Below are 55410 nucleotides of genomic sequence, written 5' to 3'. Positions count from 1 at the left end.
GCGACCAGGTTCAGCGCCAGGAGCACCCCGCCGCCGAGGTAGCCGATGGCCCAGCCTCGGCTGGAGATGCCGTCGCGTTCGTCGGGGCCACCGAGCTGCGGCAGGAACGAGTTGTAGACGACCACGGCGGCGCCGAAGGAGATGTTCGCGACGAGGAACAGCGCCCCGCCGAGCAGGTACCGCTCACCGGTGACGAGGGCCATCGCGATGGTCGCCCCGGCGCCGGTAAACGCCGCCGCGCCGAGCAGCCGCCTCTTGTGCGCCGAGCGGTCGGCGACCGCGCCGATCACGGGCAGCACGAACACCGTCAGCAACACCGACAGGGAAATCAGGTACGGGTAGTACGAGCCGGCGGCGACCCGGATGCCCAGCGGGTGGACGTAGCCGTCGCAGCTGTCCGCGCCGAGCTCGCAGCCGGCGGCAAGCTCGGTGACGGTGGTCAGGAACGGGCCGAGGAACACGGTGATCACCGTGGTCTGGAAGGCCGAGTTGGCCCAGTCGTAGAGGTACCAGCCGCGCCGCTCGCGGGCGGTGCTCGCCGGCGGCGGGGGGTTGTCCACCGTCGGGGTGACGGTCTCGGCCATGGGGGTTTTCCTCCGCCGGTTCTCAGGCGGCCCAGTGGCCGCGGCTGCGGTAGACGTCGCGCAGCACGCCGACGTGATCGGTCATGATGCCATCCACTCCAAGATCAAGTAACTCGTGCATCTCGGCAGGTTTGTCGATCGTCCAGACGTGCACATGCAGTCCGAGCCGGTGGGCGTAGGCGATCAACCGGCGGTCCACGACCGGGATCCGGCCGTAGCGGGGCGGGACCTGGGCGGCGACCACCGACGGGGGCAGCCGCAGCGGCCGGCCGTGCAGGGACGCCACCCGCAGCCGGGCCACCCCGCGCATGCCGAGGCCGGTGGCGATCCGCCCGCCGGTCAACGCCCGCAGCCGGGCCAGCCGGGCGTCGCTGAACGAGGCCAGCAGCACCCGGTCGCCGGCGCCGGCCCGACCGAGCGCGGCGACGGTCGCCTCGACGCCCCCGTCGGCCTTGATGTCGATGTTGAACCTCACGTCCGGCCAGGCGGCGAGAACGTCGTCGAGGCGGGGCACCACGGCGGCGCCGCCGACACGCACCGAGGCCAGGTCGGCCCAGCGCAGGTCGGCGATGCGCCCCGGCTCTCCGGTGACCCGGCGCAGGGTGGCGTCGTGGAAGACCACGGCGACCCCGTCGGCGGTGCCGTGCACATCGGTCTCGACGTACCGGTAGCCCAGGTCGACGGCGCGGGCGAACGCGGCGGTGGTGTTCTCGTCGCCGTCGGCCGCACCGCCGCGGTGGGCGAACGCCAGCGGCGCGGGCGCGTCGAGGTAGCCGGAGCGGGGCTGCACGGTGGGCAGTATGCCGGGCGGCGGTGGCCGGCGGGTGTCCGGCCGGGAATGAACCGCCGTCGGGTCGGTCAGGCCGCCCAGCCGGTCACCGCCTGACCGTCGGGGTCGGCGTGCTCGACCCGACGAGACCGCCGGGCCGCCGCGCAGGTCCGCACCCGGGGCGGCGTGGCGGTTTCGTCGGAGGGGACGCGGGACCGTCTGCGCAAGCGGCCGGGGCATTGCCGGTGATCCGGAGGCGACACTAGTATCTGACATCGTGACTGCCGGGTCGGCCATGGGCCACGAGCGGACAGGGCACCCGGCCGAGGCGTGAAGGCCGGGCGGGCCCGCGGCCCGCCGTGCGTGAGTGACACCCACCCCCCGCCCCGCGCGGGCGGCTCGTCCTGCCGCTTCACGTCACCTTCCGCAGCGCCCCCGACGTGGCCCCTCCCGGGGGCCGCTCGCCGGCCGCTTCTTCCCGTCACCCACCGCCCCGCCCCGCGCGAGGCGAGCACCCGGTCCGGAGAATGGACACCGCATGCCCAACGACTTCAACCAGCAGATCATCGAGGAGTTCCGCGCCAACGGCGGCCGGGTCGGGGGGTGGTTCGAGGGCGCCCGGCTGCTGCTGTTGACCACCACAGGGGCGCGCACCGGCGCACCGCACACCACCCCGGTGGGCCGGGTGACCGGCGAGGACGGCCGGGTTCTCGTCATCGCCTCGGCCGGGGGAGCGCCGCGGGACCCGCAGTGGTTCCGCAACCTGGCGGCCGATTCGCTGGTCACCGTCGAGGACGGGGTGTCGACCTGGCGGGCGCGGGCGGTCGTGCTGGCCGGCGACGAGCGGGACCGGGCCTTCGCCCGTGCGGCGCAGGCCGACCAGGGCTGGGCCGACTACCAGGCCCGGGCGGGCCGGGTGATCCCGGTGGTGGCGTTGGAACCGGCCGCCTGACCCACCTGACCCGGTCGCGTCGGGCGCCCCGACGCGACCGGGTCAGGGCCGCGGGCCTCGCCGGTGGGAGCGGCTGGTGTCGCTGGGGCGGCCCGGGTCGACGTGCCGGGGCCGGTCGGGCTCGTCGGGGCGCAACGGGACCAGGCTGTCGGTGACCGCGTCGATGATCCGGTCGGTGGCCCGGGCCGCCGCGCCGGGGGCCGCTGGGTCGATGCCGGTCAGGTCCACGGGCGCCCCGAAGCGCACCCTGAGCACCGGCCGGCGAACCACCGCCCGGGCGAGGGCGCGCAACATGCCCCTCGGAGCCCGGTAGGGCAGCACCTCGTGGGAGCCCCACTGCGCGACGGGCACCACGGGGGCGCCGCACGCGAAGGCGAGCCGGGCGGTGCCGGTCTTGCCGCGCTCGGGCCACAGGCCGGGGTCCAGGCCGATGCGGCCCTCCGGGTAGACCAGGATCACCGACCCGTCGGCCACGGCCCTGGCCGCGTCGTCGAGGGCCCGGTGCACGGCGTCGGTGCCCCGGTCCACGCGCAGGTGCCCGGCGCGGCGCATCGCGGCGCCGACGAGCGGGGTGCGGAACAGGCCGCCGGTGGCCATGATCCGGGGAGCGACGCCGCGGGCGCGGCAGGCGGCGGCCAGGACCACCGGGTCGAACGGGCTGAGGTGGTTGGCGGCCAGGATCAGCGGGCCGCGGCGCAGCCGGTCGGGCACGTCGCCGGTGACTTCGAGGCGGGCCAGGGCGCCGACGAGGGCGCGGGCGAACAGTTGGGCGCCACGCCAGAGCAGGGGCGGCCGCCAGGGGCCGGTCGGGGTGTCCATCAACGCTCGATGGTCGCACGCCGCCGCCACGGCCGGGGGACCGCCCGCCCGGGTGGGCCGAGCGGCAGTGGTGATCAAGGTCATTGGTCCCGGGCCGGCTCGGGACCTCCGCCCCTGACGACTCCCTACGACGCCCAGTAGTATCTACTACGTCTCGTAGTATGAAAGGCTGGGGGTTATCAGGTGGACGCGTTGGACGTCGCCCGCTGGCAGTTCGGTGTCACCACCGTCTACCACTTCCTGTTCGTGCCGCTGACCATCGGCCTGTCCGTGCTCGTCGCCATCCTGCAGACCCTGTGGCACCGCACCGGCAACGAGCGCTACCTCAAACTCACCAAGTTCTACGGCAAGCTCTTTCTGATCAACTTCGCGATGGGCGTGGTCACCGGCATCGTGCAGGAATTCCAGTTCGGCATGAACTGGAGCGACTACTCCCGCTTCGTCGGCGACATCTTCGGCGCCCCCCTGGCCATCGAGGCCCTCGTCGCCTTCTTCCTCGAATCCACCTTCATCGGCCTGTGGATCTTCGGCTGGGACCGGCTGCCCAAACGCCTGCACCTCGCCGCCATCTGGGCCGCCGCCATCGGCACCAACCTCAGTGCCTACTTCATCCTCGCCGCGAACTCCTTCATGCAGAACCCCGTCGGCTACCGCATCAACCCCGACACCGGCCGAGCCGAGCTGACCGACTTCCTCGCCGTGCTCACCAACAAGGTCGCCCTGATCACCTTCCCGCACACCCTCGCCGGTGCGTTCCTCGTCGCCGGGTCCCTCGTCGTCTCCGTCGGCCTGTACCACACCATCCGCAACCGCGACAGCGCCGACACCCCCGCCTACCGCTTCGCCACCAAGTTCGGCGCCTGGGTCGTCCTGGCCTCCTCGGCGCTCGTACTCATCACCGGCGACATCCAGGGCAAGATCATGACCCAGGTGCAGCCGATGAAGATGGCCGCCGCCGAGGGCCTCTACACCACCGAGAGCCCCGCCTCGTTCTCCGTACTCACCATCGGCAGCCTCGACGGCAGCCGCGAGGTCTTCGCCCTCAAGATCCCCTACCTGCTGTCCTACCTCGGCACCGGCGACCCCAACGGCACCGTCCACGGCATCGACGACCTACAGGCCCAGTACGCCAGCCAGTACGGCGCCGGCAGCTACACCCCGATCATCCCCATCACCTACTGGAGCTTCCGCTTCATGATCGCCTTCGGGCTCGCCGCCGCCGCGATCGCCCTGCTCGTCCTCTGGACACAACGCAAGGGCCGCACCCCCACCAGCAAATGGCTCCTGCGCGCCGGCCTGGTCATGCCGCTACTACCCCTCGCCGCCAACTCGTTCGGCTGGATCTTCACCGAAATGGGCCGCCAACCCTGGATCGTCTTCGGCGAGATGCTCACCCGCGACGGCGTGTCCCGCAGCGTCTCCCTCACCGAAGTCCTCACCTCATTCACCGCCTTCACCCTCATCTACGCCATCCTCGCCGTCATCGAGGTCAAACTCCTGCTCCGCTACGCCCGCGCCGGCGTACCCGACCTCACCGACCACCCCGACCCCACCGACGACAGCGGCGACGCCGAACGCCCGCTCGCGTTCGCCTACTGACCCGGAGCCCACCATGGAACTGACAACCATCTGGTTTCTCCTCGTCGCCGTGCTGTTCACCGGCTACTTCATCCTCGAAGGCTTCGACTTCGGCGTCGGCATGCTGCTACCCGTCCTCGGCCGCAACGACCGCGAACGCCGCGTCCTGATCAACACCATCGGCCCCGTCTGGGACGGCAACGAGGTCTGGCTCATCACCGCCGGCGGCGCCATGTTCGCCGCCTTCCCCGAGTGGTACGCCACCCTCTTCTCCGGCTTCTACCTGCCGCTGCTGCTGATCCTGCTGGCCCTGATCATCCGCGGCGTCGCCTTCGAATACCGCCACAAACGCCCCGAAGCCTCCTGGAAACGCCGCTGGGACACAGCGATCTTCGTCGGCTCCGTGGTGCCGGCGATCCTCTGGGGCGTCGCCTTCGCCAACATCGTGCGCGGCGTACCCCTGGACGCCGACCACGAATACGTCGGCGGCCTACTCAACCTCCTCAACCCGTACGCCCTGCTCGGCGGCGCCACCACCGCCGCACTGTTCCTCACCCACGGCGCCGTCTTCATCGCGCTGAAAACCGTCGGCGACGTCCGCGACCGCGCCGGCAAACTCGCGGTACGCCTGGGCATCGCCACCGCCGTGCTCGCGGTGGCGTTCCTGAGCTGGACGTTGACCATCCGCTCCAGCACGGCCGCCGTCGTCTTCGCCGTCGGCGCGGCGCTGGCCCTGCTCGCCGGCCTCGCCGCCGCCCGGCTACGCCGCGAAGGATGGGCGTTCACCGGCACCGCCGTGGCAATCGCGCTGGCCGTGGCAACGCTGTTCGCGGCGCTGTTCCCGAACGTACTGCCCTCCACCCTCGACGCCGCCGGCACGCTCACCGCCACCAACGCCGCCTCCACCCCCTACACCCTGAAGATCATGACCTGGGTGGCGGTCGTGTTCACCCCCATCGTCCTGGCCTACCAGGGCTGGACCTACTGGGTGTTCCGCAAGCGCATCGGCGTCGCCCACATCCCGCACCACTGACCACCAACAATCAGCAGGGGCCGGCGCGGTAACCGCACCGGCCCCTGCCGCACACCCGAACGACAAAACCCAGGCAGACACACCACACCGCCCGCTACCGTCACCCGATGCCCACCATCGACGTCCGGGAACTCACCCCCGACGACCTCACCGCAGCCTGGACCCTCGGCCGCCACGCCTTCGGATCCGCACCCACCCCACCGCCCCACGCCACCACCACCCCACCCGGCCTCACCCGCTACGGCGCCTTCGACCACACCGGCCAACTCCTCGGCAAAGCCGTCGACCTGCACCACGACCAGTGGTGGAACGACCGCCCCGTAACCGCCGCCGACGTAGCCGGCGTCGCCGTCGCCCCCGCAGCCCGCGGCCGAGGCGTCGCCCGCGCCCTACTCACCGGCCTCCTACGCGGCGCCCACGACCGCGGCGCCGCCATCAGCGCACTCTTCCCCACCACCAGCGCCCCCTACCGCGCCTGCGGCTGGGAGGTCACCGGCGCCCTCCGCACCCTCGACCTGCCCACCGCCGCACTACCCCGACACCCACCCGCACCCCACCTCACCGTCCGCGACGGCAGCCCCGCCGACCTGCCCGCCGTCACCGACCTCTACGAAACCGTCACCCGCCACCGCCGCGGCCTACTCACCCGCCGCGGCCCCCTGCACGACCACCCCACCGACACCCTGCCCACCGACGGCCTCACCCTCGTCGAACACGACGGTCACCTCGTCGCCTACGCCACCTGGGACCGCGGCCGAGGCTGCGGCCCCGACGCCGTCCTCACCGTCGACAACGCCCTCGCCACCACCGCCGACGCCGCCCGCGAACTCATCCGCACCCTCGCCACCTGGGCCAGCGTCACCCCCACCCTGCGACTCAACCTCCTCGACGGCGACGCCATCACCGCCCACCTGCCCCTCGAAGCCACCCGCGAACACCACCGCGACACCTGGATGCACCGACCCGTCGACATCACCCGCGCCATCACCCAACGCGGCTGGCCCACCCACACCCACGGCACCGTCACCTTCACCCTCCACGACCACCTCGCCGACTGGAACACCGGCACCTGGCGCCTCGACGTCGCCGATGGCGCCGCCCAACTACACCGCACCACCACCGACACACCCCTACACCTGACCGTCCGAGGCTTCGCCCAGCTCTACACCGGCACCACCGACGCCGAAACCCTCCGACACACCGGCCAACTGCACATCACCACCCCAGCCGACCCCCGCCCACTCGACCTGCTCGCCGCCGCCGGCCCCGCCCACCTGCACGACTACTTCTGAACCCCGACACACCCCCGCCCCCCGCCGCACACGGCGACGGAGGGCGGGGAAACAGGCACACCAGGCGCGATCAACCCGCCTCGCGCAACTCCGCCAACCGCGCCTCGATCTCCGCCAACTCCGCCCGCAGCCTCCCCGCCTGCTGCTCCGCCTCCGCCCGCTCCGCAGCCAGAATCTGCTCCACCGCCTCCTGCACCCCCGGAACATCCACCAACACCACCATCCGCAACGCCTCCGCCGGCTTCACCACATACGGCTTCGCCAACGACTTCGCACCCTGCTGCGCCGCCACCGTCCACTCACCGTCGGCATACGCCAACGTCACCGTCAAACCCGCCGGACCCTTCGCCTTCACCGCCTTCACCGGCCGCCGCGCCGGCTTCGCCTCCACCTGCTGCTCCACCTTCGGCTCCTCCCGCCGCGCCACCGGCACCCGCGGCGTGTCCAACACGAACTCCGGCTCCGCCACAGGCGGCACCGGCTCCGGCTCAGGCTCCGCCTTCACCTCCACCACCCGACGCCCCGCCCCCCGCGGCGCCACCGCCACATCGGCGGGGGAGAACGGCAACTCGTCCCGACCGAACCGCACCACCACGAACTCGTCGGACACCGACGGATCGGTCAACTCCACCACCTGGCCCACCTGACCGGCGATCTGACCCGCCGACGACGTGAACACCACCTTCGGCTTCCGGCCGGCCGCCAACGCCTCCCGGATGCTCTGCACCTCGTCAGTGGACAAACCCTGGCCCGCGGCAACCATCACAACCCTCTTCCGTACACCTGTCTGATTCCTGCCTTGATACCAGCCCGCTGCGACACCCCGAAGATCAGCCCCCCAACGCCCGCAACGCCCGATCCGCATGCTCGTTCATCCCCAACTCGCTGTGCACCACCTCCACCACCCGCCGGTCGGACCCGATCACAAACGTCATCCGCCGCGAACCCAACGGCCCCAACGGCACCCGCCGCAACACCCCCAACCGCCGCGCCACCACACCGTCCACATCCGACAACAACGGATAGTCGAACCCGTGCAACCGGGAGAACTCCGCCTGCTTCTCCACCGCATCCCGACTGATCCCCACCCGAGACGCGCCCACCGCCGCGAACTCCGCCGCCAGATCCCGGAAGTGACAGCTCTCCGCCGTACACCCCCGCGTCATCGCCGCCGGATAGAAGAACAACACCACCGGCCCCACCGCCAGGAACTCCGACAACCGCCGCAGAGTCCCCGTCTCGTCCGGCAACTCGAAATCCTCGACCAGGTCACCAACCCGCACACCCGACACCCGCACACCTCCACTAGTCGACGCCGGCAGCGTAAGCGATCACCAGTGTGACCGCGCTCTCCACCAACACCGCCGCCCCCGCCGGTACCGTCACCACCAGCACCCGGGGGAGGAGCACCCATTGAATCCCGTCACCATCATCACCGGCGGCAGCCGCGGCATCGGCGCCGCCACCGCCCGCCGCCTCGCCAACCACGGCCACCACATCGCCATCGGCTACCGCCGCGACCACCACGCCGCCGACACCGTCGTCGCCGACATCCGCGTCACCGGCCGCCACGCAGTCGCCGTCCCCGCCGACACCACCGACCCCGACGCCGTCACCCGCCTCTTCGACGCCGCCGCCGACCTCGGCCCCCTCACCGGCCTCGTCAACAACGCCGGCGTCACCAGCCCCATCGGCCCCTTCACCGAACTACGCGCCGACGACCTGCGCCACGTCGTCGACGTCAACCTCATCGGGTACGTCCTCTGCGCCCAACAAGCCGCCCGCCGCCTCACCCACGGCGGCGCCATCGTCAACGTCTCCTCCGCCGCCGCCACCCTCGGCAGCCCGGGGGAGTACGTCCACTACGCCGCCGTCAAAGCCGCCACCGACACCCTCACCGTCGGCCTGGCCAAGGAACTCGCCCCCCACGGCATCCGCGTCAACGGCGTCGCCCCCGGCATCGTCCGCACCGACCTGCACGCCCTCTCCGGCGCACCCGACCGCGCCGACACCGCCGCCGACCGCATCCCACTCGGCCGCGCCGGCGAACCCGACGAGATCGCCGCCGCCATCGCCTGGCTCCTCAGCCCCGACGCCAGCTACACCACCGGCGCCGTCCTCCGCGTCTCCGGCGGCCTCTGACGGGGATACCGCCGAGCCGGCCACTCACCTCGACCGCCGCCGCGCGCCCCGCCGGCGTGGACAGGTCGGCGACGACCTCCACGCCCCGACGTACGCACCCCTGCCGGTTCCCCCTCAGCCGGTGAACAATTTCGCCGCCGTCAGCACCGTCTGCACCACCCCGTACCCCAGCAGCACACCCACCAGCAACCAGGAGATCCACAACCGGCCGGTCTGCCCGGACGAACCGTTGCTCATCGCGCAATCCCTCCCTGCACCCCGCCCGAACCGACGGGCGCCAGCTCGTGGAACCGCTCCGGCACCGGCCGCACCAGCAGGTTCGCCACGAACCCCACGGCCAGCACCCCCACCATCGTCAACAGCGCCGGCCGGTACCCCGCCGCTGTCAGCGTCCCCGGCGCACCCTTCGCGTCGAGGAACCCGTTGACGATCAACGGACCGGCGACCCCCGCCGCCGACCACGCCGTCAACACCCGGCCGTGGATCGCCCCCACCTGGTACGTGCCGAACAGGTCCCGCAGGTACGCCGGCATCGTGGCGAACCCACCCCCGTAGAACGACACGATCACGCACGCCAACAACACGAACAGCCCCGTCGCCACCTGCCCGAACAACGCCAGCAGCAGGTACAACACCATCCCCACACCCAGGTACAGCACATACACCGGCTTACGGCCGATCATGTCCGACGCCGACGACCACACGAACCGGCCACCCATGTTGAACAGCGACAGCAGCCCCACGAAACCGCCCGCCGCCGCCACCGACACCGCCGACGCGCCCTCCTCACGGAAGAAGTCCTGGATCATCGGACTCGCCTGCTCCAGGATCCCGATCCCGGCCGTCACGTTGCAGAACAACACCACCCACAGCAACCAGAACTGCCGCGTCCGCACCGCGTTCGCCGCCGACACGCTCGCCGTGGTCACCATCGGCCTCGCCGTCGCCCGCGCCGGTTCGAACCCCGCCGGCCGCCAGTGCGCCGCCGGCACCCGCACGTTCACCACCCCGAACATCATGATCATGAAGTAGCCGACGCCCAGCGTCACGAACAGCCACACCAGCGCGGTCCCCGACGCCGTCGCGCCCGTGGTGGCGTCCGGGTCGTAGCCCGGGTCGTAGAGCGACAACAGCTGCCGGGACAGGGGAGAGGCCACCATCGCGCCGCCCCCGAACCCCATGATCGCCAACCCGGTAGCCAGGCCCGGCCGGTCCGGAAACCACTTGATCAACGTCGACACGGGGGAGATGTAGCCGATTCCCAACCCGATCCCGCCCAGCAGCCCGTACCCCACGTACAGCAGCCACAACTGATCCGTCGCGATCCCCACCGCACCGACCAGGAACCCCGCCGCCCAGAAGCACGCCGAGACGAACATCGCCTTACGTGGACCGTTGCGCTCCACCCACGTGCCGGCCACCGCCGCCGACAACCCCAGCATCACGATCGCGATGCTGAAGATCACCCCGATCGCCGTCTGGCTCGCGTCGAAGTGGGCGATCAGCGAGTTCTTGTACACGCTGGTGGCGTAGACCTGCCCGATGCACAGATGGATCGCCAACGCGGCCGGCGGAATCAGCCAACGGCTGTACCCGGGCGGCGCGACGGTGTGCCGACGGTCGAGTGCGGGAAGCATGCTGCCTTCTTCCCGGAAGTTGACGAAAAACTCTCCGCCCGACAGCCGACGGTGACAGACACGTCGGCGACGCGGAGCTCGCCTGGCGATGCACGCAGGCGGTGCGTGGCTGAATTGCCTTCGGGCGGAAGTTCTGGCAGCTCACGGCACCTTCACCCGGCGATTCGATAATGTACATTATGTAAAGTAGACCGTTCAGGCGCCTCTCCCGCGCAGGAGCCGGCACCGGCAAAGAACCGGCCTCCGGCGCCCCGCGTCCCCGTCGCCCATCCCGACGGAACTCCAGCCCCAGGCAATCTCACGCCCGGCCCGGGCGCCAGCACCCACCACCCCGCCTCCGGCCACGCCGAGGCTGGCCCGGCTGACCGCGCAGGCCCCTTGATCCACCCCGCCTCGCACTCGCCCCACCAGCCCTCCGCCTTCGGCGGTGATCAAAAGGCTTGGTCCGGTTCGGGCTTGTCCCCAGCCCGCTTGATCACCACCGAAGGCGGGATCGGGAGTCGGGCGATGCCGGCCGGGGTCGAGGCGTCAGGGTTCTTCACTCCCCTGGGGGTCGCCGGTAACCCGAAAATCATGCATAATATCCCTTATGCATGAGAAACAGGACGAATCGGTACGGTCGTTGATCGAGGAGTTCCTGACCGCTCGGGCCACCCGCAAGCCCTCCCCCCACACGCTGGAGGCGTACCGGCGGGATCTGTGCGCGGTGGCGGCCCTGGCCGGCGAGACCCTCGTCCCTCCCCTGCCGTCGGACGCGCTTCCGGTCACCGGCCTCTCCCCCAGGGTCATGAGGGCGGCGTTCGCCCGGTTCGCCGCCCCCCGCGCCGTGGCCTCGGTGCACCGCGCCTGGTCGACGTGGAACAGCTTCTTCTCGTTCCTGGTCGCCGAGGGGGTGGTGGCGGGCAACCCGATGCCGGCCGTGGACCGACCCCGTGCCCCGCTCCCCCAGCCCAAGCCGCTGCGCGGTGAGGACACCCCGGAGCAGTTGCTCGCTGCGGTGTCCCGGGAGGACGGCCGGCAGCGCGATCCGTGGCCGGAGCGGGACGTGGCGGTGTTGGCGTTGGCGCTGTGTGCGGGGCTGCGCCTGTCGGAGTTGCTGGCGCTGCGGGTCGCGTCGTTGGCGGGGCGGCCCGGTGAACGGCGGGTCGACGTGATCGGCAAGGGCGGTCGGCCGAGGGTGGTGCCGATCGAGCCGGAGCTGGACCGGGTGGTGGTGGCGTACCTGGAAAGTCGGGCTCGGCGGTTCGGGGCGCGGTCGGTGCGGCCCGATTCGCCGCTGCTGCTGGACCGGCGGGGTGAGCCGCTGCGCCGGGGCGGCCTGCAGTACCTGGTGGAGTCCTGTTACCGGCGGGCCGGGGTGGTCGACCGGGTGCCGCGGGGGGCGCAGTTGCACGCGCTGCGGCACACGTTCGCGACGCGCTTGGCGGAGGACGGGGCGAGCGCGGCGGAGATCATGCGGTTGTTGGGGCACGCGTCGTTGGCGTCGTCGCAGACGTACATCGAGGTGACGGCGGGTCAGCAGCGGGCGGCGGTGCGGTCCAACCGCACCAACCGGGCGTTGGTGGGGTTGGTGCGGTTGGAGGAGGGCGCGGCGGGGTGACCGGCGGGGTGTGGGGTGTGGCAGGGTGCAGGGGTACGCGACTGGCGGCATCGGGGATGGGATCGACCATCGGGGAGCTCGCCGTGGGGGTCGTCCGCCTGGGCTCCTGCGGGCGAGGTGGTGCCATGTCTTCTTCTGCGGTTTCCTCGGGTGGGGTTCCTTCGGGGGCGGCACGGTTGTTGCCGGGTGGGCCGGTGGCGCAGCAGGTGCTGGGTGGGGTGGCGGCGGAGGTCGCGGCGTTGCGGGCGGTGGGGGTGACGCCGTCGTTGGCGACGGTGCTGGTGGGCGACGACGACGCGAGCGCCGGGTACATCCGGATCAAGCAGCGGCAGGCGGCGGAGTTGGGGTTCACGTCGCCGCATGTGCATCTGGCGGCGTCGGCGTCGCAGGCCGATCTGCACCGGGTGATCGAGGAGTTCAATTCCGATGCGGGTGTGCACGGGGTGTTGGTGCAGCATCCGATTCCGGGGCATCTGGACTACGACCGGGCGTTGCAGGTGTTGGATCCGGACAAGGACGTCGACGGGATGCATCCGGTGAACATGGGGCGGTTGGCGCTGGGGTTGCCGGGGCCGTTGCCGTGTACGCCGGCGGGGATCGAGGCGTTGTTGGCGTTCCATGGGGTGCCGGTGGCGGGTCGTGAGGTGGTGGTTCTGGGTCGGGGTGCGACGTTGGGGCGGCCGTTGGCGATGTTGTTGGCGCAGAAGCGGCCGACGGCGAATGCGGCGGTGACGGTGGTGCACACGGGGGTGGCGGACTGGCCGCGGTATACGCGGCGGGCGGAGATTCTGGTGGCGGCGGCGGGGGTGCCGGGGATCGTGCGGCCGGAGCATGTGCGGCCGGGTGCGGTGGTGGTCGGTGGTGGGGTGCGGTATGAGGGTCGGCGGTTGTTGCCGGATGTGGATGAGTCGTGTGCGCGGGTGGCGGGGGCGATCACGCCGCGGGTTGGTGGGGTGGGGCCGACGACGGTGGCGATGTTGTTCCGTAATGCGGTGGTGGCGGCGCGGCGGGCGGCTGGGCGGGGTTGACGTTCGGCAGGCCTTGGACCCGACCTGCCGGGTCCTCCGGTGGGTGCGGCTCTGGGTTCCGGCGGCCGTTGGCAGGTGCCGGACGGTTGTCGGGTTCGGGGGGTGTGTGTCCGTCGGGGGTCAGCCGAGGTCGACGACGAGGGGGCGGTGGTCGGAGATGGTGCTGGCGGGGGTGGTGACGGCGGTGACGGGTGGGAGGCGGTGGCGGTGGTGGGGGTCGGCGAGGATGTGGTCGAGTTGGACGCGGGGGTGGGCGGCGGGGTAGGTGGGGCGGCGGCCGAGGGGGGTCCAGCCGGAGATGAGTCGGGCGGGGCCGGCGGGAAGGTTGAGGTCGCCGAGGAGGATGCGGGGGGCGGGTAGGGCGCGCAGGGCGCGGATGGTCTGGCGGAGTTGGTGGGCGTTCCAGCCGGGGACGAAGGACAGGTGGGTGGCGGCGACGGTGATGTCGCCGTGGGGGGTGTCGAGGACGGCGGCGAGGACGACGCGGGGTTCGTCTCTGAGGAGGATGAGGCCGCCGCCGGGGCCGGGTGCGTAGACGGGTGAGCGGACGGGGGCGGGTTTGAGGCGGGTGACCTGCCAGGTGCGGACGGGGTGGCGGGTGACCAGGCCGATGCCGTAGCAGGGTTCGCCGTGTCCGTCGTCGTCGTGGCGGAGGGGGCGGAAGTGTTCGCCGGGGGTGCCGACGAGGGCGGCGGCGAAGCGGTGTTGGGGGGCGTTGAGGGCGCGGGCGGCGATGGCGGTGAGGTCGAGTTTGCCGCTGCGGGTCTGGTCGCGGTCGACTTCTTGGAGGGCGAGGACGTCGGCGTCGAGTGTGGTGACGGCGGTGGTGAGTCGATCGGGGTCGACGAGTCCGTCGGTGAGGGATCGGCCGTGGAGCAGGTTGAAGGTGGCCAGGCGCACCTTTGCACCCTACGTGGGTGGTGGGAGGGTTGGCGGATGCTGAAGGTGTTGGTGTGTTCGATGGTGGTGTTCGTGGCGGTGGGTTTTGTGGGGGTGTGGTTGCGGCGTCGGCGTGGGCGGTGACGCGTTCGGGATCTTGGGTGGTGCCGGCCGGCGCGCAACCCGCGCCGGCCGGCATCGGTGGGTCAGGCGTGGCGGACGATGTCGTCGTAGTCGAGGCGGGGCAGGCGGGGGTACCAGGCGTCGGGGCCGGGTTTGCCGAGGTTGACCACGAGCAGGGAGCGCCAGGTGCTGTCGGCGAACAGGTCGCGGTCGACGGCGGCGGCGTCGAAGCCGGCCATGGGGCCTGCGGCGAGGCCGGCGGCGCGGACGGCCAGTAGCCAGTAGCCGATCTGGAGGGTGGCGTTGAAGCGGGCCATGCCTTCGCGGGCGGCGGCGTCGGCGGCGAGTCCGTCGCGCATCTCGGGGCGGATGGGGAAGATGCGGGGGATGAATTCGTGGAAGTCGGTGTCGGCGGCGAGGACGGCTACGACGGGGGCGGTGGCGGTCTTGGCGCGGTTGCCTTCGGACAGGTGGGTGAGCAGTCGGTTGCGGGTTTCGCCGGGGCGGGTGTAGAGCACTCGCAGGGGCTGGGTGTTGGCGGCGGTGGGTGGGTACTTGGCGAGGTCGTAGATGGCGTGTAGTTGGGCGTCGGTGACGGGTTCGTCGGTGAAGGTGTTGGCGGTGCGGGCGTCGGTGAACAGTTGTGCTTGGGCTGCGGTGTCGAGGGTGATGAGGTGGGGTGTGACCGTGTCGGTCATGTGGGGTTTCCTTTGGGGCGGGGACGTTAACTACTCGGAGGCTAGCAGCTAGTTTTTTCGAAGTTGCTTCGTCGTGGGTAAGGCCACGTATCGTGGGGGCCATGACGCCCCGCTCCCCCGGTGAGGTCCCCCGGTCCTGCGACGGGGGGTTGACGCGGGCGTTCGCGTTCCTCGGCAAGCGGTGGAACGGGGTGCTGTTGGGCACCCTGGCGCATGGGCCGGCGGGGTTCGCCGAGCTGACCCGGGCGTTGCCGGGGATCAGCGAGTCGGTGTTGTCCGACCGGCTCGGGGAGTTGGCCCGGGTGGGGCTGGTGCGTCGCACCGTGCGGCAGGGTCCGCCGCTGGGGGTGAGCTACGAGCTGACCGAGCGGGGTGCGGCGGTGTTGCCGGCGTTGGACGCTCTGGCCCGGTGGGCGCACGAGAATCTGTCCGCCGAGGAGTGCGGCCGGGCGTGAGCGGGTCACCACGCCGGGGCATGTGATCATCGTCGGATGCCGTTGCGCGCCGAACATGACCGGGTGTTGCTGGGGCGGTTGCTGGGTCGAGATCCGGCGCTGCACGCGTACCAATTGGGTGACCTGGACGACTTCTTCTGGCCGTACACGTCGTGGTTCCGTCGCGGGGAGCAGGTCGCGCTGCTGTACCACGCGGTGACGCCGCCGACGTTGCTGGCGTTCGCCGACGCCGCCGGGCGGGAGGAGTTGGCGGCGTTGCTGACCGACCTGGCGCCGGTGTTGCCGGCGCGTCTGCACGCGCACCTGTCCCCCGGTGTGGTGTCGGTGCTGGCGGGCTGGTTCCACGTCGCCGACGGCGGCGCGCACCGGAAGATGGCGTTGACCGATCGGGCGCGGCTGGCCGCGGTTCCCGGCGAGGGGCAGCCGTTGGGCGCCGCCGACCTGCCGGAGCTGACGCGGCTGTACGCGGCGGCGTACCCGGGTAACTGGTTCGACCCGAGGATGCTCGACACGGGCCGGTATGTGGGGGTGCGCCGCGACGGGCGGTTGGTGGCGGTGGCCGGGGTGCACGTGTACTCCCCGGTGTGGCGGGTGGCGGCGTTGGGCAACGTCACCACCTGTCCCGGGTACCGGGGGCGGGGTCTGGCGGCTGCGGCGGTGGCCGCGTTGTGCCGGCGGTTGGTCGCCGACGTCGACCACGTCACGTTGAACGTGAAGGTCGACAATGTGGCGGCGCTGCGGCTGTACGACCGGCTCGGGTTCACCCCGGTGGCCGGGTACAACGAGTACACCCTCACCGCGTGCGCGGGACCGCGGTGACGGCCCCGCCGCGCGCCGACCCGCCGGCGGGTCCCGCCGGGGGGCTGTGGCGGCGTCGGTGGGTGCGGCTGCTCGCCGTCGCCGTGGGGGTGCTCGGCGCGGCCGTGGTGGGTCTGCGGGGGCGGCTGCCCGATCCGCGGGAGTTCCTCGCCGCGCTGACCGGCGCGGGTTACGGCTGGGTGGTGCTGGCGGTACTGCTGCAGGTCGTCTCGCTGGCGGCGTTCGCGTTGCAGCAGCGGCGGCTGCTCGACGCCCTGGGCGTGCGCCTGCGGCGCAGCCGGGTGGTGGCGATCAGCCTGGCCGGCACGGCGTTGTCGATCTCGCTGCCGGCCGGGGCGGCGGTGTCCACCGGGTACGCCATCCGGGAGTACGAGCGTGCCGGGGCGTCCCGTGAGGTCGCGGCGGCCTCGGCGGTGGTGTCGGGGTTGGCGTCGATCGGCGGGGTGGCTCTGCTCTACGTGGGTGGGGGTGCGGTGGTGCTCACCCGTGCCCCGGGTGGGTGGGATTGGCGTGCGCTGGCTGTCGTGGCGGCGCTCGGCGGGCTGGTCGCGTTGGTGGTGCTGGTCGGGCGTCGGCGGCCGCGTCGGCGGCCGGCCGGGTCCGCCCCGGGCGCCGACGTGTCGGGGGGTGTGGTGCGTCGGCGTGCGCGGGCGTTGTTGCTGTCGGCCCGTCAGGCGTGGTGGGTGGGGGCGTCGCTGCGGGTGCGGGACTGGGTGGGGGCGGTGGGTTACGCGGCGGTGAAGTGGGCGGCTGATCTGCTGTGCCTGGCCGCTGCGGCCCAGGCGTTGCGCCTGGCGGTGGGGGTGGCCGCCCTGGCGGGCATCTACCTCGGTGTGCAGATCGTCCGGCAGGTGCCGTTGACCCCTGGTGGGGTGGGTGTCATCGACACCGCTCTGGTGGCCGGGCTCACCGCCTCGGGGGCGACCGCGGTCAGTGCCGCCGCCGCGGTGCTGGTCTACCGGATGTTGTCCTGCTGGCTGCTCATCCCGGTCGGTGGGGTCGCCGGGCTGATGCTGCGTGGCGGCCGGGTCTGAGGGTCGGGGTGGTCTGGCCACGGCGGTGGTGTCGGCGTCGGCCGGGTGTGACCGTGTCGGGCTGTCCGGGAGGTGGGGCGGCGGGACGCGGGTGGGTCAGTGGCGGCGGGTGGGTGAGTCGAAGCGGCCGGCGCGGATCTCCCGCAGCGCCCGCCGGCGGGTGTCTCCGCGCAGGGTGTCGACGTAGAGGTGTCCGGCGAGGTGGTCGGTCTCGTGTTGCAGGGCGCGGGCGAGGAATCCGCTGCCGGAGATGGTCAGCGGCTCGCCGTGCTGGTCGAATCCGTGGGCGGTGGCGTGCAGGGCGCGGGGGGTCGGGAAGTACAGCCCGGGGATGGACAGGCAGCCCTCGTCGTCGTCCTGGAGTTCGTCGGACAGCTCCACCGTCGGGTTGATCATGTGGCCGCGGTGGCCGGCGGCGTCGTAGACGAACACCTGGGCGGGCACGCCGATCTGCGGGGCGGCGACGCCGGCGCGCCCGGGTGCGCCGAGCAGGGTGTCCATCAGGTCGCCGACCAGGGCGCGCAGGTCGGCGTCGAAGCTGGTCACCGGCTCGCAGGCGGTGCGCAGCACCGGGTCGCCGATGATCCGGATGGGCCGCATCGTCATGGCAGCAGGCTATCGGCCCGCGATCCGGGCGCGGAGGCGAGGGCGGCGCGGACGGGCCGGGCCTTGGCGGCGGCCTCGGCGACCTCGGCGTCGGGGTCGCTGTCCCAGGTGATGCCGCCGCCGGCCCAGCCGTGCAGCAGGCGCCCGTCGGCGGCGGCGGTGCGGATGGTCAGGCCCAGGTCGATCCGGCCGGCGCCCACCCAGCCCAGCGCGCCCATGCTCGCGCCCCGGCCCACGGGTTCGCGGGCGGCGACGACGTGGAGGGCGGCCAGTTTGGGTGCGCCGGTGACCGACCCGCCGGGGCAGACCGCGCGCAGCAGGTCGGCCAGGCCCAGGCCGGCGGCGGGGGCCGCGGACACCGTCGATTCGGCCTGCCACAGGTCGCACCAGCGGCGTACGGCGAACAGTTCGGTGACGGTGACGGTGCCGGTGGCGGCGACGCGGGCCAGGTCGTTGCGTTCCAGGTCGACGATCATGATGTGTTCGGCGCGTTCCTTGGCCGAGGCGAGCAGTTCGGCGCGGCCGGCGGCGGTGGCCGGGCGGGTGCCCTTGATCGGGCGGGTGACCAGCCGGCCGCCCTCGACGGCGATCAGGGTTTCCGGGGAGGCGCAGCCGATGGCCCAGCCGGGGCCGTGCAGGGTGCCGCCGTAGCGGGCGCCGGGCAGCCGGCCCAGCCGGGTCAGGGCGGGGCGGGGGTCGCCGGTGTACGGGGCGGCGGCGTGACCGACGAGGTTGACCTGGTAGACGTCGCCGCGGCCGATCGCGGCGCGCACGGCGGTCACGGCGTCGGCGTGCTGGCGGGTGCTCCAGCTCGGGGTCCAGTCGCCGACCCGCCAGGGGCCGGTGCCCGGGGCCGGTGCGGCGGGGCGGGTGGGGGTGTGCGCGTAGACGACCACGGCCAGGTCGGGCAGGGCGGGGGCGGGGCTGGGCGCGCCGGGCGGTGCGGCGGCCATCGTGGCCCCGGCGGCGGCCGAGACGTACACGGCGGCCCCGCACACCCCGTCCGGGTCGTGGGAGGCGGGGCGGGTCAGGTCGTCGACGCCGAGGCCGTGGGCGGTGAGGAACTCCTCGACGAGGCGGGCGGGGTCGCCGCCGTCGCGCTGGTGCCAGTGCAGGCGGTCACGTTCGGTGAGGCTGTCGCGGCAGGCGGCGGGGGCGGCGGGCACGTCCACCCGCGTCAGTGGGAACGCTTCCACGCCGTCCGGCCCAATCCGCCTCGTCCGTTCAGTGGATTTCCCCCCGACATGGCGTGAACCTGCTCGATGCAGCTCACGTTCGCTTGGTACTGTGCGTCACTGGTCATGTGAACCATGACACAGTGCCCCCACAGTCCGGAGAACCCGATGTGCCAGCACCAACCCACCTGCCCCTCCGCCGAAGCGACCGACCGGGAAGCCGCCCGAGTCCTCGCCTGCTTCCCTGAGCAGGGCTGGAGCCTGCTCTGCAACGGTGTCATCGTCTTCGAGGACACCGGGGAACTCCTCCCCGACGGCAGCACCATCGCCCCCCACCGCGGACCCGCCCGCCACGCCCTGGTCGCCTGACCATTCACCCAGCGTCAACCTGACACACCCTCGTCGACCACAGGCCTCCCCCGACCAGCCTGTCCGGGTCGACGCACCCGCCGGGGCGGCGCGAACCACCGCCCCGGCGCGCCCCGATGTCACCGCTCGAACGCCTCCGGCGGCGGACACGAGCACACCAGATTCCGGTCGCCGTACCCGCCGTCGACCCGCCGCACCGGCGGCCAGTACTTCCCCGCCCGGTCCACCCCCGCCGGATACGCCCCCACCGACCGCGGATACGGGTGCGGCCACTCGTCGCCGGCCACCATAGCCGCCGTGTGCGGCGCGTTCGCCAGCGGATTGTCGCCCGCCGGCCACTCACCCGAGGCCACCTTGTCGATCTCCGCCCGGATCGCGATCATCGCCGCGCAGAACCGGTCCAGCTCGGCCAAGTCCTCGCTCTCCGTCGGCTCCACCATCAACGTCCCCGCCACCGGGAACGACATCGTCGGCGCGTGGAACCCGTAGTCGATCAGCCGCTTCGCCACGTCGTCGACCGTGACCCCGGTCGCCTTCGTCACCGGCCGCAGGTCCAGGATGCACTCGTGCGCCACCAGGCCCTTGTTGCCCGCGTACAACACGGGGAAGTGTTCCCGCAGCCGCACCGCCACATAGTTCGCCGCCAACACCGCCACCCCCGTCGCCCGGGTCAGGCCCGCCGCGCCCATCATCCGCAGATACGCCCACGGGATCGGCAGGATCCCCGCCGACCCGTACCGGGCCGCCGAGATCGCCGGCCGGCCCGCACCCGGCTCCCCCACCGGGTCACCGGGCAGGAACGCCGCCAGGTGCGCCCGCACCGCCACCGGACCCACCCCCGGCCCGCCCCCGCCGTGCGGGATGCAGAACGTCTTGTGCAGGTTCAGGTGCGACACGTCCGCCCCGAACCGCCCCGGCTTGGCGAACCCGACCAAGGCGTTGAGGTTCGCCCCGTCGACGTACACCTGACCGCCCGCGTCGTGGACCCGCGCGCACAACTGCGCGATACCCGTCTCGTACACCCCGTGCGTCGACGGGTACGTCACCATGATCGCCGCGAGCGCGTCCCGATGCTTGTCGATCTTCGCGTCGAGGTCGGCCAGGTCGACGTTGCCGTCGCCGTCGCATCCCACCACCACGACCCGCATCCCCGCCATCACCGCTGACGCCGCGTTCGTGCCGTGCGCCGACGACGGGATCAGGCACACGTCCCGGTGCCCCTCACCCCGGTCCCGGTGGTACGCGCGGATCGCCAGCAGCCCCGCCAACTCGCCCTGCGACCCGGCGTTGGGCTGCACGCTGACCGCGTCGTAGCCGGTCACCTCCGCCAGCCACCCCTCCAACTGGGCGATCATCTCCCGGTACCCGGCCGTCTGCCCGGCGGGCGCGAACGGGTGCACGTGGGCGAACTCCGCCCAGCTCACCGGCTCCATCTCCGTGGTCGCGTTCAGCTTCATCGTGCACGACCCCAGCGGGATCATCCCCCGGTCCAGGGCGTAGTCGAAGTCCGACAGCCGCCGCAGGTACCGCAGCATCGCCGTCTCCGAGTGGTGGCTGCGGAACACCGGATGGGTGAGGAAGTCCGAGGTCCGCGCCAACGCCGCCGGCAGGGCCACGTCCGCGTCCACGTCCCCGGCGTCCCCGGCCACCCCGAACGCCGCCCACACCGCCGACAGGTGCGCCGCCGTGGTCGTCTCGTCACAGGAGATCCCCACCCGGTCGGCGTCGACCAGGCGCAGGTTCACCCCCCGCCCGGCCGCCGCGGCCACCACCTGCGCGGCCCGACCCGGCACCCGCGCGGTGACCGTGTCGAAGAACGCGACGTCCGCCACCGCCACCCCGCCGGCGCGCAACCCGGCCGCGAGCCGCGCCGCCATGCCGTGGGTACGCGCCGCGATGCCCCGCAGCCCGTCCGGGCCGTGGTAGACGGCGTACATGCCGGCCATCACCGCCAGCAGCACCTGCGCGGTGCAGATGTTGCTGGTCGCCTTCTCCCGCCGGATGTGCTGCTCACGGGTCTGCAACGCCAACCGGTACGCCGGGTTGCCGTCGGCGTCGCGGGACACCCCGACCAGCCGGCCCGGCAGCATCCGCTCCAACCCCGAACGCACCGCCAGGTACCCGGCGTGCGGGCCACCGAAGCCCATCGGCACCCCGAACCGCTGCGTGGTGCCGGCGGCCACGTCCACGCCGATCTCCCCCGGCGGGCGCAGCAACGTCAACGCCAGCAGGTCCGCCGCCACACACACCAGCGCCCCCGCCGCGTGCGCCGCCGCCACCAGCGCGACGTGGTCCCGCACCGCCCCGGACGCCCCCGGGTACTGCAGGTGCAGGCCGAAGAACTCCGCCGGCAGGTCCTCGGCGTCGACGTCGACCACCCGCACCTCGATGCCCAACGGCTCCGCCCGGCTGGTGATCACCGCGAGGGTCTGCGGCAACGCGTCGGCGTCGACGACGTACACGCTGCTGCGGCTCTTCGACGCCCGACGGGCCAGGGTCATCGCCTCCGCCGCCGCGGTGCCCTCGTCGAGCATCGACGCGTTCGCGGTGGCCAACCCCGTCAGGTCGGTGACCATCGTCTGGAAGTTCAGCAGCGCCTCCAGCCGGCCCTGGCTGATCTCCGGCTGGTACGGGGTGTACGCCGTGTACCACGCCGGGCTCTCCAACACGTTGCGGCGGATCACCGCCGGGGTGTGCGTACCGTGGTAACCCAACCCGATCATCGACACGGCGACGGTGTTACGCGCGGCCAGGGCCCGCAGCTCGACCAGGGCGTCGTGCTCGCTGGCCGGCTCCGGCAGGTCCAGGGCGCCGTGCCAGCGGATCACCTCGGGAATCGCGGCGTCCATCAGCTCGTCGACCGAGTCGTAGCCGACGGCCCCCAGCATGCGGCGCTCGTCGGCCGGGTCGGGACCGATGTGACGGGCGGCGAACTGCTCTACGGTCATAGCGGCGCTCCCGGAAGGGGTGAGGTCGACAGGTCGGCCTCCCCCTGAGTCGCACCCCGGGAAGGGCGCTCCACAGTGCCTGCCCACGAGGTCCTTTTGCCTGAGAGGTTCCGGGGAGGAAGCTGCCCCTTCGGCGCCGCCGGCAACGATCACCGAACGGTCTCTCCCACGTGGGTACCGGCGACACCCACGCTACCAGCGCCGCCGCCCCCAGCGGATGTCGTCCCCCCGACCAGTGGATCACCGGCCGGTCAGCCCCGGCCCGGGCCGGGTCAACCCGCGACCGGCGCCGCCCACCCACCGGACGCGCCCGCCGCCACGTCCGGCGCCGAAGACACACCGGCGAACCGGTCGGCCAACGCCGGCAGCAGCACGCCGAGCGGCGCGTCGACCCGCACGGCGGCGTACCCGTCACCCCGGGTCACACCCTGGTTGACGATCGCCACCGCAATGCCCCGTTTCGCCGCCCGAATCACGAACCGGCGCCCCGACATCACCGTCAACGACGACCCGAGCACCAGCAGCGACCGGGCACCCTCGACCAGGTCGAAGCAGCGGGCCACCCGGGCGGCGGGAACCGTCTCCCCGAAGAACACCACGTCCGGCTTCAGCATGCCGGTGCGGCAGAACCCGCAGTCCACCGTCCGGAACCCAGCCACCTCACGGTCGGCGAGATCCACGTCACCGTCGGGGTTGACCGCCGCGACCACCGCGTCGAACCCCGGGTTGGCCTGCCGCAGCCGCCGGTCCAGCTCCTCGCGCGAGGTGTGGTTGCCGCAGTCCAGGCACACCACCTCGTCGAGGCTGCCGTGCAACTCCACCACCGGATCCGACCCGGCCGCAGTGTGCAGACCGTCGACGTTCTGAGTGATCACCGCACCGACCAGCCCGAAGCGTTGCAGGCGGGCCACCGCCAGATGCCCGCCGTTCGGAACAGCCCGGGCGATCGTGCGCCACCCCAGGTGGCTACGCGCCCAGTACCGCCGCCGCGCCACCGGATCCCCGGTGAACGCCTGGTACGTCATCGGAGTGTGCCGCCGCGCCACCCCACTGGGCCCCCGATAGTCCGGGATGCCCGACTCCGTCGACAGGCCCGCCCCGCTCAACACCACGACACCGCCCTCGGCGAGCAACCCCGCCAGCGCGTCGAACGTCTCGGTCACGAAGTCCATGCTGCCTCAGCGTCGCCCCCGCCGGCGACCACCGGCCCCGTGACTATCCTCGCCGCAGCGCCGGTGCCCGGACGCCCCGGCGGCTACCGTGGCAGGTATGCGCGTCGTCACCGCCGGAGGACACGGCAAGATCGCCCAACTGCTGCACCGGGAACTCGCCGGCCGTGGCGACACCGCCGTCGGACTGATCCGCAACCCCGACCACGCCGCGGCGCTGCGCGCCACCGGCGCCCACCCCGTCGTCTGCGACCTGGAACACGCCGACGCCGCCCAGGTCGCCACCCACCTCGACGGCGCCGACGCGGTGGTCTTCGCCGCCGGAGCAGGCCCCGGCAGCGGCGCCGCCCGCAAGGACACCGTCGACCGGGCCGCCGCCGGTCTACTCGCCGACGCCGCCGAACACACCGGGGTACGCCGCTACCTGCTGGTCTCCTCCATGGGCGTCGACGACACCCCACCCGCCGGCACCGACGACGTGTTCGCCGCCTACCTGCGGGCCAAGAAGGCAGCCGAGGACAACCTCACCGCCCGCGACCTGGACTGGACGGTGCTGCGCCCCGGCCGGCTCACCGACGACCCGCCCACCGGCCGGATCACCCTGACCCGGCACGCCGACCCCGGGACGGTCACCCGCGCCGACGTCGCCCGGGTCCTCGTAGCCCTGCTGTACCACCCGGGCAGCGCCGGCACGGTCCTGGAACTGGTCACCGGCAACACCCCGATCGCCGACGCCGTCGCCGCCGTAGCCGGCCCCTGACCGGCGTCTCGTCCGCCGAACCCACCATCCGGCACCGACAGTGGACACCCCGGGGGCGGGGGCCGAACGCCGCACACAGGACCACCGGAAACGCCCGGAAACGCCACGACCGTCACCAAGAAACCGGGAACGTCCACACGCGACGCCTCCCGCGCCGCCACGCCGCACCGGACACCCCAAGCCCACCCCGGCGTCAGCACAGTCGGAACGACAACCCCACCGACTCCGCCAGGACCCACGCCGGGAACGACCCCCGACCGCCCGACCCGGACCCCGCGCCACGGGCACCCGCCCGACGCCTCAACCCGCCCGCCGACGCGCCCGACGCGCCGCCAACTCGTCACCCACCGGATCCGCCGCAGGCTCCTCCACGACCCCACCCGCAGGCTCCGCCGGCAGATTCGACAACGAACCCTCGATCTCCTTGAACGCCCCGCCGATCGCGATGCCGAACACGCCCTGGCCACCCTGCAACAGGTCGACCACCTCCTCCGGCGACCGGCACTCATACACCGTCGTCCCGTCCGAGATCAACGTGATGCCCGCCAGATCGGCCACCCCCCGCGACCGCAACGCCTCGATCGCCTTCCGGATGTTCTGCAACGACACCCCGGCATCCAACAACCGCTTCACGACCTTCAACACCACCAGGTCACGGAACGAGTACAGCCGGGACGTCCCCGAACCCGACGCGTCCCGCACACTCGGCACCACCAGCGACGTCCGCGCCCAGTAGTCCAGCTGCCGGTACGTGATACCCGCCGCGTGGCACGCCGTCACACCCCGGTAGCCCACCGCGCCGTCATCCTCAGACGCCGGCCCCACCGGCACCACACCCGCCCCGCGCTGCTGCGTACCAGGCTCGGGATCTCGCGGCTCGTGCATCCGGACAACCTCCCCGCCAGTGCGGTGACACGTCGCTTCCGGGACGTGCACCCCTCGACACGGCAACCCTATAGCGCCCTTGAGGAGTCACCGCGCAGGAACGGCCACGACACGCCGCACGGCCACAGCAAAGATCCACGGCAGACCACCCACAGTGACCACGCCGGAACGGGAAGAACCACGCGGGAAACCCCACCCGCGCCAGGGATCAGCCCGCGAAATCCTCCGGGCTCACCTGATCCAGGAACTCCCGGAACTTCTCCACCTCGTCCTCCTGCTCGTCCGGAATCACGATCCCCGCCTCACTGAGAACCTGCTCCGAACAACGAATCGGCGCACCGACCCGCAACGCCAGGGCGATCGAGTCACTCGGCCGCGCCGACACCCGCACCCCGTCACCGATCAACAGATCGGCGTAGAAGACGTTCTCCTTCAACTCGGTGATCTCCACCGCCCGCAACGGCGCCTGCAACGCCGCCAACACGTCCCGCAAAAGATCATGCGTCAACGGCCGGGCCGGCTTGACCCCCTGCTGCTCGTAAGCGATCGCCGTCGCCTCCACCGCACCGATCCAGATCGGCAGATAGCGATCCCCCTCGACCTCCCGCAGCAGGACGATCGGCTGGTTGCTCGGCAACTCCACCCGAACTCCGACCACGCTCAGCTCGCGCACCGCCGCCTCCGTGTCGTTGTCACCTACGCCCGCACCGCGACCTTCCCTGCACGGTACACGGACCGCGACACGCACATCCCATGCGCTTACGTGCACCACGCCCCGCACCAGAAGGGTTTACCCCGGCAAGCCTACGACACGCACCCCGACCCAGATCTTTCCCACCGGCCCCCACAAACACCACGCGGCCCGGACCACAGCCCGGACCGCGCAGCACACACCCCACTCACCGACCCAACGTCGACCGCAACCCCACCCGCACCAACGCCGCGTGCAACTGCTGCGACAACGCCACCAACTCCCGCGCCGTCTCCGCCGCCCGCGCCCGCGCCGCCGAATCACTCTGCCGCGCCAACGGGGCCACCAACTGCGCGAACAACCCCACCTCCCGATCCGCCGCCGTCCGGTAACCCCGCAGATGCCGAGGCTCCAACCCGTACGCCGCCAGACCAGCCACCGCCCGCGCGATGATCAACGCATCCCCGTCGTACCAACCCGGCGGATCCGACACCAGGATCCCGAGCCGCTCCAACTCACCCAACGTCGACTCGTCGATCCCGCTCCGCGCGACCAGATCAACCCGACCCAACCGCACCTGCGCCGAATCCACCGGCTGCTCCACAGCGAAACGACCCGGCACCTCACCATCCGGGCCCACCGCCACCAACGTCGGCCGAGACGGCACCGGCCCATCCGCCGACGCATCCCACTGCGCCAACTGCTCACGGATCACCCGCAACGGCAGATACTGGTCCCGCTGCGCGGTCAACACGAACCGCAACCGCGCCACATCGTCCCAGCTGTACTTCCGATACCCCGAAGCCGTCCGCTGCGGCTCCACCAGCCCCTCGGACTCCAGGAACCGCAACTTCGAGATCGTGACGTCAGGAAATTCCGCCCGGAGCTGACCCAGCACCTCGCCGATACTCATCAGCGGTTGGGCACGGGCCACCCCGGGAGGCGTCGAAGCCGCAGGCTCGTTCACCCCCGGCCGGCCTCCTCCTCCGGGCGCGGACCGGCGATGAACACCACCCGGAACTTGCCGATCTGCACCTCGTCACCATTGCTCAACGTGGCCGCCTCGACCCGCTCCCGGTTCACGTACGTGCCGTTCAGGCTTCCCACGTCCCGCACCGTGAACGTGCCACCGTCCCGGTGGAACTCGGCATGCCTCCGCGACACCGTCACATCGTCCAGGAAGATGTCACTGTCCGGATGCCGGCCACTCGTCGTCACATCATGGTCCAACAAGAACCGGGCACCCGCGTTCGGACCCCGACGAACCACCAGCAGCGCCATACCCGGCGGCAACGAACCGGACATCCGGCTCGGCACCACATCGGTGTCCGGCCCCTCCAGCACTTCGTCGAGCGAACCGAGATTGAGCGTCGAAGTGACGTCGAGCGGGGGGAACTCGTCGTCTGGGCGCGTCATGGGACCACCTCACGGATCTGTTTCAGGTCGGCGTACGGGTAATGGCGGGTCTGGCCGCCGGGCAGTCCACCCGGCGGCTGGCTCCCCGTGCCCGGAAAGGCAATTCCGCAACGCTCAACTCATTGGGTTCTCGGTCAACTGGGCGAGCCTAGCCAGCGCCGAAATGCAGGGCAACCGGACGCGCGGACACAACACCCGCACGCCCACGGACACTCAGCTCTCGGTGAGCTCGCGATACGCCCCGGCGGTCAGCAGGCCGTCCACCGCCACCGGATCACTCGGCGTAATCTCCACCAGCCAACCCGCACCGTAAGGATCAGAGTTGATCACCTCCGGAGTGTCCGCCAACGCCTCGTTCCGCGCCGCCACGACCCCACTCACCGGGGCGTAGATCTCGGACACGCTCTTGGTCGACTCGATCTCACCCAAGGAGTCACCCGCAGCCACCTCCGCGCCCTCCTCCGGCAACTGGACGAACACGATGTCACCCAACGAGTCCTGCGCGAAGTGCGTGATACCGACCCGGACAGAGCCCGACCCGTCACCCGCCACCCACTCGTGCTCAGCGGTATACCGCAGATCCTCAGGAATCACCAGACGCGTCCTTCACCGTCGAGTCGACCATCGCTGCGCCGGCGAACCGGCGCGCCGCGCCGGTCAGGAGACCGGACGGGCGTGTTCCAACTTCACAGGCGCGTGCAGCGCCGAAACCTCGGCAACCTCACGATCCTCGACGATCACGTTACCGCCGTCACCGGCAACCGATGCGGCCACCCCGCCCGGAATCTTCAACGCCGTCGCCATCGTCGTCGAATCACCGATCACCGTGATCGTGAACGGACCCGTCAACGGACGCCCGTCCACCACCAGAGCACCATCCCCACCATCCAGGAAATACGTCGACGCGATGACCCGCACCGACGCGCCGTCCCCACCGGAAACCTGCATCGCCTCCGCCCCCGCACCCCGCAACTCCTGCACCGCGTCCAGGATCCGGTAGGCCGAAATCGGCTTCGACCCCGCCTCGAACCGCACACTCAACCCCGGCCCCCGCGCCGGCAACGTCCCCGCCAGAATTCCCAACTCGTCCGCCCGCCGCGTCGCCTCCTCCAGCGCCGCCTGCCGACCCTGCTCACCCGACCGCAACTGCCGCTGACTCTCCTCCAACGACTCGATGTCCTGCCGCAGCCGCTTCTCCCGCGAATCCAGATCCGAGAAGATCCGCACCAGGTCCTCCTGCCGCGTCGCCGCCGACGTCGGATCCGTCGACGTCGTCCGCAACTGCACCACGAGGGTGAACCCCAACAACCCCAACAACAACGCGATCATCGCCCCCGCCGAGGTCAACCGCCGGCCCACCCCGAACACAGCCGGAACACCCGACGAACCCTTCGGCGCCCCGGCACCCGGAGACCCCGCGTCCTCCACCGACGGCTCCCCCTCCGGCGCCAACGGACTGATCTCGTCCGGATCCGGCGCCTCCGGACGCGGATCAGGCTCCACCGCCGGGGCCTGCGGACCCACCGGCGCCTCCGGACGCGGCCAACCGGTACCCGTCTCGCGCTCTTCCTCGCTCATCACCACAAACCTACGCCCGGAACAGGTGCCGACGGATCGCCGCCACATTCCCGAAGATCCGCACCCCCAACACGACCACCACACCGGTGGACAACTGCCCGCCCACCCCCAACTGGTCACCCAGATACACGATCAGGCCCGCCACCAGCACATTCGAGATGAACGACACCACGAACTGCTTGTCATCGAAAATCCGGTCGAGCTTCGCCCGCACCCCGCCGAACACCGCGTCCAACGCGGCCACCACCGCGATCGGCAGATACGGCTGCAACGCCGCCGGAACCGTGGGGTCCAGATACACCCCCAGCACCACACCGGCGAGCAACGCCAACACCGCGATCATCGGCCACCTCCGGAAGGACTGGGAGACACACCCGAGCCGGACGGCTCAGGCCGGGACGAACGATCGGCGCCCGACCCCGCCACAGACGGACTCGGACTGACCGACGACTCGGCGTAGCGTAGCCGCGGCTCCGGCGCCGCCGGCAGGGTGATCTCCTCCACCTCACGCACCTGGAACGACAACCCCACCGACTCCACCAGGTCCCGCATCAGATACGCCGCCCGACTGTCCTCGAACCGGTCCCGCATCGACCTCGGCCCGATCGCCGACACCTCGTACGGCCCCGTCACCGGCCGAAAATCCACCAGGATGGCCTCACCCGCCGACCGGATCGTCGACGTCGCCGTCAACCGCTGCCCGTTGATCGCCACCGCCTCCGCACCCGCTGCCCACAGATCGTTGGCAACCTTCTGCAGATCCGTGTACAACACCCGCGGCGGACCACCCCCGGACCCGGTCACCCCGTCCTTGTCCTGCGCCGGCGCATCCGCCAACCGCACCACCACACCGTCCCCACGCACCCGACCCAGCCCCGTGCCCGCCTCCAACCGACGCAGCCGCGACGCCTGCGAACCACTCAACGCCGCGTCCCGCTGCCGACCGACCTCCTCACGCAACCGGTCCGCCCGCGCCGCCAACCCGTCGGTCTCCGCCTCGCGCTCCTTGATCTCCGCCACCAGCCCGGCCCGCGCCTGGCTGCGCCCCGGCTCCTCGGCCATCGTCTGCCGGTACGCCACCGCGAACAGGAAACCCAACGCCACGGCCACCACCAGGCTCACCGACCGCACCGACCACGCCCGCCACCCCGACGGCGGCGACGACGGCGACTCCCGACGGCGGGCCGCCGCGTCCGCGTACCCCGGATCCAACGGGTTGCGGAACAACTCGGTCAGGAAATCCGGCGTGTACACCCGGGACGCCGGACCCCGCCCCTCGCCGGCCGCGTCCGACCGCTGCCCCGCCGGCTGCTCCGTCATGCCGGCACTCCCGGCGACCCGGCCCGCACCGACCGCACCAGCCGCGCCGCCTGCACCACGTAGAGCGCGCCGGCCACCCAGTACAGCACCAGCCCCCACCACGCCAGGCCCCAGCCGACCGCGCCCGCGACCGTCGCCGTGGCCGCCGACGTCGCGTGCGCCAGCAGCAGCACCGGGAACGCGGCCAGCAGCAGGAACGTGGCGGTCTTGCCGACGTAGTGCACCGGCGGCGGGCCGTAGCCGTACCGGCGGAGCACGCCGAGCGACCCCAGCAACAGCAACTCCCGCACCAGCAGCGCGGCGGTGAACTGCCACGGCACCACCTCGCGCGCCGTGAACGCCAGCAGGGTGGCCAGGATGTACAACCGGTCGGCGAGCGGATCAAGCAGCTCGCCCAGGCGGCTGACCTGCTGCAGCCGGCGGGCGATCCAGCCGTCCACCCAGTCCGTCGTGCCTCCGATGGCCAGCACCACCACGGCGGCGACGTCGGCGCGCCGGACCAGCAGCAGGTACAGGAACAACGGGACGCCGAGCAGCCGGATGAAGCTGATCAGGTTGGGCAGGGTGAGGATCCGGTCCCCGCTCGGCGCGGCGGTGTTCTCCGGGGGTGACGCCCCCGCCGGCCGACGCGACACCGAACCTCCCTCAGCAGCACGGTCCGGCACCCGCGGGCGGGCGCTACGGAAGGACGTGCGCGTTGCCGGGCTCCGCCGGCGCCTGGGTGATCCCGGACCGGGATCACCTCCCCTGGTCGGCCTGCGGTCACGGGGACCACCGGCCGGTGAGTTGCGCTGCCACTATATCGGGCTCGCTTTCAGCCCCCACCGGCCCGCGTTTGCCTGGGTGTGGTGTTTCCTGGCGTTGTGGCGGAGGTCACGCTGGGTAGAGCGTCCTAGGATATAGGAATACGACGGGGGTCAGGCCGTTCGGGCCGGCGAGTCCGACTGGGCGTCCACCACAACGGGCGCGGCCGCCTGCCCGAACGCCAGCAGAGCCAGCAGCAGCTCCTGCTGCTGGCGCGGAGGCATCCGGTCCAGGACCGCGCCGATCGCGCGGTGCCGGCGCTCCGCCAGCTCCCTGAGCAGGGCCTCGGCGGCGGCCGTCGGCATCAGCCGCACCTCCCGCCGGTCCCGCGGGTCGGCGGTCCGGCGCAGCAGCCCGATCGCCTCCAGCCGGTCGCACAGCCGACTCGCCGACGACGGCACCACGTCGAGCAGCTCCGCGAGCCGGTTCACATTGGTCGCCGGGCGGCTGCTGATCAGTGAGAGCACCCGCAGCTGGGTGGGCGACACGGTCATCCGGTGCCGGGAACCCGCCGGGTCCAGGACGCCGACGATCGCCTCGGCTGCCGCGGCGATCGCCGCGGCCAGATCCGGAGGTTGTTCCACCGACGTCCCCTGCGAGTGTGCGCTCGTGTTCCGCTGACCGTCCCGTCACCGCGCCCAGCCGGCCCCTCCCCCGCCCTGGCCACGCCAGTCGAGGCAGACGACCACAGCATCGTCGCGGAGATCGACGTCCACGTGGTAGGACTGCAGCCCGCGCATCACCGTACCAACCGCCTCGGTCGCCGGCTGCAGCCGCGTCGCGCGCATGGACCGCGCCATGGCCCGCTCGCCGTACGGTTCGCGGCCACCGGGATCCGCCGCGTACACGCCGTCACTGACCACGAAGAGCCGATCCCCCGGCTCCACGGTGAACTCCTGCACCTCGTACCGGGTCTCGGCGAACATGCCCAGCGGCAACTGCTGCTCCAGCGGCACCCGGGCGACCGACCGGCCGCGTACCCGCAGCACGTGCGGGGACCCGGCGTCCACCGCCCGGACCCGGCCGTCGGTGGTGTCCAGCTCCAGCAGCAGCGTCGCCACGTGCCGCTCGCCCCGGTGCTGGAAGAAAATGGTGTCCGAGGCCAGCTCGGCCTGCTCGACCAGACTGCCCCCGGAGCGGCGGGCGTTGCGCATGGCGTTGACCGACACCGCCGTCAGCAGTGCCGCCGACAGGCCCGTGCCGGCGCCGTTGAGCACCGTCACGGTGAGTCGGTCACCGTCCACCGACCAGTCGAAGTGGTCACCGCCCACCGTGTACGCCGGCTCGAGCTGCCCGGCCAGCAGGAACGCGCCGTGCGTCACGCTGCGGCCCGGCAGCAGATCCCACTGCATCTCGGCGGCCATGCTCAGCCGTTCCCGGCGGCGGGCCCGGCGGTACCGGTCGGTCTGCCGGTCCGCCGCGCGCAGCGCCACCGCCAGCTCGCCGGCGACGTCCCGGACCGCCTCGACCGTCGCCGCCGACGGGGAAGCCGGCAGCTCCACCAGGAACACGCCGAGACGTTCGCCCCAGACAGTCAGCGGAAGGTACACCCGGCACCGGCCGTCGTCCCCGCCGTCGAGCACCGGTTGCTGGCTGCTGAAGCAGCGTTGGGCCACGCCGTGGCAGGCGAGAAAGCCGGCGTCGGGCAGCTCCGGATCGAGCACGGGCCACAGCCCGCTGATCCGGTAGTCGGCGACGAAGACGTCCGTGCGCGACGCGCCCAACCCGGCGCGGACGGCCTGGTCGGCGACCTCGGCCAACCGGTCGGGCGCCGCCTCACGCAGCGCGCGGGCCACCGGTCCGAACGCGTCCGACATGATCCCCCTCCGACAACTCTTGCTGTACGGCAAGCATCATACGGAGGGCCGTCGCCGGCCGGCCGGCGCGGTCGGTCGGGGGCGGGCGCGACGGCGGTCAGTCGGGGCGCTTGACGGCCAGCCCGCCGTGGAAGGCGTCCGGCAGGCCGGCCGGCGGACTGTCGGGCCGCCACCGCGACACCGGGACGATCCCGTCGTCCGTCGGCGTCCACCGGCCCAGCAGCGGGCCGAACGCCGCGGGCGGGCGCATCCGGAACTGCGGCCCCATCATCGCCAGGGCCTCCGGGTACGCCGCGAGTTCCTCACCGTCGAAGTCGACGGCGAGGAAGCTGCCGGGGGCCACCGCCGCGTACAGCTCGTCGAGGGTGCGCGCCAGCGCCGCGTCGTCGAGAAAGGCGGCCAGCCCGAGGAAGACCACCCCGACCGGACGGCGGCCCCAACCGGGCACGAAGCGGCGCAGCAGCGCGGAGTCGACCGTGCCGACGTCCGTGGCGTCGCCGTAGCCGTAGCCGGCCCGGTCGCTGCCGGCCAGGATGCGCTGCCCGAGCCGGATGGTGACCGGGTCGACGTCGGTGTAGAGCACCGTCGCCTCCGGGGCGACCTCGTGCACGTTGCCCCTGGTGGGCACCCCCGCGCCGAAGACCAGGAAACCGTCCACCCCGGCCCCGGCGATCGTCCGGACCGCCCGACCGAGGAACGCGCGCAGCTCGCGGAACAACGGCGCGCACGGGCCGTACGCCCCCTCGAAGGCCCGCGCGGCGGCCACGTCGACCGGGAAGTGGTCCTCCCCACCGAGCCAGAAAACGATCATACGGGCGGTGCTAGGCCGGTCGGCCTCTTCCATGGACGTCGCTCCCTCCGGAAAGTTCCGGGGCAGCGTAGCGACGCCCCGACGTGCGCGGTATCGCCTCGCCGACACCCGTCCGGCCGGGATACTGACCGCGAAACCACGGCGGAGGAGGTACGGCGGTGAACGCGGCCAGCGGCGCGGCGGTGGTGGTCGGTGTGGACGGCTCCGAACCGGCCCAGCGGGCCGTCCGCCTCGCCGCCGGGGAGGCCGCGCGCCGGGGCCGGGCCCTGCGGGTGGTGCACGGCTTCGTCTGGCCGCTGCTGCGGGTGCCGCTGGGCCCGGTGCCCGACGCACCGCCCGGCGCCGGGCTGCGCGAACAGGCCGAACGCCTCGTCGCGCAGGCGGTGGCGCACGCCGAGTCGGCAGCACCGGGGGTGCGGGTCACCGGAGAGGTCATCGACGGGGAGGCGTCCGCCGTGCTGGTCGGCGAGTCGCCCACCGCCGCGCTGATCGTCCTCGGCGACCGGGGGCTGGGTGGCTTCGCCGCGCTGGCGGTCGGCTCCGTGGCGATCCAGGTCGCGACATACGCCGATTGCCCGGTGTTGGTGGCCCGCGGCGCCGACCGGGCCGACGGTCCGGTCGTGGTCGGCGTGGACGGCTCCGCGGAAGCCCGCGCCGCCGCCGAGTTCGCCGCCGACGAGGCGACGACCCGCGGCGTCGCGCTACGCGCGGTGCACGCCTACCGGCACCCGGCCTCCGCCGGGCCCGGTGACATGCAGCCCCTGGTGTACGACGAGGGGCAGCTGCGCGGCGAGGAGGAGCGGGTGCTGGCGGCGTCGCTGGCCGGCCTCGGCGAACGCCGGCCGGCGGTGCAGGTCGAGCGGGTGCTGACCCGGGGCGGGGCCGCCGCCGCGCTGGCCGAGGCGTCCCACGCGGCGCAGCTGCTGGTGGTCGGCTGCCGGGGGCGCGGCGCGTTCACCGGTCTCCTGCTCGGCTCGGTCAGTCACGCCGTGCTGCACCGCGCGGACTGCCCGGTCGCCGTGGTCCGCGCCCCGGTGTGAGACCCGCCCAGAAGGCCGCCGGCCCCCGGCATGGGCGACGGTTGGCCCCGGCGCAGGCGGGTAGACGGCGTGACCAACGGTCACCGCGACGTCAGGAGGCGGCTATGCCAGGACCACGGCCGGGCAGCAACGCGTACGACAAGGAACGGGCGCGGCTGCGCGATCTGATCGAGAACTCCGGCCGGGCGGCCGACCAGGAGGCCAACCAGGTCGCCAACCGGATCCTGCAGGAGGACCGGGGACAGCGCGGCGTCGTGCGGGGCGAGCGGACGTACGGCCCTAAGGGTGAGCGCGAACCGGGCGACCCGAAGTGAACGGCGCCAAACTGGTCGACGGGGCCATCGCCGGAGCGGTGGGCAGCGCCGCGCTCAACATGGTCAGCTACCTCGACATGGTGCTGCGCGCCCGACCGGCGAGCAGCACACCCGAGGAGACCGCCGGACGGGTGGCGGGAATCGCCCACATCGACCTTGGGCCCGAGGACCGGGCGGCCAACCGCCGCTCGGGCCTCGGGCCCCTGCTCGGGTACGGGATGGGCATCGCCGCCGGTGCCGCCTTCGCCCTGCTCGCGGGGCGGCGCACCGCGGGGCCGGTCGCCGTGGCCCTGCTCGGCGGGAGCGTGATGGCGACGTCGGACGGCTCGATGACCGCGCTGGGGGTGACTGATCCGCGCCGGTGGAGCCGCACCGACTGGCTGTCGGACCTCGTGCCGCACCTGGCGTACGGGATGGCGGCCGCAGCCACCTGGAACCGGCTGCGGCCGACATTTTCCCGAGGGTGCTAGCCGTGTTCGGCGCTCTCGTCGTCGGCCACCTGGCCGCCGGCCGGGCCGTACGGCGACACCTGGCCGCGCGGCACCGTACGGCCCCGGTCGCCCTGGGACGGGCCACGGTGGCCGGGGTGACCGGCCACGCCGGGCCCCTTGGCGTCCTGCACCGCGTCGCTGCGCGCGTTGCGGCGCAACTCCGGCTGCTGAGGGTTCGTCACGGGAGTCTCCCTTCCGGGTTGGACGGCGCGGCGTGGGCCACGCCACGACCGGCTTACCCGCCGCCGTTGCCCCCATGCCGCCCCACCGGGTGGGGCGGGTGGGCGGCGGCGATCGGGGTATCCCCGGGGTGTGGCAGATGCGCGGAGGACGGCACGGGCCCTGCTGGACCGGCAGGGCCGCACATACGCGGAGGAGGCCGGCATCCGGCTCGCCGACCGGCCCGGGCCGCTGTACCAGCTGCTGGTGCTGACCACGCTGCTGAGCACCCGGATCCGGGCGTCGGTCGCGGTGGCCGCCGCGCGGGAGCTGTTCGCCGCCGGCTACCGTACCCCGCAGGCGATGGAGGCGTCCGGCTGGCAGGAGCGGGTCGACGCGTTGGGCCGGGGGCACTACCGCCGCTACGACGAGCGGACCGCCACGATGCTCGGCGCCGGCGCGCGGCTGTGCCTGGACCGGTGGCACGGCGACCTGCGCCGGCTGCACCGGGAGGCCGGCGGGAACCCGCCCGCGCTGCGCCGGCTGCTCACCGAGTTTCCCGGCATCGGCCCCACCGGCGCGGACATCTTCCTGCGCGAGGCGCAGCAGGTGTGGCCCGACGTTCGCCCGTACGCCGACCGGCGGACGCTGGCCGGGGCGAAGCGCCTCGGCCTGCCGGCGAACCCGGACGGGCTGGCCGGGCTGGTCGGCGGCGGCGACTTCGGCCGGTTCGCCTCGGCGCTGGTCCGGGTCGCCCTCGGCGAGGAGTCCGCCGGCGAGGTCAACCGCACCGCCGTCGCCCGCTGACGCCCCCGGTTCGGTGCACGCCCGCACCCGCCACCGGCGCCCCTGGGTGGACCGGCGGTCACTTGGTCGCGTTGTCGCCCGGCTTGGTCAGGTGCCAGGCCAGGGCGGCGGCCAGCACCGCGAGCACCACCACCCCGCCGGAGACCCCGCCGCCCTCGTCGGGGCTGCGACCCTTGCTGCCGAAGTAGATGACCGCGAGGCCGGCGAGCACCGTCACGACCGTCCGCATTCCTCGGTCCTTCACACCCCGCACGGTACGGAGACGACACCGGCCGACACTCCGGAACCGGGGACGGTTCCCCCGGACGGGGGGCCGGCTCAGTCGGTCTCCAGGTCGTCCAACGAGATGGCATGGGTCATCAACCAGCGGGCCAGGGCGGCCATCCCGAACAGCCACAACGGGGCCGACTCGGTGGGGCCGTTGGTGGCGAAGACGGCGAAGCGCAGGTCCGGTGCCCGGTACGCCTCGATCCGCCACCGGTGGCTCTTGTCCCGCCAGACCGCCGAAGGGTCCATGCCGCCACGCTAGGCCACGCCCGGCCCGACCGGGGCCGCGTCGCGGCGGAACCCCTCCACCCATGATCGTTCGCCGGGGACGGAGGAGGCCCCCGTGACGGTCAGCCGATCATGAAGCGGCCACGCCGGGCGGGGCGACGACTGTGCGGGCGTCGTCGGGCAGGCGCCGGGTGACGCCCCGCCGGTCCAGCAGCTCCAGCAGCGGCACAGCGACCCGGCGGGTCGTGTCCAGGGCCTGTCGGGCGGCGCTGAGGGTGAACGGCTGCGGCAGCCGGGCGAGGACCCGGGCCGCGTCGTCGACCGCGCCGGGCAGCAGCACCACGTTCTCCGCGAGCCGCAGCAGCTCTCCCGCGCGCACGGCCGCTCCGATCTCCCGGGGCCCGAGGCCCAGACCGGCGAGGCGGTCCGCCTCGGGGGCCTGGAACGGGCGGTCGCCGTACTCCGCGCGGACCCGGGCCACGGCCCGGGCCACCGGCTCCGGCAGCGCGTCCCCGGCGTCCTCGCCGACCCGGCCGGCGCGCACCCGCAACGGCGGGCGGACCAGCGCCTCCACCAGAGCCCGGTCGGGCAGGTCGAGGCGCTGACGCAGCACGTCGACCGGGACGCCCGGCTCCAGCGGGTGGGCGGCGACGTACCGGGCGGTCTCGTCGGCCAGCCGGGCGGCGAGGGCCCGCCAGTGGCCGGGGTCGGCCAACCAGTCCCCGGCGACCGGTGCGGCGGTGGTGACCGGCACCCCCATCCGGGTCAGCTCGCCCCGGCGAACCAGGAGCCGGCGACGCAACTCCCCGGCCAGGTCCGGCCGCCCGTCGAGGCCGGCGAGCACCCGGGCACGGGCGGCGGCGGCCCCCCGCCGGGTCAGCGGGGGCGGGGCCACGTCGAGGACGGTCACCCCACCGGCGACGTGGTGGCGGCCGGGGTCGCGCAGCAGCGCCCGGTCGCCGACGAGCAGCGGCAGCGGGCGGACCAGCCGCAGCCGGGCGGTGTCCGGGCCGAGCGGGCGGACCCGGGCGGTGACGGCTGCGGCGCCGACGTGCAGGGTGAGGGTGGCCGGCAGGTCGGCGGCCGGGTCCCCGGCGACCCGCACGTCGAGCAGGTCGGTGCGGCGGAACCGACCCGGGGTGAGCAGGGCGTCGCCGCGCCCCAGCCGCTCGCGGGGCACGTTGCGCAGGTTCACCGCCACCCGGGCCACCGCGTCGACCCGGGCGTGGGGTGCGCCGAGGCAGTGCAGGCCACGAACCCGCACCGGCTCGCCGGTGTCGGCCAGTTCGAGGTGGTCACCGACGGACAGCCGGCCGCCGCCGAGGGTGCCGGTCACGACCGTGCCGCTGCCCCGGACGGTGAAGGACCGGTCCACCCACAGCCGCACCGGGGCCCCGGCCGCCGGGTCGGGCAGCCGCGCCACGAGCCGGTCCAGGGCGTCCCGCAACTCGGGCAGGCCGGCCCCCGTGACCGCGCTGACCGCCACGGCGTCCACGGCTCCCAGGGAGGTGGCGGCGATCTCCGCGCGGGCGTGCGCCAGCGCCGGCCCCGGATCGGCCAGGTCCGCGCGGGTCACCACCAGCAGCCCGTACGCCACCCCGAGCGCGTGCAGCGCCGCCAGGTGCTCGGCCGACTGGGGCATCCACCCCTCGTCGGCGGCGACGACCAGCAGGGCGGCCGGGGCGGGGCCGACGCCGGCGAGCATGTTCGGCACGAACCGCTCGTGGCCGGGGACGTCGACGAACGCCACGGTGCCGCCGGAGGGCAGCGTGGTCCAGGCGAAGCCGAGGTCGATGGTCATGCCCCGGCGCCGCTCCTCTGCCCACCGGTCGGGCTCCATCCCGGTCAGCGCCCGGACCAGGGTCGACTTGCCGTGGTCGACGTGCCCGGCGGTGGCCACCACCCACACGTCAGGCGTCCACGGGCACGGTCAGGACCGCCACGCGCAGCGCGTCGTCGGCGGAGGCGGGGACGCAGCGCAGATCCAGCAGCAGCCGCCCCTGAGCCACCCGGCCAAGCACCGCCGGCGTGCCGGCGCGCAGCGGCCCCGCGTACCGCTCGGGCAGGGCCAGGGCCCACGAGTCCAGCTCGACGCCCGGCGCGCCGCCCCCGCCGACCACGGCGACGGCGGGCACCACCTCGGCCTTGCAGCCGTCGGCGGCCAGCCGGTCACGCAGCCCCTCGGTGCGCTGCCGCAGGGCCGCCGGGTCGGCGTGCAGTGCGGCCAGGGTGGGAGTGTCCGGGGTGTGCAGGGTGGCCGCGAGGGCAGCCAGGGTCAGCTTGTCGACCCGCAGGGCACGGGCGAGCGGGTGCCGGCGCAGCCGCTCGACCAGGTCGGCGTCGCCGAGCAGCAGCCCGGCCTGGGGGCCGCCGAGCAGCTTGTCGCCGCTGGCGGTGACCAGGTGGGCGCCGGCCCGCAGGGTGCTGGCCGCGTCCGGCTCGGCGGGCAGCAGCGGGTCTGCGGCGAGCAGCCCGGAGCCGATGTCGGCGACCACCGGCACGCCGAGGGTGGCCAGCCGGTCGACGCCGACGGCACTCGTGAACCCGGTGACCACGAAGTTCGACGGGTGGACCTTCAGCACGAATGCGGTGTCGGGGCCGATCGCGGCGGCGTAGTCGGCCAGGCTGGTGCGGTTGGTGGTGCCCACCTCGCGCAGCCGGGCGCCGGTGCTGGCCAGCAGTTCCGGCAGGCGGAAACCGTCACCGATCTCCACCAGCTCGCCCCGGCTGACCACGATCTCCCGGCCGGCGGCGAGGGCCGTGGCGGCGAGAACGAGGGCGGCGGCGCCGTTGTTGACCACGTGCACGGCACCCGCGTCGGGCACGGCGGCGGCGAGCGCGTCGAGGGCGCCCCTGCCGCGCCGGGCCCGCCGGCCGGTGGTCAGGTCCAGCTCCACGTCGGTGTGCCCGGCGGCGGCCACGAGGGCATCCACGGCGGCGGCGCAGAGCGCCGCCCGGCCGAGGTTGGTGTGCAGCACGACGCCGGTGGCGTTGAGCACCGCCCGAGGGGCGGGCGCGGGCAGGGCGTCGAGCACGGCGTCGCGTACCCGCTCGGGGGTGATCTCGCCGCGGCGGGCGCGGTCCTGGGCGGCGACGATCGCCGCCTTCACCCGGCCGCGGCCGAGCGTGGTGGCGGCGGCGGCCAGCCGCGGGTCGGCCAGCAGGAGATCTGTGCGCGGCACCCGCCGCCGTGGATCGGCGTCGCGCATCGCGTCCTCTCCTAGGGCTGCCTGGCGGAGACGGACGGGAATCGAACCCGCCTGGCCCGGGTACCGGACCACACCGGTTTTGAAGACCGGGAGGGGCACCAGCCGCCTGAACGCCTCCACCGGCTATTCGATCACAATGCCCGCCCGGCCGCGCGGGAAGGGCCTCAGCGTCCGCCGGGAGAGGGCCTCAGCCCTCGACGGCGGGGCGCTCCGCCTCGCGGCGGCGGATCCGTTCGCGCTGCGGGACGACCGTGTACTTCGGGTCGCGGGCGGAGGCGACGCCACCGTGGAAGATCCCGAACCGGGTGGCCACCGACGCGGCGAGCAGGGCGACGCCGGAAAGCCCGGACAGCACACGGCTGCGCCGGCCGACGAGCGCCCCGGCCACCCCGGCGGCGGTCAACGCCCGGCCGGCGCGCAGCAGCCGCCCGGACGTGCCGGTGCGGTAGGGCTCGCTGAGCAGACCGAGCCGGTGCTCCACCCGGTGCGAGCCCCACAGCTCCAGGGCCGCGCCGGCCACCGCCATCCGCCGGGCCGGGCCGGCCTGATCGCCGGGCGCGGCCAGCAGGCCCACGCCGGCGCCGCTGGCCAGGGCGCTACCCGCGAAGATCACCGGCAGTTCCGGGTACGCCTCGTGCCACGACGGCACGGCCGTGCCGGCCAGCAGCACCCCGGTGTACGTGGCCAGGGCCGGCGCGGTCGCGGCGGCCACCAGCCCGGCGGCCTGCCCGACCGGGGGCAGCAGCCTGCGGCCCAGCCCGAGCACGCCCCGCTCGGGCAGCCACGGCGCGGCCTCGGCGACGGCGGCGACCCCGGCTGCGGGGCCGAACACCGTGAGGATCCAGGTGCCCACCGACATCGGAGAGGTCACCTTCGCCACCCGCAGCATGTGGTGGAACCGGGCCGGCCGGCCCAAATCGTTGACGAGGAAGTACGCGCTGGCGCTCACCGCGGCCAGCGAGGTGAGCCGGCCGGCCCGGCGCAGCGCCGGCCGGCCGGTGAGCTGGCCGCCGGCGGCCAGCAGCGACGAGCCCGCGGCCAGCCCGCCGGTGAACAGGTACGCCGCGATGTCCCACTTCCACACCGGCGGCTTGAGCACCGGCCGGCCGTAGTAGGAGGTGAACTCGGCCGGTGGGACGTTGAGCTGTTCCCCGCCGCCGCCCCGCCCGCCGCCGCGCCGCCGCCGCTCCCCGGAGGAAGCCGAGCGGGGCTGGTCGGGGGTGAGGGCGGTGGGGACCCCGCCGGGCCGGCCGGTGGCGTCGAGGCGACCCAGGAAGCGGCGGAACCGGTCACCCACCGGGGGGCGGTGCGGGCTCACGAGGAACCTCCGACGAACGCAGCGACGGCAGCCGCCGTCATGACCAGGGCGGCCAGCCCGGCGCGCTTCCACATCCGGGGCAGGTCCCGGGTGGTGACCACCGGATCCGGGGGCAGCCCGTACACCTCGGGGGCGTCGAGGAGCAGGAAGAAAGCGCCGTCACCGCCGACGCCGTCGTTGGGGTCGTGGCCGTAGAGCTGGGCCTCCGGCACCCCCCGCTCGTGCAGGGTGGCCACCCGCTGGGCGGCCCGCTCCCGCAACTCGTCCAGCGGGCCGTACACGATGGACTCGGTGGGGCAGGCCTGCGCGCACGCCGGGGTGTTGCCGGCGCCGAGCCGGTCGTAGCACAGGGTGCACTTCCACGCCCGGCCGTCGCCCTTGCGCTGGTCGATCACCCCGTACGGGCAGGCGGAGATGCAGTAGCCGCAGCCGTTGCAGATGTCCTCCTGCACCACGACGGTGCCGAACTCGGTGCGGAACAGCGAGCCGGTGGGGCAGACGTCCAGGCAGGCGGCGTGGGTGCAGTGCTTGCACACGTCCGACATCATCAGCCAGCGGAAGTCGGTGCGTTCGGCCACGCCGGTGGCCCGGCCGGGCGGCTGGGCGCCGGGCATGCCGAGGAACTCGGGCCCGGCGGCCATCCGGGCGGCGGCGACCGGATCGCCCGGCGGCAGCCCGGGTTCCGTGCCGGTGTCGTCGGCTGTCCCGGCGGCCACCGCCGCCGACGCGGCGCTGACCGACCCGGCGGTGGGATAGCCGGCGAACGGCGGGGTGCGGTGCCCGGCCGGGCTGGGCTGCTCGACGAACGCCACGTGCCGCCACGAGTTCGCGGTCAACGCGCCGGTGTTGTCGTACGACATGCCGAGCAGGTCCAATCCGGAACCCGGCACGTCGTTCCACTCCTTGCAGGCCACCTCGCACGCCTTGCAGCCGATGCAGACGCTGGTGTCGGTGAAGAAGCCCATCCGGGGGCGGGCGTCGGTCCAGCCGGCGTCCGGGGCCGGGTCCAGCGGCCCGTAGAAGCTGTTGGCGTCAGGCATCCTCGTCCCTCTTCTCGCCCGCCGACGCCTCCGGTGAGCGCCCGTCCGGGTTGCCGGCCGCGTTGCCGTCGCCCACCGCGTCGGTGGTGACCAGCGGGACCCTCCGGTCCACGGTCATCCCGGCCCGCCGCCGGTAGTCGGCGACCAGGTCGAGCAGGACCGGCCCGGTGGGCCGCCGGCCGGGCCGCACGTCGCAGGTGCCGACCTTGCTCTCCTGGATCAGCACGTTCGGGTCCAGGGTGATGCCGAACAGGTCGTTGGCCGAGTCCCCGGTGACCAGCCCCTCGGTGCCGAAGTGGTACGGCAGCCAGAGCTGGTGGATGATCCGCCCGTCCACCCGCAGCGGGGTGAGCCGGTCGGTGACCAGCACCTTCGCCTCGATCACCGCCCGGCCGCTGACCATGTGCGCCCAGCCCAGGTGGGCCAGCCCGACCTCGGCGGCCAACTCCGGGGACACCTCCACGAACATCTCCGGCTGCAACTCCGCCAGGGGCCGCACGGTGCGGCTCATCCCGCCGGCCGTGTGGTGCTCGGTGAGCCGGCTGACCGTGAACACGTACGGGAAGACGTCGCTGTGCGCCTCCGGCGGGCTCGGGTTCATCGGGTTCACCGGGTGCTCGTAGACCTTGCGGGCCGGGTTGGCCTGCTGGCCGTACATCGGGTTGCGCATCGGGGACTCGGCCGGCTCGTAGTGCGTCGGCAGCGGGCCGTCGAGCACCCCGCGAGGCGCGTACAGCCAGGCCTTGCCGTCGCTCTGCATGATGAACGGGTCGTCGCCGGCGATCCCGTCCGGCCCGGCGGTGCCCTCCGGCGGACGGTACGTCGGCGGCTTGTTCTTCTCGAAGTCCGGCACGTCGTAGCCGGTCCACTCCGCCTTCTCCGGGTCCCACCAGACGTAGCGCTTGCGTTCGCTCCACGGCCGGCCCTGCGGGTCGGCGGAGGCGCGGTTGTACAGGGTGCGACGGTTCGCCGGCCACGCCCAGCCCCACTCGGCGGCCACCCAGTCCTGCTCGTGCCGGGACTTGCGCCGGGCTGCCTGGTTGACGCCGTCGGCGTACACGCCGGTGTAGATCCAGCAGCCGATGGCGGTGGAGCCGTCGTCGCGCGCCTCGGTGAACGCGGACAGCGGCCGGCCGGAGGCCGTGTCGTAGCCGTTGATCTCGCGCAGCACCGCCTCGGCGCTGGGCTCGGCCAGGTCACCATGGGTCGGGTAGTCCCAGGCCAGGTCGAGCAGCGCCCGGTCGCGCCGGTGGGGGGAGCCGGCCAACTTCTCCCGCAGCTTGCGGCCCAGGTGGTAGAAGAACCACAGTTCGGAGCGGGCGTCGCCCGGCGGGTCGACGGCCTTCTCCCGCCACTGGAGCAGCCGCTGGGTCTGGGTGAAGGTGCCGTCCTTCTCCACGTGCGACGCCGCGGGCAGGAAGAACACCTCCGTGCGGCACTCCTGCGGCACGATCTCGCCGGTGGCCACCTCGGGGCTGTTCTTCCAGAACGTGGCGCTCTCGATCAGGAACAGGTCCCGCACGACCAGCCAGTCGAGGTTGGCCATGCCGAGCCGCTGGGCCTTACCGTGCGCGGAGCCGACGGCCGGGTTCTGGCCGAGCAGGAAATATCCCTTGATCTTCCCGTCGATCATGTTGAGCACCTGCTGGTACGTGCCATGGTCGCCGGTCATCCGGGGCATGTACCCGTAGCAGAAGTCGTTGTCCGGCGTCGCCGCGTCGCCCCAGTACGCCTTGAGCAGGCTCGTCGCGAACGCCCGGGAGTTGCCCCAGAAACCCTTCTGACCGGGGTGGCTGATGCTGCCCACCCAGTCGTCGAAGGTCTCGTGGTCGGCGTGGTGCGGCATCGGCAGGTAGCCGGGCAGCAGGTTGAACAGGGTCGGGATGTCGGTCGAGCCCTGGATGCTGGCGTGCCCGCGCAGTGCCAGGATGCCGCCGCCCGGCCGGCCCATGTTGCCCAGCAGGGTCTGGATGATCGCGCCGGTGCGGATGTACTGCACGCCGACGCTGTGCTGCGTCCAGCCCACCGAGTAGACCAGCGCGCCGGTGCGCTCCCGGCCGGAGTTCTCCGTCCAGGCGCGGGCCAGCTCTAGGAACCTCTCCTGCGGGACCCCGCAGACCCGCTCGACCATCTCCGGGGTGTACCGGGAGAAGTGCCGCCGCAGGATCTGGTAGACGCAGCGCGGGTGCTGCAACGTCTCGTCCCGCCGGGTCTGCCCCGACGTGGGCACGCCGTGCGACTCGTGCTCCAGGCCGGCCGCGCTGTCCCGTTCCTTCCCGGTGTCCTCTCCCCCGGAGTTGCGCTCGTGGCCCTCGTACTGCCAGCTCGCCTGGTCGTACGAGTTGGTCTCGGTGTTGTAGCCGGAGAAGAGGCCGTCCAGGTCCTCGGTGTCGAGGAACTGCTCGCTGACGATCGCCGCCGCGTTGGTGTACGCCAGCACGTACTCCCGGAAGTCCAGCTCGTTCTCCAGGATGTACCGCACCACGCCGCCGAGCAGCGCGATGTCGGTGCCCGCCCGGATCGGCAGGTAGGTGTCGGCGACCGCGCTGGTCCGGGTGAACCGGGGGTCGACGTGGAAGACCTTGGCGCCGCGCTTCTTGGCCTCCATCACCCACTGGAAGCCCACCGGGTGGGCCTCCGCCATGTTGGAACCCTGGATGACGATGACGTCAGCGTTGACCAGGTCCTGCTGGAAGTCCGTCGCGCCGCCGCGACCGAAGCTGGTCCCCAGACCGGGGACGGTGGCGGAGTGTCAAATGCGGGCCTGGTTCTCGATCTGGAGCGCCCCCATCGCCGTGAACAGCTTCTTGATGAGGTAGTTCTCCTCGTTGTCCAGCGTCGCCCCGCCCAGGCTGGCAATGCCCAGCGTGCGGTTCAGCGGCCGACCGGCGTCGTCGACGTCCTCCCAGGTCTCCTCACGGGCGGCGAGGATCCGGTCGGAGATCATGTCGACGGCGGTCTCGAGGTCCAGGTCCTCCCACTCGGTCGCGTACGGCCGGCGGTAACGGACAGTGGTCTGCCGCAGCGGGCTGGTGACCAGCGACTTGCTGGCCGAGCCCTTCGGGCAGAGCCGGCCACGGGAGATCGGGCTGTCCGGGTCCCCCTCGATCTGGGTTACCCGCCCGTCGGTGACGAAGACCCGCTGGCCGCAGCCGACCGCGCAGTACGGGCAGACCGACCGGGCCACGCTGTCGGCGGTCTCGGTGCGCGCGGTCAGCGTCGCCGAGCGGGCCGACTGGGCCGCCGCGCCCCGGCCGAGCGGGTCGGTGCCGGTGAGCTGCCGGTAGACCGGCCAGCCCTGGATGAAGGTCCGCAGACCCATCCCGAAGCACCCCCTCCCCCGTTCGACGGACGCTGACCTCCTGAACATAGGCCAGGCCGGCCCGGGTCGTGTCCCCGGCCCGGATCTTTTCCGCCGTGCGGAACCCCGGGTCACCGGTCCGGGCGGTTCGACCGGGGCGAGGACGGCCCGCCGGGCCGGGCTTCCCGCCAGCAGGGCCCACCCCCGTTACGGGTCGCCGCTGGGCCTGGGGCACGAAACCGCCCCCGGCCGTCGGGCCGGGGGCGGTTCGGTGTCGGTGTGCAGGTCGCCTCTCGGCGCGTGGCACGACGCGGCTCCAGCCGGACGGTATTCCGCGAAGGCAATTCAGGTGAGGCCCGGGGACACTGAGCACACCGACACTTGCTACAACCTACCCACCCCACGGGCTGTTCCAGCCGTCCGGGGTAATCCACCTCACGTGCTGACCGCTCGCCGGCGATCGGGTGGACGCCACCGCGCGCCGCGCCCGGACGCGCTCACCCGGTGCCCGTGCGGGCGCGGACCTTGGCGGCGCAGGCGTGCAGCAGGGCCCGCGGGTCGAGGCCAAGGCTCTCGATCGCCACCAGGGCGGTGAACGCCACGTCGGCCAGTTCGGCCGCGACGTCCTCGCGGCTGTGCGTCACCCCCTTGCGCGGGTTCTGGCCCAGCGCCCCGATCCACGCCCCGGCGACTTCTCCGGCCTCCTCGGTCAGCTTGAGGATCCGGCAGGTCAGCTCCGCGTCCCCGGTGCCGTTGGCGGCGTCCAACCAGCCCCGCGACGCCTGCACCGAATTCCAGATCGACTCGTCCATCGGTCCAGTGAACCCGACAAGGAGAACTTGTTCGCGTTCGCATCGCCGTCACCGGGCAGATCCTCGGGCAGGTTCTTGGCGGTCGCCGGCTTGCCCCCCGCCCCCGGCGTTGGCGGACCGGGTCGCCGTGGCGGGATTCGCCCGAGCGGTACGGGCCGGGGAAGACGCCGACCGGCCGGTAGGGTCGTCCGCGTGGATCTGGACGACACCGCCGCCCGGCTCGGGGTACCCGTCGAGGACGTCGACCGCATGCACCGGCTCGCCGGCGACCGGCCGTCGGCTCCGCTGCCGGCCAAGGCCGACGCGCCCGCGATCCTCGACCGGCTCGCAGTCCGGCCGGACGACGCCGCCGAGATCATGGCGGGCTGGCCCGACCCCCACTCTGCACTCTGGACTCCGGAGCTGCGCTGGCTGCTCGACCGCTCGACCGCCCTGGTCCGCGCCGATCTCGGGGGCCACGGCTGGCTGTCGCCCGGTCCGGCGCTGCCGCGCGAACGGGGCCCCGCCTGGCGGCATCTCTACGTGTACGCGTACCTGGCCCTGGTCGACGTCGTCACCGGATACCACCGCGACCACGGCATCGCCGATGCCGTGTCGTGGGCGACCCTCGCGGACCTGGGCCGCAACCTCGCGATCGACCGGCGGATGCACCGCGAGGGCTGGCCGGTCATGCAGAGCTGGCTGACGCTGCACGCGCGCGGCGGCATCTACGAGCTGGGCCGGTTGCAGCACCAGCGCGGCGGCACCGCCATCGACCTGCACATCCCCGAGTCGGGACCGATGACCCCGGAAGCGGTCGCGGCGTCGCTCGACGAGGCCCGCGCGTTCTTCCCGCGCCACTTCCCCGACGAGCGCTACACGGCGTTCTCCTGCGGCTCGTGGCTGCTCGACCCGCAACTGCTGGAGTACCTGCCCGAGGACTCCAACATCGTCCGGTTCCAGCGGAGGTTCGAGCTGGAGCCCCACGAGGAGCCGGAAGGGCTGAACGCCGACGTCGAGGTGCTGCGGTTCGTGTTCCGCACCCTGACCACGCCGCTCGACCAGCTGCCGCGCCACACCGTGCTCCAGCGGGCGATCGTCGACCACCTCAGGGCCGGCCGCCACTGGCACGTCCGCCGCGGCCGCTTCGCGGTCTAGCCCCGGCGCACCGAACCGGACGTCCGACCCGACCGACCCCAGAGGGGCGGGCATCGGGCGGGGGCAGCGCATCCGCGACGACCCGGTGTCGACCACGACAAGGCCCCGGCCGGCCCCGTGAAGGGCCGGCCGGGGCCGGGTCAGGACTGCGTCACCAGAGCTGCTGCACGACGTCCGCAGCCTGCTCCTCCCACTGTGCGTACGCGTACGGGTACGCCGACACCTGCACCGTCTGCGCGGCGGCGGTCAGTGGCAGCTCGTTCCAACCGCCCACGTTCTTCAGGGCGTCGAAGAACGCCTCGGAGGCGTACTCCGGGTCGGTGATCTCGTCGGGCGAGCCCCAACCCGACGAGGGGCGCTGCTGGAACAGGCCCTGCGAGTCGTGGTCGTTGTACGCCCCCAGGTGGCCCAGGTTGTACAGCTTCGACTCCTGCAGGGAGGTGGCCACACCGATCACCGCGCCCCGCTCGCCGACGCCGGTCTCCTTGGCTGCCTTGATGATCGCCTTGGCGTTCTCGAGCTGCGCGTCGTCGAGGGGGATACGCGACTGGGCGCCCTCAAGGCCGTGCGGGATCAGTTCGTCCCGGTCCGGCTTCTCGGCCGGCGTCGTGCTGCTGATGCTCTCGCCGGTCGTCAGCGCGGATTCGACGGTGGCGCCCTCGCGGTTCTTGCCGGTCGCCAGGTCGATCGCGGCCACCGCACCGGCGTGCGGGCCGCTGGTGACCGGCGCGGCGACGGCCATGGGGCCGAACGCCAGGCCGCCGAGGACGGCGACGCCGGCGACGCTCAGGACGATCCTGCGGTTCGGGGTCCTCGCGATGGTCGGGATCCGGTCGGTGGTCTTCGCGATGGCCGGGAGCCATCGAGTGAAGTCAACCTTCACGATGGTTGCCCTTTCGATCGTTGCGACGCGCTCCGGGTTGAGCGCCCCTCGGGGGGACCGCTCGCCGTAGGGGTCTACCGGCGGACGGTACGGGGGACACAACCAGCCCCGCGTGTCCGTCATTCCGGATATGTGGGGCACCGGCCCGGGCTGCGACCCCGGTCACGCCCAGGATCGGTCAACCCGGACACGGGCGGTCACCGGGCGCGCGGCCCCCCGAACCGAACGAGCAGATGTCGGCCCGCCCCGGCCGGAACGCCGGCCGGGGCGGGTGTCGGGCGGATGTCAGTGACCCCGGGCGATCCACTCGTCGAGGTGCGGGGCCTCGGCGCCGACGGTGGTGCTGTCGCCGTGGCCGGTGTGCACGACCGTCTCCGGCGGCAGGGTGAGCAGCCGGGTGCGGATCGAGTCGACGATGGTGCCGAAGTCGCTGTACGAGCGGCCGGTGGCGCCCGGTCCGCCGGCGAACAGGGTGTCACCGGTGAAGACCACACCGAGCTGCGGGGCGTACAGGCTGCACGCGCCGGGGCTGTGGCCGGGGGTGTGCAGCACCCGCAGGCCGGTGCCGGCCACCTCGATCGTGGCCCCGTCGCGCAGCTCCCCGTCGGGGGCCGTGTCCGGGTGCACCAGGTCCCACAGCACCCGGTCGTCGGGGTGCAGCAGCACCGGCGCGCCGGTGGCCCGGGACAGCTCCGGGGCCACCCGGACGTGGTCGTCGTGGGCGTGGGTGGCCACGATCGCCACCACCCGGCGCCGGCCGACGGCGCGCAGGATCGTGTCGACGTCGTGCGGGGCGTCGACGACGAGGCACTCGCTGTCGTCGCCGACCACCCAGACGTTGTTGTCGACGTCGAAGGTCTGCCCGTCGAGGGAGAACGTTCCGGAGGTGACGGTGTGGTCGACGCGGACGGTCACGGGAAGACCACCACCGAGCGCAGCACGTCGCCGTGGTGCATCCGGGTGAACGCCTCCTCGACCTGGTCCAGGGCGATCTCCTCGGTGACGAACGCGTCCAGGTCGAGCCGGCCCTGCAGGTAGAGCTCGGTGAGCATGGGGAAGTCGCGGCTGGGCAGGCAGTCGCCGTACCAGCTCGACTTGAGCGCGCCGCCGCGGCCGAAGACGTCCAGCAGCGGCACGTCGACGGTCATCTCGGGGGTCGGCACGCCGACCAGCACGACCGTCCCGGCGAGGTCGCGGGCGTGGAACGCCTGCTTCCAGGTCTCCGGCCGGCCGACGGCGTCGATGACGACGTCGGCGCCGAAGCCGCCGGTGGCGGCACGGATCGCCTCGACCGGGTCGTCCTCCGAGGCGTTGACCGTGTGGGTGGCGCCGAACTTCCGGGCCCAGTCGAGCTTGCGGGAGTCGGTGTCCACGGCGATGATCGTCGTCGCCCCGGCCAGGGCCGCGCCGGCGACGGCTGCGTCACCGACCCCGCCGCAGCCGATGACGGCCACGGAGTCACCACGGGTGACCCCGCCGGTGTTCATCGCCGCGCCGAGGCCGGCCATCACTCCGCAGCCGAGCAGGCCGACGACGGCGGGCCGGGCCGCCGGGTTGACCTTGGTGCACTGTCCGGCATGGACGAGGGTCTTCTCGGCGAAGGCCCCGATGCCCAGGGCCGGGGACAGCTCGGTGCCGTCGGTGAGGGTCATCTTCCGGGCCGCGTTGTGGGTGGCGAAGCAGTACCACGGCCGGCCCCGCCGGCAGGCGCGGCAGACCCCGCAGACGGCCCGCCAGTTGAGCACCACGAAGTCGCCCGGCGCGACGTCGGTGACGCCCTCACCCACCTGTTCGACGATGCCGGCCGCCTCGTGCCCGAGCAGGAACGGGTACTCGTCGTTGATCCCGCCCTCGCGGTAGTGCAGGTCGGTGTGGCAGACCCCGCAGGCCTGGACGCGGACCACCGCCTCGCCGGGCCCCGGGTCGGGCACCACGATCGTGGTGACCTCGACCGGCGCGCCCTTGCGCCGTGAAATGACTCCCCGGACTTCCTGGCTCACGTTCTCCTCCTGCTCCACCGCTGTCGATGCCGGCGGCCCGCGGTGGGCGGGACGACGACGGAGAGCGCCACCGGGCGGATACGCCACGTCGATCACGCTCCCCGGCGAAACTACCGCCGATCACCGTGCCGAGCCCAGCAACGTCCGACGCTTACCACGGCCGAGGCCGCGGGGGTGATCACGCGGGTCGATGGGCCGGCGCGGGCTGCGTGACCGGGACTACGTCGAGGGCGAGGTCGGCGAGGTGGCGGCGGGCGGCGTTGCGGTAGCGCAGCACCTGGACCGCGCCGAGCGCCCACAGGACGTATTGCACGGCGAAGGCCCACCGGAAGGCGGTCAGGTCCGGCGCGGCACGGCCTGCGGGGGTGGCCAGATCCAACACGACCCCGATGGCCAGCACCAGGGCGATCGAGGCGGCGAAGCCGCCCACGTTCACGATGCCGGTGGCGCTGCCGAGCCTGCTGGCCGGGTTGAAGGTGCGGGCGTAGTCGAAGCCGATGGCCGAGCCGGGGCCGTTGGCGGCCAGCACCACGACCAGGGCGACCAGCAGCCAGCCCGGGGCGCGGCCGGGCCAGGCCAGCACCACCGCCCAGATCGCGGCGGTGGCCGCGGTGACGGTGAACACCAGCACCGAGCGGCGGAACGGGTGCCGGGCGCACAGGTGGGCGATCAGCGGCCCGGTCAGCAGACCGGCCAGGGTCATCAGGGTGAGCAGGGAGGCTGCGGCGGTGGGCGACATCCCCTGCCCCTGCACGAGGAACGGGTACCCCCACAGCAGCGCGAACACCGAGCCGGAGAACTGGGTGACGAAGTGCGTCCACAACCCCAGCCGGGTGCCGGGCTGGGCCCAGGCGGCGGCCAGTTCCCGGCGTACGGTGGCCAGGTCGGGGGTGGGCGCGGCGGTGTGCTCGCGGTGCGGGCTGTCCCTGACGGCCGCGACGACCATGGTGAGCACCGTCGCGCCGAGCGCGGCGGCGGCGAGGAACGCCGGGGTCCAGCCGGCGCGGTGCAGCAGGGCGACCAGCGGCACGGCGCCGAGGACCGCGCCGAACTGGCCGAAGGTGCAGGTGAGCTGCACCAGCATCGGGTTGCGTCGGCCGGGGAACCAGAACGCGACGATGCGCAGCACGCTGATGAAGGTCATCGCGTCGCCGAGGCCGACCAGCACCCGGGCGGCGACGGCGAGCCCGACGTCGGTGGCCACCGCGAAGCAGAGCTGGCCGGCGACCATCAGCACCCCGCCGGCGATCAGTAGCCGACGGGAGCCGAACCGGTCGAGCAGCACCCCCACCGGCACCTGCATGGCGGCGTACACGGCGAGCTGGGCGACGGTGAAGATGGCCAGGGTGGAGGCGCTGATGTCGAAGCGGTGCGCGGCGTCGACCCCGGTGACGCCGAGGGAGCTGCGGTGGAACACCGCCGCCACGTACGCGCTGAGGGCCACCGCCCAGACCAGCGCGGCGGAGCGGCGGGGCGCGGCGGTCGGTGTCGGTGCGGCGGTGGCGGCGACGCTCACCGCAGGGTCCGCAGCACTGTCGCGGCGTTGTCGATGTGCGCGGCGACGCTGTCCAGCCAGGCCTGCGGATCGTCGCCGTCGAGGGCGGCGAGCTGGGCGGCGTGCTCGGTGATCGCCACCTCGGCCCAGCCGGGCGAGAGCCGGAAGCTGGCCTCGCCCATGCGTAGCTGGCGGTCGCGCAGCCGGTGGTACAGCTCGGCGAGGATCTCGTTGCCGGCAGCCTCGACCACGGTGGCGTGGAAGGCCCGGTCGGCGGACATCAGCGCGGTGACGTCGCCGGCGGCGTGGGCCTCGCGCATCCGGTCCAGCCAGCGGGTCAGGTCGGCCCGCAGCGTGGCGCGGCGGGGCCAGACCCGCTCGGCGGCGTGCAGCTCCACCAGCCGGCGGGCCTCGATCACGTCGACGATCTCCCGGGCGGACACGGGCCGGATCAGCGCGCCGCGCTTCGGGTAGAGGGTGACCAGCCCCTCGGCCTCCAACCGCAGCAGGGCCTCCCGGACCGGGGTGCGGGACATCCCGACCGCCTCGGCGATCTCCCCCTCGCTGATCAGCAGCCCGCCGGGGTAGACCTGTTCGAGGATCGACCGCTTCAGGTGCCGGTACGCCCGCTCCGCGGCGGAGGGGGCGACGGCGCGCGCCGCAGAGGTGGGATGCGTCATGTATCTATGGTGCGTCGCACCCCCTGCGGGCCGGAGCGCGGGCCGCCCGGACGTGGCCCGGGCCACGTCCGGGCCGAGGCCCAGGGGCGCCCGGGCGCGCGGGTGGACCCTTGGCGGCATCATCGCCGGCTACCGGCCCGGGTCGCGCCGCCGCGGCCCGGCTCGCCGCCTGGCGAGGAAGGGGGTGTTGTGTGGCGTGCGCCACTCCCGGGACACGCCGGCACGGCGGGCGACGCCCCGCCGCACTGGGCAGAATCGACGCATGTCTTCGCGCCGATGGCTGCTCGCCGATCAACTCGGGCCGCACTTCCTCGACGACGGGGCACAGCCGGTGCTGCTCGTGGAGGCCCGGGAGCTGTTCCGGCGGCGTCCCCTGCACCGGCAGAAGGCCCACCTGATCCTGTCCGCGTTGCGCCACCGGGCCGCAGAGCTGGGCGACCGGGCACTGCTGGTGCGGGCCGGGACGTTCCGGGAGGCCCTGGCCCGGGTCGACGGGCCCGTCGAGGTGTGCCACCCGCCGTCGCGGGCGGGTCTGGCCTTCGCCCGCTCCGTGCCGGGGCTGACGATCCTGCCGCCCCGGGGCTTCCTCATCAGCCGCGAACACTTCACCGCCTGGGCGGACGCGTACCGGCGGGGGCCGTTGCGGGTGGCCGAGTTCTACCGCTGGGCCCGCAGTGAGCACCGCGTGCTGGACGGCCCGCCGGGGCGGGTGCCGCGCCGGCCCCGGCGCTCCGGCGGCGCCGTCGCCCCCGCTCCCCCGCCGATCAGGGAGGACGAGATCGACGCGGAGGTACGCGACGATCTGGACCGGTGGGAGAAGGAGGGGATGCGGTTCGTCGGCCGGGACGGGCCGCGCCGCTACCCCGCCACGTACGCCGAGGCCGACGCCCGGCTGCGGCACTTCGTCCGGCACCGGCTGCCCGACCACGGCCGCTACCAGAAGGTGATGAGCGTCGGCGACCCGATGCTGGCGCACAGCGTGCTGTCGTCGTCGTTCAACCTGGGGCTGCTCGACCCGGCGGAGGCGATCCGGGCGGCCGAGGGCGCGTGGCGCGACGGGACCGCGTCGCTGTCGGCGGTGGAGCCGTTCATCCGAGGGCTGCTCGGCTGGCGGGAGTTCCTCTGGCAGCTCTACTGGTACTTCGAGCCCGCGTTCCGGGGCGGCAACTGGCTGGCCGCGACCGAGCCGCTGCCCGCCTGGTTCGCTGACCTGGACGCCGACGCCGTCGAGGCCCGCTGCCTGGCCGACGTGCTGGCCGGGGTGCGGGACGGGGCCTGGGCGCACCACTCGCAGCGGCTGCTGGTGCTCAGCAACTACGCGTTGCAGCGCGGCTGGCGGCCGGCGGAGCTGGCGGACTGGTTCAAGGGGTGTTTCGTCGACGGCGCCGACTGGGTGATGAACGCGACGGTGGTCGGCATGAGCCGGTACGCCGACCTGGGCCGGGTGGACACCCGCCCGTACGCGGTCGACGGCCGGTACATCGACGAGCTCAGCGACTACTGCGGTGGCTGCCGGTACCGGCCGGACGCCGTGCTCGGCGACCTGGCCTGCCCGTACACCGGGGGGTTCGACGCCTTTCTGCACCGCAACCGGGGACGGCTGGCCGGCGATCCGCGGCTCGCCGCGGAGCTGGCCGAGCGCGAGGACCCGCAGGTGCGGGAGGCGGTGCTGGCCCAGGAGGACAAGCGCGGCGGCAGCCCGCCCTGACCGCCCTCAGCCGTGCGCGGGGTGGTCGGCCCAGAAGTCGGTGACCAGCCGGTGGAACTCCTCGGCCCGCTCGACCTGCGGCAGGTGGCCGGTGTCGGCGAACAGGTGGGCGCGGGCCAGGGGCAGCCGGGCGCGGGCGGCGGCGAGGTGCGCGGCGGGCAGGATCAGGTCGTGGTCGCCCCAGACCACCAGGATGGGCAGGTCCAGCCGGGCCACGGCGTCGAGCAGTTCGGCGCGCCACCCGGGGGCGACGCCGCGGAACGTGCCGAGGCTGCCGGCGAGGTCCAGCATCACCCGGGCGGCGTGCGGTCGGCGGGCCGCCGCGAGGGCCCCGGCGAGGCGCGCCTGCGTGACGTGCCGCCGGTCGTGGAACAGGGCCCGCTCGGTGCGCCGGATCACGGCCCGGCTCGGCCGCAGCAGCAGCCGGCCGAGCGGGCGCAGTGCCAGCAGGCGCAGCGCGATCGTCACTTCCGCGCCGAATCCGGCGCTGTTGACCAGGACCAGGCTGGCCGCGCGGGCCGGGTCGTCGACGGCCAGCCGCATCGCGACCGCCCCGCCGAGGGAGTTGCCGACCAGGTGGGCGGGGCGGGGGGGGCGGGGCGGGGGGGGGGGGGGGGGGGGGGGGGGGGGGCGCCCCCCCGGGGGGGGGGGGGGGGCCCGCGCCCCCCCCCCGCCCCGACCGGGTCTCCGTCGCCGCCGTCAACGGCCCTGCCGCCGTGGTGCTGTCCGG

Annotated in this window: 57 protein-coding genes, 1 tRNA gene, 1 pseudogene and 1 riboswitch (1 of these 60 only partly in view); of the genes and pseudogenes, 18 read left to right on the top strand and 41 right to left on the bottom strand. The window is 73.3% G+C overall.

Translation table 11 applies throughout. The annotated features are described in order from the left end of the window. Both ACFYZF_RS23455 and ACFYZF_RS23450 read right to left on the bottom strand, forming a co-directional pair. Window positions 1–584: the start of an MFS transporter gene (locus tag ACFYZF_RS23455; RefSeq protein ID WP_387024077.1), read on the bottom strand. The gene continues 808 nt to the left of window position 1, outside the view; 584 of the gene's 1392 nt are visible here — the first part of the coding sequence; its start codon is at window positions 582–584; its stop codon lies off the left edge, out of view. 22 nt (window positions 585–606) lie between these two features. Further along, window positions 607–1374, bottom strand: a complete 768-nt coding sequence (locus ACFYZF_RS23450; protein WP_387024075.1) for a glycerophosphodiester phosphodiesterase — start codon at window positions 1372–1374, stop codon at window positions 607–609. A 517-nt stretch (window positions 1375–1891) separates the two neighbouring features. Between ACFYZF_RS23450 and ACFYZF_RS23445 the strand changes: the two genes are divergently transcribed. After that, window positions 1892–2305 (top strand): nitroreductase/quinone reductase family protein, encoded by a 414-nt coding sequence (locus tag ACFYZF_RS23445; RefSeq protein ID WP_387024074.1) that lies wholly within the window; start codon window positions 1892–1894, stop codon window positions 2303–2305. 42 nt (window positions 2306–2347) lie between these two features. On the opposite strand, the gene ACFYZF_RS23440 is transcribed toward ACFYZF_RS23445, so the two are convergent. After that, window positions 2348–3124, bottom strand: a complete 777-nt coding sequence (locus ACFYZF_RS23440) for a lysophospholipid acyltransferase family protein (RefSeq protein ID WP_387024072.1) — start codon at window positions 3122–3124, stop codon at window positions 2348–2350. 183 nt (window positions 3125–3307) lie between these two features. Here ACFYZF_RS23440 and ACFYZF_RS23435 point away from each other — a divergent pair, with 183 nt between their 5' ends. The 3 genes from ACFYZF_RS23435 to eis all read left to right on the top strand — a co-directional run bounded on the left by ACFYZF_RS23435 (window position 3308) and on the right by eis (window position 7027). Further along, on the top strand, window positions 3308–4723 hold the full coding sequence (locus ACFYZF_RS23435; protein ID WP_387024070.1) for a cytochrome ubiquinol oxidase subunit I: 1416 nt from the start codon (window positions 3308–3310) through the stop codon (window positions 4721–4723). Window positions 4724–4736: 13 nt separating this feature from the next. Continuing rightward, entirely contained in the window at window positions 4737–5735 is a 999-nt protein-coding gene (gene cydB, locus ACFYZF_RS23430) for a cytochrome d ubiquinol oxidase subunit II (protein WP_387024068.1), read from the top strand. 116 nt (window positions 5736–5851) lie between these two features. After that, the gene (eis, locus tag ACFYZF_RS23425; protein WP_387024238.1) at window positions 5852–7027 is read left to right on the top strand and encodes an enhanced intracellular survival protein Eis; all 1176 of its coding nucleotides are present in this window, start codon (window positions 5852–5854) and stop codon (window positions 7025–7027) included. A gap of 70 nt (window positions 7028–7097) precedes the next feature. On the opposite strand, the gene ACFYZF_RS23420 is transcribed toward eis, so the two are convergent. Together ACFYZF_RS23420 and ACFYZF_RS23415 are read right to left on the bottom strand one after the other, a co-directional pair. Then, window positions 7098–7790 (bottom strand): hypothetical protein, encoded by a 693-nt coding sequence (locus tag ACFYZF_RS23420; RefSeq protein ID WP_387024066.1) that lies wholly within the window; start codon window positions 7788–7790, stop codon window positions 7098–7100. A gap of 67 nt (window positions 7791–7857) precedes the next feature. Beyond that, window positions 7858–8319, bottom strand: coding sequence for a peroxiredoxin (locus ACFYZF_RS23415; protein WP_350889440.1), 462 nt, complete (start codon window positions 8317–8319; stop codon window positions 7858–7860). A 121-nt stretch (window positions 8320–8440) separates the two neighbouring features. Between ACFYZF_RS23415 and ACFYZF_RS23410 the strand changes: the two genes are divergently transcribed. Beyond that, window positions 8441–9169, top strand: coding sequence for an SDR family NAD(P)-dependent oxidoreductase (locus ACFYZF_RS23410; RefSeq protein ID WP_387024064.1), 729 nt, complete (start codon window positions 8441–8443; stop codon window positions 9167–9169). 114 nt (window positions 9170–9283) lie between these two features. Here the strand turns inward: ACFYZF_RS23410 and ACFYZF_RS23405 are convergent, their stop codons facing one another. Further along, window positions 9284–9406 (bottom strand): hypothetical protein, encoded by a 123-nt coding sequence (locus ACFYZF_RS23405; RefSeq protein ID WP_387024062.1) that lies wholly within the window; start codon window positions 9404–9406, stop codon window positions 9284–9286. Continuing rightward, window positions 9403–10806 carry an OFA family MFS transporter gene (locus ACFYZF_RS23400; RefSeq protein WP_387024061.1) on the bottom strand — a complete coding sequence of 468 codons (1404 nt, stop codon included), beginning with the start codon at window positions 10804–10806 and terminating at the stop codon, window positions 9403–9405. The genes ACFYZF_RS23405 and ACFYZF_RS23400 overlap by 4 nt, the downstream gene beginning before the upstream one ends. Before the next feature lie 589 nt (window positions 10807–11395). On the opposite strand from ACFYZF_RS23400, the gene ACFYZF_RS23395 reads away from it, so the two are divergent. Both ACFYZF_RS23395 and ACFYZF_RS23390 read left to right on the top strand, forming a co-directional pair. Next, entirely contained in the window at window positions 11396–12406 is a 1011-nt protein-coding gene (locus ACFYZF_RS23395; RefSeq protein WP_387024059.1) for a tyrosine-type recombinase/integrase, read from the top strand. A gap of 125 nt (window positions 12407–12531) precedes the next feature. Then, a complete protein-coding gene (locus ACFYZF_RS23390) occupies window positions 12532–13434 on the top strand; it encodes a bifunctional 5,10-methylenetetrahydrofolate dehydrogenase/5,10-methenyltetrahydrofolate cyclohydrolase (RefSeq protein WP_387024057.1) in 903 nt (300 codons plus the stop codon). Window positions 13435–13554: 120 nt separating this feature from the next. Here the strand turns inward: ACFYZF_RS23390 and ACFYZF_RS23385 are convergent, their stop codons facing one another. Together ACFYZF_RS23385 and ACFYZF_RS23380 are read right to left on the bottom strand one after the other, a co-directional pair. Then, window positions 13555–14334, bottom strand: coding sequence for an endonuclease/exonuclease/phosphatase family protein (locus ACFYZF_RS23385; RefSeq protein WP_387024055.1), 780 nt, complete (start codon window positions 14332–14334; stop codon window positions 13555–13557). A 185-nt stretch (window positions 14335–14519) separates the two neighbouring features. Continuing rightward, window positions 14520–15134, bottom strand: a complete 615-nt coding sequence (locus ACFYZF_RS23380) for a malonic semialdehyde reductase (protein WP_387024053.1) — start codon at window positions 15132–15134, stop codon at window positions 14520–14522. A 101-nt stretch (window positions 15135–15235) separates the two neighbouring features. On the opposite strand from ACFYZF_RS23380, the gene ACFYZF_RS23375 reads away from it, so the two are divergent. From ACFYZF_RS23375 to ACFYZF_RS23365, 3 genes are read left to right on the top strand one after another with little or no spacing between them, the layout of a single operon-like run. After that, window positions 15236–15589: a winged helix-turn-helix transcriptional regulator gene (locus tag ACFYZF_RS23375; RefSeq protein ID WP_387024051.1), complete on the top strand. Its 354-nt coding sequence runs from the start codon at window positions 15236–15238 to the stop codon at window positions 15587–15589. Window positions 15590–15625: 36 nt separating this feature from the next. Next, window positions 15626–16408, top strand: coding sequence for a GNAT family N-acetyltransferase (locus tag ACFYZF_RS23370; RefSeq protein WP_387024049.1), 783 nt, complete (start codon window positions 15626–15628; stop codon window positions 16406–16408). Next, a complete protein-coding gene (locus ACFYZF_RS23365) occupies window positions 16390–17442 on the top strand; it encodes a YbhN family protein (protein ID WP_387024047.1) in 1053 nt (350 codons plus the stop codon). Before ACFYZF_RS23370 ends, ACFYZF_RS23365 begins: the two co-directional genes overlap by 19 nt. A gap of 96 nt (window positions 17443–17538) precedes the next feature. Here the strand turns inward: ACFYZF_RS23365 and ACFYZF_RS23360 are convergent, their stop codons facing one another. Together ACFYZF_RS23360 and ACFYZF_RS23355 are read right to left on the bottom strand one after the other, a co-directional pair. Then, window positions 17539–18048, bottom strand: coding sequence for a peptide deformylase (locus ACFYZF_RS23360; RefSeq protein ID WP_387024045.1), 510 nt, complete (start codon window positions 18046–18048; stop codon window positions 17539–17541). Then, window positions 18045–19229, bottom strand: a complete 1185-nt coding sequence (locus ACFYZF_RS23355; protein ID WP_387024236.1) for a chorismate-binding protein — start codon at window positions 19227–19229, stop codon at window positions 18045–18047. The genes ACFYZF_RS23360 and ACFYZF_RS23355 overlap by 4 nt, the downstream gene beginning before the upstream one ends. Before the next feature lie 162 nt (window positions 19230–19391). Here ACFYZF_RS23355 and ACFYZF_RS23350 point away from each other — a divergent pair, with 162 nt between their 5' ends. After that, complete coding sequence (locus tag ACFYZF_RS23350; protein ID WP_036371784.1) at window positions 19392–19592, top strand: DUF5999 family protein; 201 nt, start codon at window positions 19392–19394, stop codon at window positions 19590–19592. Between the two features lie 119 nt (window positions 19593–19711). On the opposite strand, the gene gcvP is transcribed toward ACFYZF_RS23350, so the two are convergent. Together gcvP and ACFYZF_RS23340 are read right to left on the bottom strand one after the other, a co-directional pair. Beyond that, a complete protein-coding gene (gene gcvP / locus ACFYZF_RS23345) occupies window positions 19712–22540 on the bottom strand; it encodes an aminomethyl-transferring glycine dehydrogenase (protein WP_387024043.1) in 2829 nt (942 codons plus the stop codon). Window positions 22541–22618: 78 nt separating this feature from the next. Next, window positions 22619–22719, bottom strand: a riboswitch (glycine riboswitch). Window positions 22720–22812: 93 nt separating this feature from the next. Continuing rightward, window positions 22813–23712: an NAD-dependent protein deacetylase gene (locus ACFYZF_RS23340; protein ID WP_387024041.1), complete on the bottom strand. Its 900-nt coding sequence runs from the start codon at window positions 23710–23712 to the stop codon at window positions 22813–22815. 97 nt (window positions 23713–23809) lie between these two features. Here ACFYZF_RS23340 and ACFYZF_RS23335 point away from each other — a divergent pair, with 97 nt between their 5' ends. Next, window positions 23810–24469: an SDR family oxidoreductase gene (locus ACFYZF_RS23335; RefSeq protein ID WP_387024039.1), complete on the top strand. Its 660-nt coding sequence runs from the start codon at window positions 23810–23812 to the stop codon at window positions 24467–24469. 300 nt (window positions 24470–24769) lie between these two features. On the opposite strand, the gene ACFYZF_RS23330 is transcribed toward ACFYZF_RS23335, so the two are convergent. The 12 genes from ACFYZF_RS23330 to ACFYZF_RS23275 form a co-directional block, all read right to left on the bottom strand. Further along, on the bottom strand, window positions 24770–25354 hold the full coding sequence (locus tag ACFYZF_RS23330) for a MerR family transcriptional regulator (RefSeq protein WP_387024037.1): 585 nt from the start codon (window positions 25352–25354) through the stop codon (window positions 24770–24772). Window positions 25355–25562: 208 nt separating this feature from the next. Next, a complete protein-coding gene (locus ACFYZF_RS23325; RefSeq protein WP_387024035.1) occupies window positions 25563–26027 on the bottom strand; it encodes a bifunctional nuclease family protein in 465 nt (154 codons plus the stop codon). A gap of 226 nt (window positions 26028–26253) precedes the next feature. Then, the gene (locus ACFYZF_RS23320; protein WP_387024234.1) at window positions 26254–26958 is read right to left on the bottom strand and encodes a MerR family transcriptional regulator; all 705 of its coding nucleotides are present in this window, start codon (window positions 26956–26958) and stop codon (window positions 26254–26256) included. 50 nt (window positions 26959–27008) lie between these two features. Then, window positions 27009–27461: an FHA domain-containing protein gene (locus tag ACFYZF_RS23315; protein WP_007071101.1), complete on the bottom strand. Its 453-nt coding sequence runs from the start codon at window positions 27459–27461 to the stop codon at window positions 27009–27011. Between the two features lie 213 nt (window positions 27462–27674). After that, on the bottom strand, window positions 27675–28055 hold the full coding sequence (gene gcvH / locus ACFYZF_RS23310; protein WP_387024033.1) for a glycine cleavage system protein GcvH: 381 nt from the start codon (window positions 28053–28055) through the stop codon (window positions 27675–27677). 63 nt (window positions 28056–28118) lie between these two features. After that, on the bottom strand, window positions 28119–29039 hold the full coding sequence (locus ACFYZF_RS23305; RefSeq protein WP_387024032.1) for a DUF881 domain-containing protein: 921 nt from the start codon (window positions 29037–29039) through the stop codon (window positions 28119–28121). A gap of 10 nt (window positions 29040–29049) precedes the next feature. Continuing rightward, window positions 29050–29382: a small basic family protein gene (locus ACFYZF_RS23300; RefSeq protein WP_007071104.1), complete on the bottom strand. Its 333-nt coding sequence runs from the start codon at window positions 29380–29382 to the stop codon at window positions 29050–29052. Further along, window positions 29379–30359 carry a DUF881 domain-containing protein gene (locus ACFYZF_RS23295; protein WP_387024031.1) on the bottom strand — a complete coding sequence of 327 codons (981 nt, stop codon included), beginning with the start codon at window positions 30357–30359 and terminating at the stop codon, window positions 29379–29381. Before ACFYZF_RS23295 ends, ACFYZF_RS23300 begins: the two co-directional genes overlap by 4 nt. After that, window positions 30356–30994, bottom strand: coding sequence for a CDP-alcohol phosphatidyltransferase family protein (locus ACFYZF_RS23290; protein WP_387024030.1), 639 nt, complete (start codon window positions 30992–30994; stop codon window positions 30356–30358). The genes ACFYZF_RS23295 and ACFYZF_RS23290 overlap by 4 nt, the downstream gene beginning before the upstream one ends. A 282-nt stretch (window positions 30995–31276) precedes the next feature. Next, a complete protein-coding gene (locus ACFYZF_RS23285) occupies window positions 31277–31747 on the bottom strand; it encodes a MarR family transcriptional regulator (RefSeq protein ID WP_387024029.1) in 471 nt (156 codons plus the stop codon). A 45-nt stretch (window positions 31748–31792) separates the two neighbouring features. Continuing rightward, complete coding sequence (locus ACFYZF_RS23280) at window positions 31793–32980, bottom strand: PP2C family protein-serine/threonine phosphatase (protein WP_387024027.1); 1188 nt, start codon at window positions 32978–32980, stop codon at window positions 31793–31795. Between the two features lie 97 nt (window positions 32981–33077). Then, entirely contained in the window at window positions 33078–33824 is a 747-nt protein-coding gene (locus ACFYZF_RS23275) for an SAM-dependent methyltransferase (RefSeq protein WP_387024025.1), read from the bottom strand. A 125-nt stretch (window positions 33825–33949) separates the two neighbouring features. Here ACFYZF_RS23275 and ACFYZF_RS23270 point away from each other — a divergent pair, with 125 nt between their 5' ends. From ACFYZF_RS23270 to ACFYZF_RS23260, 3 genes are all read left to right on the top strand, one after another. Beyond that, window positions 33950–34831, top strand: a complete 882-nt coding sequence (locus tag ACFYZF_RS23270) for a universal stress protein (protein ID WP_387024023.1) — start codon at window positions 33950–33952, stop codon at window positions 34829–34831. 104 nt (window positions 34832–34935) lie between these two features. Continuing rightward, window positions 34936–35145 (top strand): phosphatidylethanolamine-binding protein, encoded by a 210-nt coding sequence (locus ACFYZF_RS23265; RefSeq protein WP_091609202.1) that lies wholly within the window; start codon window positions 34936–34938, stop codon window positions 35143–35145. After that, window positions 35142–35615, top strand: a complete 474-nt coding sequence (locus ACFYZF_RS23260) for a hypothetical protein (protein ID WP_387024020.1) — start codon at window positions 35142–35144, stop codon at window positions 35613–35615. Before ACFYZF_RS23265 ends, ACFYZF_RS23260 begins: the two co-directional genes overlap by 4 nt. Here ACFYZF_RS23260 and ACFYZF_RS23255 read toward each other — a convergent pair. Beyond that, on the bottom strand, window positions 35612–35818 hold the full coding sequence (locus ACFYZF_RS23255; protein WP_387024018.1) for a hypothetical protein: 207 nt from the start codon (window positions 35816–35818) through the stop codon (window positions 35612–35614). The two genes, ACFYZF_RS23260 and ACFYZF_RS23255, sit on opposite strands and share 4 nt — an antisense overlap. Before the next feature lie 130 nt (window positions 35819–35948). Here ACFYZF_RS23255 and ACFYZF_RS23250 point away from each other — a divergent pair, with 130 nt between their 5' ends. Beyond that, on the top strand, window positions 35949–36602 hold the full coding sequence (locus tag ACFYZF_RS23250) for a hypothetical protein (protein ID WP_387024016.1): 654 nt from the start codon (window positions 35949–35951) through the stop codon (window positions 36600–36602). Window positions 36603–36660: 58 nt separating this feature from the next. Here ACFYZF_RS23250 and ACFYZF_RS23245 read toward each other — a convergent pair whose 3' ends face one another. The 9 genes from ACFYZF_RS23245 to ACFYZF_RS23205 form a co-directional block, all read right to left on the bottom strand. Next, on the bottom strand, window positions 36661–36846 hold the full coding sequence (locus ACFYZF_RS23245) for a hypothetical protein (protein WP_387024262.1): 186 nt from the start codon (window positions 36844–36846) through the stop codon (window positions 36661–36663). Window positions 36847–36920: 74 nt separating this feature from the next. Then, window positions 36921–37118, bottom strand: coding sequence for a hypothetical protein (locus ACFYZF_RS23240; RefSeq protein ID WP_007071112.1), 198 nt, complete (start codon window positions 37116–37118; stop codon window positions 36921–36923). 109 nt (window positions 37119–37227) lie between these two features. Beyond that, window positions 37228–39006 carry a selenocysteine-specific translation elongation factor gene (selB, locus tag ACFYZF_RS23235; protein WP_387024014.1) on the bottom strand — a complete coding sequence of 593 codons (1779 nt, stop codon included), beginning with the start codon at window positions 39004–39006 and terminating at the stop codon, window positions 37228–37230. A gap of 1 nt (window position 39007) precedes the next feature. Further along, complete coding sequence (gene selA, locus ACFYZF_RS23230; protein WP_387024012.1) at window positions 39008–40306, bottom strand: L-seryl-tRNA(Sec) selenium transferase; 1299 nt, start codon at window positions 40304–40306, stop codon at window positions 39008–39010. A 22-nt stretch (window positions 40307–40328) separates the two neighbouring features. Continuing rightward, window positions 40329–40424 (bottom strand) — tRNA-Sec (locus ACFYZF_RS23225). Window positions 40425–40493: 69 nt separating this feature from the next. Then, on the bottom strand, window positions 40494–41624 hold the full coding sequence (nrfD, locus tag ACFYZF_RS23220; RefSeq protein WP_387024010.1) for an NrfD/PsrC family molybdoenzyme membrane anchor subunit: 1131 nt from the start codon (window positions 41622–41624) through the stop codon (window positions 40494–40496). Beyond that, on the bottom strand, window positions 41621–42664 hold the full coding sequence (locus ACFYZF_RS23215; protein WP_387024009.1) for a 4Fe-4S dicluster domain-containing protein: 1044 nt from the start codon (window positions 42662–42664) through the stop codon (window positions 41621–41623). The genes nrfD and ACFYZF_RS23215 overlap by 4 nt, the downstream gene beginning before the upstream one ends. Next, a complete protein-coding gene (gene fdh, locus ACFYZF_RS23210; protein ID WP_387024007.1) occupies window positions 42657–45986 on the bottom strand; it encodes a formate dehydrogenase in 3330 nt (1109 codons plus the stop codon). Before fdh ends, ACFYZF_RS23215 begins: the two co-directional genes overlap by 8 nt. A 476-nt stretch (window positions 45987–46462) precedes the next feature. Next, window positions 46463–46777, bottom strand: a complete 315-nt coding sequence (locus ACFYZF_RS23205) for a MazG-like family protein (RefSeq protein WP_387024005.1) — start codon at window positions 46775–46777, stop codon at window positions 46463–46465. Between the two features lie 192 nt (window positions 46778–46969). Between ACFYZF_RS23205 and ACFYZF_RS23200 the strand changes: the two genes are divergently transcribed. Then, window positions 46970–47914: an acyltransferase domain-containing protein gene (locus tag ACFYZF_RS23200; protein WP_387024003.1), complete on the top strand. Its 945-nt coding sequence runs from the start codon at window positions 46970–46972 to the stop codon at window positions 47912–47914. A 151-nt stretch (window positions 47915–48065) separates the two neighbouring features. Here ACFYZF_RS23200 and ACFYZF_RS23195 read toward each other — a convergent pair whose 3' ends face one another. From ACFYZF_RS23195 to ACFYZF_RS23175, 5 genes are all read right to left on the bottom strand, one after another. Next, complete coding sequence (locus ACFYZF_RS23195) at window positions 48066–48797, bottom strand: hypothetical protein (RefSeq protein ID WP_387024001.1); 732 nt, start codon at window positions 48795–48797, stop codon at window positions 48066–48068. Between the two features lie 285 nt (window positions 48798–49082). Beyond that, window positions 49083–49712 carry an MBL fold metallo-hydrolase gene (locus ACFYZF_RS23190; protein WP_387023999.1) on the bottom strand — a complete coding sequence of 210 codons (630 nt, stop codon included), beginning with the start codon at window positions 49710–49712 and terminating at the stop codon, window positions 49083–49085. After that, window positions 49709–50797, bottom strand: coding sequence for an S-(hydroxymethyl)mycothiol dehydrogenase (locus tag ACFYZF_RS23185; protein WP_387023997.1), 1089 nt, complete (start codon window positions 50795–50797; stop codon window positions 49709–49711). Before ACFYZF_RS23185 ends, ACFYZF_RS23190 begins: the two co-directional genes overlap by 4 nt. 178 nt (window positions 50798–50975) lie before the next feature. After that, window positions 50976–52313, bottom strand: coding sequence for a nitrate/nitrite transporter (locus ACFYZF_RS23180; RefSeq protein WP_387023995.1), 1338 nt, complete (start codon window positions 52311–52313; stop codon window positions 50976–50978). Continuing rightward, window positions 52310–52972 (bottom strand): GntR family transcriptional regulator, encoded by a 663-nt coding sequence (locus ACFYZF_RS23175; RefSeq protein ID WP_387023993.1) that lies wholly within the window; start codon window positions 52970–52972, stop codon window positions 52310–52312. The genes ACFYZF_RS23180 and ACFYZF_RS23175 overlap by 4 nt, the downstream gene beginning before the upstream one ends. A 262-nt stretch (window positions 52973–53234) precedes the next feature. Between ACFYZF_RS23175 and ACFYZF_RS23170 the strand changes: the two genes are divergently transcribed. Next, complete coding sequence (locus ACFYZF_RS23170; protein ID WP_387023992.1) at window positions 53235–54680, top strand: cryptochrome/photolyase family protein; 1446 nt, start codon at window positions 53235–53237, stop codon at window positions 54678–54680. Window positions 54681–54686: 6 nt separating this feature from the next. On the opposite strand, the pseudogene ACFYZF_RS23165 reads toward ACFYZF_RS23170, so the two are convergent. Beyond that, window positions 54687–55262 (bottom strand): annotated as a pseudogene (locus ACFYZF_RS23165) (alpha/beta fold hydrolase); the annotation flags it as partial. Window positions 55263–55410 lie beyond the last annotated feature (148 nt).

The sequence above is a fragment of the Micromonospora sp. NPDC001898 genome (assembly GCF_042891255.1).
GTDB lineage: Bacteria > Actinomycetota > Actinomycetes > Mycobacteriales > Micromonosporaceae > Micromonospora.
This window is presented reverse-complemented; position numbering and strand designations above follow the sequence as displayed.

What these genes read in the sequence shown, in the direction of transcription:
- ACFYZF_RS23340 (WP_387024041.1), bottom strand. Translation starts at nt 23,712, where the DNA reads ATGGACTTCGTGACCGAGACGTTCGACGCGCTGGCGGGGTTGCTCGCC.
- ACFYZF_RS23315 (WP_007071101.1), bottom strand. Translation starts at nt 27,461, where the DNA reads ATGACGCGCCCAGACGACGAGTTCCCCCCGCTCGACGTCACTTCGACG.
- ACFYZF_RS23280 (WP_387024027.1), bottom strand. Translation starts at nt 32,980, where the DNA reads ATGTCGGACGCGTTCGGACCGGTGGCCCGCGCGCTGCGTGAGGCGGCG.
- ACFYZF_RS23300 (WP_007071104.1), bottom strand. Translation starts at nt 29,382, where the DNA reads ATGATCGCGGTGTTGGCGTTGCTCGCCGGTGTGGTGCTGGGGGTGTAT.
- ACFYZF_RS23440 (WP_387024072.1), bottom strand. Translation starts at nt 3,124, where the DNA reads ATGGACACCCCGACCGGCCCCTGGCGGCCGCCCCTGCTCTGGCGTGGC.
- ACFYZF_RS23360 (WP_387024045.1), bottom strand. Translation starts at nt 18,048, where the DNA reads ATGACGATGCGGCCCATCCGGATCATCGGCGACCCGGTGCTGCGCACC.
- ACFYZF_RS23305 (WP_387024032.1), bottom strand. Translation starts at nt 29,039, where the DNA reads ATGAGCGAGGAAGAGCGCGAGACGGGTACCGGTTGGCCGCGTCCGGAG.
- ACFYZF_RS23405 (WP_387024062.1), bottom strand. Translation starts at nt 9,406, where the DNA reads ATGAGCAACGGTTCGTCCGGGCAGACCGGCCGGTTGTGGATCTCCTGG.
- gcvP (WP_387024043.1), bottom strand. Translation starts at nt 22,540, where the DNA reads ATGACCGTAGAGCAGTTCGCCGCCCGTCACATCGGTCCCGACCCGGCC.
- ACFYZF_RS23395 (WP_387024059.1), top strand. Translation starts at nt 11,396, where the DNA reads ATGCATGAGAAACAGGACGAATCGGTACGGTCGTTGATCGAGGAGTTC.
- cydB (WP_387024068.1), top strand. Translation starts at nt 4,737, where the DNA reads ATGGAACTGACAACCATCTGGTTTCTCCTCGTCGCCGTGCTGTTCACC.
- ACFYZF_RS23445 (WP_387024074.1), top strand. Translation starts at nt 1,892, where the DNA reads ATGCCCAACGACTTCAACCAGCAGATCATCGAGGAGTTCCGCGCCAAC.
- ACFYZF_RS23240 (WP_007071112.1), bottom strand. Translation starts at nt 37,118, where the DNA reads ATGGACCCTTCGGCGGTCTGGCGGGACAAGAGCCACCGGTGGCGGATC.
- selA (WP_387024012.1), bottom strand. Translation starts at nt 40,306, where the DNA reads ATGCGCGACGCCGATCCACGGCGGCGGGTGCCGCGCACAGATCTCCTG.
- ACFYZF_RS23330 (WP_387024037.1), bottom strand. Translation starts at nt 25,354, where the DNA reads ATGCACGAGCCGCGAGATCCCGAGCCTGGTACGCAGCAGCGCGGGGCG.
- ACFYZF_RS23335 (WP_387024039.1), top strand. Translation starts at nt 23,810, where the DNA reads ATGCGCGTCGTCACCGCCGGAGGACACGGCAAGATCGCCCAACTGCTG.
- ACFYZF_RS23420 (WP_387024066.1), bottom strand. Translation starts at nt 7,790, where the DNA reads ATGGTTGCCGCGGGCCAGGGTTTGTCCACTGACGAGGTGCAGAGCATC.
- ACFYZF_RS23170 (WP_387023992.1), top strand. Translation starts at nt 53,235, where the DNA reads ATGTCTTCGCGCCGATGGCTGCTCGCCGATCAACTCGGGCCGCACTTC.
- ACFYZF_RS23215 (WP_387024009.1), bottom strand. Translation starts at nt 42,664, where the DNA reads ATGCCTGACGCCAACAGCTTCTACGGGCCGCTGGACCCGGCCCCGGAC.
- ACFYZF_RS23275 (WP_387024025.1), bottom strand. Translation starts at nt 33,824, where the DNA reads ATGGAAGAGGCCGACCGGCCTAGCACCGCCCGTATGATCGTTTTCTGG.
- ACFYZF_RS23175 (WP_387023993.1), bottom strand. Translation starts at nt 52,972, where the DNA reads ATGACGCATCCCACCTCTGCGGCGCGCGCCGTCGCCCCCTCCGCCGCG.
- ACFYZF_RS23205 (WP_387024005.1), bottom strand. Translation starts at nt 46,777, where the DNA reads ATGGACGAGTCGATCTGGAATTCGGTGCAGGCGTCGCGGGGCTGGTTG.
- ACFYZF_RS23350 (WP_036371784.1), top strand. Translation starts at nt 19,392, where the DNA reads ATGTGCCAGCACCAACCCACCTGCCCCTCCGCCGAAGCGACCGACCGG.
- ACFYZF_RS23265 (WP_091609202.1), top strand. Translation starts at nt 34,936, where the DNA reads ATGCCAGGACCACGGCCGGGCAGCAACGCGTACGACAAGGAACGGGCG.
- ACFYZF_RS23295 (WP_387024031.1), bottom strand. Translation starts at nt 30,359, where the DNA reads ATGACGGAGCAGCCGGCGGGGCAGCGGTCGGACGCGGCCGGCGAGGGG.
- ACFYZF_RS23390 (WP_387024057.1), top strand. Translation starts at nt 12,532, where the DNA reads ATGTCTTCTTCTGCGGTTTCCTCGGGTGGGGTTCCTTCGGGGGCGGCA.
- ACFYZF_RS23370 (WP_387024049.1), top strand. Translation starts at nt 15,626, where the DNA reads ATGCCGTTGCGCGCCGAACATGACCGGGTGTTGCTGGGGCGGTTGCTG.
- ACFYZF_RS23375 (WP_387024051.1), top strand. Translation starts at nt 15,236, where the DNA reads ATGACGCCCCGCTCCCCCGGTGAGGTCCCCCGGTCCTGCGACGGGGGG.
- ACFYZF_RS23320 (WP_387024234.1), bottom strand. Translation starts at nt 26,958, where the DNA reads ATGAGTATCGGCGAGGTGCTGGGTCAGCTCCGGGCGGAATTTCCTGAC.
- ACFYZF_RS23400 (WP_387024061.1), bottom strand. Translation starts at nt 10,806, where the DNA reads ATGCTTCCCGCACTCGACCGTCGGCACACCGTCGCGCCGCCCGGGTAC.
- ACFYZF_RS23380 (WP_387024053.1), bottom strand. Translation starts at nt 15,134, where the DNA reads ATGACCGACACGGTCACACCCCACCTCATCACCCTCGACACCGCAGCC.